Raw genomic sequence first — 57,671 nt, 5'->3', positions numbered from 1 at the left:
AAGCATAAAGGGAAAGGTAGATAATCCATGCTTGAATGTGAAGATTTATCCTGCGCTCGCAATAGCAGAATATTATTTAAAAATCTTAGTTTCAAAGCTGAGCCAAAATCAAAGATTTTAATTACTGGTCCAAATGGTAGTGGTAAAACCAGCTTAATTAGAAGCTTGTCTGGGCTCTTGCCACCAGTATTAGGTAGTATAAGATACTGTGGAAAAGATATATATAGTGACCTACAACCTTATGTATCTTCTATGGTCTATGTGGGACATAAAAACGCCTGTAAGAATAGCTTAACTGTTGCTCAAAACATAGAATTCTGGGCAGGAATACGGGATACTAGAGAATTAACTATGGCGGCTATTTATTGTTTACAGTTACAACCTGTACTTAATATTAGATACGGTGAACTTTCTGCAGGATGGAAAAAGAGAGTTGCTCTTGCTCGCCTTTTGATTTCTAATGCAAATATTTGGCTGATAGATGAGCCGTTTTGTAATCTTGATAGCACAACGTGTGAATTGGTACTAAATCTGATCTCAACACGTTCTGAACAAAATGGTATAGTAATTATTACAGGACACAATCCTACAAAGCAATTATGTGATTTTATAGCGATCAACATATGTAATTTTATAGCTGATTGATCTTACTGAGAAAAAGTAGAGAAAAAGCTTAAAATGTTTCTATAAAAAGAATGAAATGTTTGGAAATGCAATAGTGAAATATCTACGTTGGTTATATTGGAAAAAATTGCTTAGCGTGTTTTTATAGCTCTACCGTACTAATAGCGTCGGTATTTTAAAGTACAAAGTCTATCATATTTACTTATAGGTTTCTCAACTAAAAGCAAAATTTAGTAAAAAGTGTGTGTATCCTTCTTCAAGGTGTGTAGGTGTGTATGCATGCTTAATTTCTATTGTGTATATACTATATTTTGTTAAGTCCTTCTTTTTATAGACAGACTATTATGTCTACAATTTTGGATTACGCATGTTATTGGCTTAAGCCTAAAAAAACAAAATGACACCTTTGTTTTTTATCTTTAAATAGCTGAGATTATTATGAGGTTTTTGTATATTCTAGTAATCTTAGAATATTATTTAGAGCACTTAGAAGTGCTCATTGGCAGAACTCTTTAAAGAAACTGAAAAAGCTTTTCACAACAGAATTGTTGTGACAGTATCTTTTAACAACTACTGCCAAGTAAACAAGTTCTCAGTAAGCTCAGATTAAAGTCACTACAGCAAAACAATCTGTTTAACTACTTTCTGTCTCACTACACTGCTACCTGAAATATTAGACTAAGAATGATAATCTAACCCAAAGCCTAAAAATCTTGTAAACTTATTCCTAGGAATACTAAGAGTAGCGCGAAACGGTAAATTTTCGTTTATGTTGTATGTTGTAAATTGATCAATTAACACCAAATTTTGCTTGATAAACAAATGAATATCTTGTTTTTCTTATGAAACTTGACCTTAGTTAATCCTCCACCAACGTACGGAGCAAATTACATTCTTTCTTTATTAAAGTTGTAATATATATTGGTCACCCAGCTAAATTATTTAAGCCTTCATTTTTCATTTTAAATGCGACTCTAAAAATCTACTCTAATGTCTAGTCTGCATTAGCGTTATCACACTTTTTAATATCTATCCTAACATTATTTTTCTGCTTCTCGAGAAACTTAATACTCTTCTAGCGTGGATCACATTTTCCTCTAGCAGGGTACTTTGGGTTATAGCTAAGTTTACGTACTTTAAGTTACTTTTATTCTCATAGTTTCCATTGACTAATTTAGTTTGAAGAATATAAGCTTTCAAATTCAACTCTTATATGCTCAATAAATGCTCTGTTTTTATTGCTGCAGCAAAAATCCTGGAACCATATACTTAGGATTTATAGCCAGCTTCAATTTTCTCTTTGCTATTGAAGCTAAAAACTCCTTTTGTGTTGTATATTGTCTGCATTTTCCCTCTTAGACTTTCTATATTATTAGGTAATATTTTGAGGTGTTAGCTCTAAAATAGAAATTTTTCTAAGTTATTCGTTTAAATGCTGTTAGATAAGCACTTAACCGAAAAAGCAAACAAGACAATACAAATGTTGCCCTGAACTTTTTATTTGTTATTTATAGCTTCATTTATATTTCTTACTTAAGAAGCTTATTTATATCAGGAACAGAATTTTTTGCACTTCAAAAAAGTAATGTATACTTTATTAAATGAAAATTCACTTTTTTTGATATGCAAAATTTTGAGATATTAAAAAATCTAGAAGCGAGAACACTAGAAGCTGAAAGAGGAGGAGGTTCTGATAGAGTTGATAAACAACATGCAAAAGGGAAATTAACTGCTAGAGAAAGACTGAGTATACTGCTCGATGAAAATTCGTTTGAAGAATATGATAAATTCGTCAAACATCATGCAACTGATTTTGGCATGCAGAATGCTAATTTTTTAGGTGATGGTGTTATAATTGGTCATGGTACTATTTATGGCAGAAAAGCTTTTGTTTACTCCCAGGACTTCACTGTTTTTGGTGGATCGCTTGGTGCATCTCACGCAAAAAAAATATGCAAAATTATGGATATGGCAATTAATGCTAGGGTTCCTGTTATTGGGTTAAATGACTCCGGGGGAGCTAGGATTCAAGAGGGAGTAAATTCCCTTGCTGGTTATGGAGAAATTTTTCAAAGAAATGTTGATGCATCAGGAGTTATACCACAAATTTCTCTAATCATGGGGCCGTGTGCTGGTGGTGCAGTTTATTCTCCAGCATTAACTGATTTTACTTTTATGGTGAAAAATAGCTCATACATGTTTATAACTGGACCAGATGTGGTAAAAAAAGTCACATATGAAGATGTAAGTCATGAAGATCTTGGCGGGGCGAAAATCCATACAAGTAAAACGGGAGTAGCAGATTATGCGTTTAATAATGATGTTGAAATGTTACTGAAGGTCCGTGAGTTTTTTACCTTTTTACCAGCAAATAATCAAGAGACTCTAAAATCTGTACCTATACCTACCTGCAATGATGTCGATGATATTGATGAGTCTTTAAATACTCTAATTCCTTATAATTCTAATACTCCTTATGATATGTATGAACTTGTTGAGAAAGTGTGTGATGAAAGGAAATTTTTTGAACTGAAGCCTGATTTTGCTCGTAATGTTCTAATTGGTTTTGGTAGGATTAAAGGGAGTACTGTTGGTATTGTTGCAAATCAGCCTATGTATCTTGCAGGGTGCTTAGATATTGATTCTTCAAGAAAAGCTGCAAGGTTTATAAGGTTCTGTGATGCATTTAATATTCCTATTATCACACTCATTGATGTTCCAGGGTTTTTGCCAGGTACAAATCAGGAATATAATAATATAATACAACACGGGGCAAAACTACTTTACGCTTATGCCGAGGCAACTGTGCCGAAAATTAGCGTAATTACTAGAAAAGCGTATGGTGGCGCATACATTGTTATGAATTCTAAACATCTGAGAGGTGATATAAATTACGCTTGGCCGACTGCTGAAATAGCCGTGATGGGTCCTGAAAGTGCAGTTGAAATTATATTTCGACATGAAAAGGATCAGCAAGCCTTAATTAAGGAATACAGAGAAAAGTTTGCTAGTCCGTTTTTTGCTGCATTGTATGGTTATGTTGACAGTATAATAGTGCCAAGTAAAACACGGTACCACCTTCGTAAAGCATTAGAGCTACTCAGAAACAAAAAAGTAGAAGGGATATGGAAAAAGCATGATAACCTACCTCTGTGATTTTCTTCTAAGTTTTTATTTTGGATATAGTCAGTGTGCCGTTACCAAGACTTGAACTTGGGACCTTGTCATTACCAATGACATGCTCTACCATCTAAGCTATAACGGCAGGGTTTATGTATATGAATAACATAAAAAAGAATAAGAAGAAAGAAGAAGAGAGAAAAAGATTAGCGAAAGCTTTAAAGCAAAATATTCTAAAAAGAAAAAAACAGCAGCAAATTAGACAAAACAGATTACTTTCAAAATTTGTTTATAATGAGAAGTTTTTGGAAAAAAGCTCTGTGGAATACCTAAGCGTATTTGAGGAAACTTTAACAGTAAAATTACCACCAAAAACTTAAGTTTTGAGAAGGTATTATGCCAGAACTGCCTGAAGTAGAAGTGATCTCTAATTTTTTGCTTAATAAGATAAAAAGCAAGCAAATAAGCAATGTAACAGTCAATAATTGGAGGATGCGTGTGCCAGTAATAAAAAATATTGATGATGTGCTAAAGAACAGATGCATAAGTAATATTGAACGTAGGGGTAAGTATATAATCTGGTGTATAGACAATGATACAGCTGTAGTTATGCATCTTGGTATGAGTGGGAAGCTTATATATGCTGAAGATGATCGAGCACGGAATAAACATGATCATGTGATATTTTTATTTTCCGACAATACTTCAATAATCTTTCATGATCCAAGAAGATTTGGATTAGTTATTATTTTGAAAGAAGAGGAAAAAGTAAGCTTTTTCAATGATTTTGGAATAGAGCCTCTCACAGATGAATTCAATGGAGACTATTTACAGAGATTGCTGAAAAACAGAAAAGCAAATGTTAAATCAGTATTAATGAATAATAGACTGATAGTTGGTGTGGGTAACATATATGCTTCTGAGAGTTTATTTAGAGCCCGCATATCACCATTCAGGCCGGCACAGGATTTGAAGTACAAAGAGTGCGAAAGACTCGCTACTGAAATAAAAAATGTTCTAAATGATGCAATTACTGCAGGCGGTTCGACGTTGAGAAATTATGCACAGCCATCTGGATCTGTCGGATGTTTCCAAAATGGTTTTTATGTATATGGTAGAGTTCAAAAGCCTTGCAAAGTTTGTAATAACATTATAATACTTATACGCCAAAATGGCCGTAGCACTTATTTTTGCAATGCATGCCAGAACTAAGTTTTATTTTTAGATATGACATTCTCACCTGAAAAAGATCCGCTTAGTTTATTTTCCAGGTGGTATAAAGCAGTACTTGATTCTTTATGTAAAGAGCCAACTGCAATGACGTTGGCGACTTGCAGCAAAGACTGTATTCCATCTGCAAGAGTGGTATTACTCAAGGAATACGGTGAAAAAGGCTTTACGTTCTTCACTAACGTGAATAGTAGAAAAGGAAGAGAATTGACTGAAAATCCCAAAGCTGCATTAGTATTTCACTGGATAGAGTTTTCTAGACAAGTTCGAATCGAAGGAGATGTTAAGCTTTTAGATGGCGAGCAAGCTGGTAAATACTTTTCTTCCCGAGCACGCAATAGTCAAATTAGTTCATGGTGCTCAAAACAATCGAGCGTTCTGGAAGATTGGCAAAATTTCAAGCGAGCTATCGAACTCAAGGAGAAGGAATTTGATAATGCACAAGTTCCCTGCCCTGGTTTTTGGGTAGGATTTTACGTAATTCCAAAAGTAATTGAATTCTGGCAAGAGGGTGAGTACAGGAGGCATATTAGATTTAGATATACTCTTGTTGCGAGAAGCGATTGGAAAATAGAACAGTTATACCCTTGACCATGTAACACAACTGTATGAACACTATGATTTAATAATGATTTTCACTAGGGAATAAGATAAAGACAGCTATAATATACTGTCTTTGAAACAAGTATTTGTGGCCAGCTATGCTGTGCTTCTATAGTACACTGGAATAATATAAAACACCTTAGTTTAAACTATCTTATATCCTTTTTCTTTTGAAGAAAAATGTTCAATTGTAGGTAATATATAATGTACTTGTTCACTTTTTCAGCTACTGGTTCAATGATGTATTTTGTTACAAAAGATCCTACGATTAGTACTGTGAAGCTCCTATCACCATACCTGTTTTATAAAGCTAATGGTACATTTTAAGCATTATGCTATAGGAAATAGCAGCTGTAGATGCAGCAAGAGACCAACTCAGATTGCGGTCCTGTAGTGTATAAACCAAGTATATATAGAAAGTCTTTTGTGAAGAATATTCCTTTTTTGTATATTGTTATATGCACAATATGTATAAAATAATATTGCAAATGGTGGTAATAACTCACTTATGATCAAAGATGATAAAGCTGTAAAACTTAATTCAAAACTTGCAAGCCTCTATCGCAACTCTTGATAATGTAGCAAGAAGCATTAAAAATCTTTTAGTTTCTTTTATATAATTTTCTGCAGAGCTTTAATTCCTTATTATCATTAAGGTTGGCTTGATTAAGCAAGAAAAAATATTTTTTTAGATATAGATATAAAGTTGCGGAGGTAGGATTTGAACCTACGACCTTCAGGTTATGAGCCTGACGAGCTACCAAACTGCTCCACTCCGCGCCGTTGTCTATTTAGATATTATATATATAAATAATAGAAAATAAAAGAATAAAATTACCTCATAATATATGTTTTATGTATTTATTAACTTTTCTTAATACAATTATTAGTTATATATCTAACAATCTATATGTGCAATGAGGAACATAATTTGATGCTAAGGTTTTCTTATATATGCCAGTGTGTATAGATCTTAGTTTATTTCTCTTTGAATTCTAAACATAGCTATGTTTTTACTGTATCTGTTTTTCTTCTACTTTTATTTGTGTTGATCTTGGTTGTACTCTTTTGTAAGAGTACACGGTATTGTGTGTCTCTTTGATTGGCATTATGTTCATAGAGTTTTACGGCTGGATAAACTAAAAAAAAAACAGCTTTAGTTGATATTTAAATTCTTGGTAAGAAAAGTTGTATGAAAAGTGTCGTTGCTATAGTATATTAATAATGAGGTTTCACATAGATAATTTTTGCTCTTTATTAAAAAACTTTCTTCTGTTGTTCGAGTGTATAGGTACTAAGATTTAGAGAAAAACTTGTGGATTTTAGTGTTATGTACTAGAATATGAGACTGCACGTTGCTTTAAACAACGTAAGAAATATCAATTAGAGCTAAGAGGTGGAAAGAAGGTATTAAAATAGACAATCAAGTAAAATTATCAATGAGACTTTTCTATTTGAAGGTTTTATGCCTTTTGGGATGTACATATTTTTTTGCAAGAATGACTTGTTGTCAGAAAATAAGTGCTACAGATTTTGCAATAAGCAAAATAGTTCTGTACAAAAATGCTAGAGCATAGAATCTTTTTCTTCAATTCATTTATGAAAGCCTGTAGGACAATGTTAAAAAAACACATACAGGCGTGATTTCCACATTACTGATTGGTGAGGAAGACAAAAATAGATTGAGAAACTATAGTCGTTTTGGTACTCGTTGCAATAATAAGGAGGGAAATATCAAAGGTTAATAGTGATTATGTTTGCTGCTTCGGTGATTCTTAATAGAGAACCAAAAGCAATTTTAAAACCTGACTTTTAGATATCATTTTCACTGTATTGATATTATTTATTAATTATTTAATCAATGTCAATAGGTTATTTATGATGAAAATAATGTAAAATATCTCACTAGTTCAGCAATAGCAAGCTTAGCGACTGTTATATATACAATGGATAATTTTAATTATTTCTCAACGAATATTATTATCACAAATTTAGCTACTGTACTAATATAGTTATGTTGTTTATTATTTTAAGCGAAGTAATTTATATTTGTTGATTCCTTTAGATGTATTAAGTAGATTATGGCTCTGCTTGTAGAGTGCTTAATTGATAGTATTCAATATATAGAATAGATACAATTGCTAGTTTTCAATATTTAGTTCTGTTCCTATTCGGGGTTTTTCCTGTGTTATTAATTATTATCATAGGTATTTAGGTTATTTTAGCTATATTTATGGAAAAGAAATTCGAGTTTCTTTGGAATTTTTTTTATTGTACTTGGTATTTTCTCTGGTCCTATATATAATAGGGGCTCCTGATATCTTAGTCAGTGCTGGGAATATTGCTGTTAAAAGGAGTGATAATTTAATATCTCTTGCTAGGAAAAGCAGGAGCTTTGCTATCAAAGCATTGGTAAAGTAAATTGGTAGAGTCAAATTTTTAATCGTGCTAAATATAATAACTCAAACAAAGGGCTCAATTGTAGTGATCACTGCTGTGTATATAACAAAAGTGAATGATAAGTTAATGCTGCTGGTTCATAGAAAAAAGATATTATAGAAAATTGTGATAGAATTGACTTAATAATTTAATTAAGCAAGTTTAATTATTTAGTTTATAGTACTAAAATGGTTAAATATGCTAACCTAAAAACATAGCTCACATTCAATTTGGTTAGTAAATTATGGTGTAGAAATTAATAAAATGTGCTCGAGTAGGTTTTAGCGCAAGTAAAAAAGATTAGTTTAATGCTATTATTAGTGTATAATTGGTAGTGAAGATACGGGGAATTTATGGGCTTAAGTACTTAAAAGTACCTTTTCAAATTGAAGGTAGGTTCTAATTAAAAATTAGATGATATTATTGGTTATTTTCTTAAGATATAATGTGCAACAAAGAAGTAGTCTGTAAGTAAATAACACTCTGCTTACATAGCTATGAGTGCTTGGCTTCAATTTTTCTTAGCTTATTATGTTATCGCAGTAATAATAAACCATAGCAGTTTTAGTTAAATTACAGATATTTTTAGTTTATGATTAATGTTAGCTTATGTTTTTGTTTATGTTGTTCTTTCTTCGAACAATTTAATTAACTTCTTTTGCTATAAAGTATATTGATAAGTAAGAAATAGAAGATTAGGAATTGTTTATAGGCTTGATAAAGATACTAGTGAGCTGATGGTAATTTATAAAAGATGACGAAGTTTATAGCTTTTTGTCCGAGTTATTATTAAGTTAAGTTAAAGAGGGAATATTTAACAGTGTTTTGGGATATCATCTAACTAAGGAACCATAAAAACTAATATCACTCCAAACGTGATAGTAAAGAAATGGTATGTGTGTAGCAGTAGTGGACGGGAGGGGGATTGGCAATTACCCGTTATTCAGTGTAGAAAACTATAGAACAAGCAGGGTTAGTAAAATATGTTTTGAAAACAGGTAGAACATACCAAATTTGAGTATATGTAAATCACGTAAGACATTCCATTGTTTGGTGATCAAAATTTACAGGGAAAATAATAGTAAGAGTACACAAAATGTGCTAAAAAAGATTCTGATTTTTTATTCGCACCTTTAATAGACAAGTACTACATGTATATAAACTTGAAGATTATATACCCTTTAAAAGGTAAAGAGTATATAGAATTTAAATCTGATTTACTGAAAAGTATAGAAACTCTGATTGATGAGTTTAAAGAAGCAATAAATTGTACAATTGCTTAAGATATTATACAAATGTCGTATAAGATAATGCCTTGACAGTTGAAGTAAATACTTTTCAATGGTAAAATAATGATTGGTATACAATTTAAATATTATGATTAGTTTATTATTTATAGTATTGGTGTTTTTTTGTAGTGGTGATACATTTGCGAAACAGGAACCACGTTCAATAGCTGCAGACAGTCATATAAAGGTAATAAATTATAATCCGCAGGCTATACATAAATACACAGGTTTTTACGGTTATCAGTCGAGTATACTGTTTGAACCAGGTGAAGTGATACAGAATCTTTCAATGGGCGATTCGACTGGTTGGCAGCTTGTTTCTCATGGTAATAGGTTATTTATCAAACCTATAGATGATATTGCTGATACTAATGCAACTATTATTACTAATAAAAGAGTTTATTACTTTGAATTTCATGCTGAGGAAGCAACTGGATTAGATGATCCGAGGTTAGCATATGAAGTGAGGTTTCTTTACCCACTATTTAATAGTGAAGAAATCTACACAACCGATAATGGTGATATTCTTGAACAAGCTAGTCCTACCACTGTTCCTGATATGAATGATATTGAAGTTGCAAAAAAAGGCTTAAATTTTAATTATTCTATCTCACATATTAAGGGTAGTGAGTCGATAGTACCAACTAAAGTCTTTGATGACGGGAAATTCACGTATCTGCAGTTTAATAAGATAAATTCTGACTTTCCAGCAATCTTTATGGTTAATTCTGAAGGGTATGAATCTCTAATAAATTTTCGTGTAGTTGATGATTATCTTATACTTGAGAAAGTAGGCTCTGTATTTACCTTAAGAAAGGGGTCAAGCACAGTTTGCTTGTTTAATGAAGATATGTCTTTAATAAGGAGATAAGTGGTTAGTGTAAATATAGTGTCTATAAATAATGGGCACAAATTTTTTTTTTGTTCAGCAAAGTAGTAAAAGATAACCTAAGTCGTATAAACGATAAAAAAATTAACTTTACTTATAGCTAAGTATAGCTAAAAACCTACCTGTCAATCTCACCAAAAACTATATCAAGTGAACCAATGATTGCCGCAATATCAGAAAGCATGTGTCCTTTTGCCATGAAATCTAAGGCTTGTAGATGTGCAAAGCCAGGTGCTCTTATTCGGCATCTATATGGTTGGTTAGTTCCATCCGAAACTATATACACTCCGAACTCACCTTTTGGTGCCTCAACAGCTGCGTAAGTCTCACCTTCTGGTACATGGTACCCTTCTGAGTAAAGCTTAAAATGGTGAATTAGAGCTTCCATAGATTTTTTCATTTCTGCTCTTGGTGGTGGAGAGATTTTTCTATCTTCAGTTTTTACTGGCCCTCTAGGCATTTTTTCTATACACTGTTTTACTAAGCTAGTAGACTGTCTAATTTCTTCCATCCTCACTAAATAACGGTCATAACAGTCACCGTTTCGACCGATTGGTATATCAAAATCTAGTTGATCATATACTTCATATGGCTGACTTTTTCGTAAATCCCAAGCAAGTCCAGCGGCACGCAACATTGGGCCGCTGAAGCCCCAGTCAAGAACCTGTTTAATTGACATTTTACTGATTCCTACAGTGCGTTGCTTCCATATTCTATTTTCTGTTAAGAGATCATCAACATCATCTATATACTTTGGAAACTGCTCTATAAACTTTGCAATATCCTCAATTAAACCTTCTGGAACATCTGCTGCAATTCCACCTGGTCTGATATAAGCTGCGTGAAACCTTGCTCCTGAAGCTCTCTCGTAAAACTCCAGTATTTTTTCCCTCTCTTCAAAGAGCCATAAAAGAGGAGTCATTGCTCCAACGTCAAGTGCTTGTGAGGAAATATTAAGTAAGTGGTTGAGTATTCTTGTTAATTCACAAAACAGAACACGCAAATATTTTGCCCTAATTGGAACTTCACATTGCAGTAATTTTTCTACACACAATGAATATGCATGCTCTTGTGACATTGGTGATACATAATCAAGGCGATCAAAATAAGGCAAAGCTTGAAGATACGTTTTGTGTTCTATTAATTTTTCAGTACCGCGGTGTAAAAGACCGATATGAGGATCGGCTCTTTCAATCACTTCGCCATCCATCTCTAAAACAAGGCGTAATACCCCATGTGCAGCTGGGTGTTGAGGTCCAAAATTTAGCATCATTGCCTTTAAATCGGGCATGTGAGGTAGTTTAGTTTTAGGATATTAAAATAATATAGATGAAAGTGTGTTGAAAGTCAATAGACCTTCTTGCATAACACTTTAGAAGTGCGTTAGACATGTCAAAATGGAGAAAATAACTTAATAAATTTTGCTAGTTCTCTTTACCATAACATAAAGCTGAAGCTATTGTGTAGCTAGTCTCTTAATATTTAATTTTTTACATTATGCTTACTTTATATCTTTATAAGTTTTATTTAGATTTCTAGATTTTTATTCATATAAGCATGAAATTATGCTTATAAAGTATTTAAGACAGTGGATATCAAATTTTTTAATAGGTTTAGCTCTGAGGTTTCTTTAGTCTTTTTTTTCTCCGTTTAGTAGATTTCTTATAGGTGTCTTCAATGGCATAGCTAGAAAAAGCGTTGTATGGATTTTAATAATCATTTTTTACCTTTAAGAGGACCACATTTCTACGTCTTTTATTTTAACGATTATACTTATTTTGAAAATTTTTCTGCTAAACTGCCAAACGGACGCTTTAATTGTTTTTATGACATAAACACCTTTTTCTATTGCATACTCAGTATAGCAGAATTTATCTTAGAGTTTAGGGGTTTTAGGTTTTATTCTTAATAGTTTAACTTTTGTACTAAACTCATAACAAGAACCGTAACCTGAATTCTTGCTTCCATGTTTTTGTTTTATTTCTTTTATATTGAGATCAACTTCGGTATCAACTTTTTGATTACTAATCTGTTGCTAATTTATTGGCTATTAGAGTTTTGTTCATTTAGTTTCATTTACTCTTTTTTGCTCTGAAGAGCATCTACCGGTATACTAAATAAATGTCTTTTTGGTACATTAAAATAATTACTGTCTTCCAGACAAATTTTTGATAAGTTTTTTATGTAAGTTATATACTTCAACGTAAATAAATTTTTTTGATATGTTTAAATGATTGTTTTCTTTTAATGAGTTACTGTCCATTAGATTTGTACATCTCAGTGTAAATGGAATCTTTTGAAAACAAAGCATTATAGCTAGTTCTCTTTCCTCATACTCGAAAGTTCTAGGAGATTTTTTAGATACTATCTTACAGCTACTTAGCTGAATAACTTTAAGTTTCAATTTTACTACTTCTTTAAGTTTATCAAAGCCATTCTTTTTTTTGTAAATCTTTAATGTATTCTTCTTTTTTTGTTATTTTTAGATATTACACTACGTATTATTAATTCGCTAAGCACTAGTAGTATTTTTCTCTATATTCTATGAAAAACTTTCTAACTTGCACCGATACTCTTTACTTGTAAGCAAATGTTCTTTTATGTTTATAAATTGTACTTATTATTGTATCATTGTTCCGCCTATCGCATTAGCGTTTGCGTCAGCATTAATGAGTAATACTATTTTACGTCACCAATCAAAATTTGTTTGCTGGGTGTTCTAAAGTAAGTTTTAAAATTTGATTATTATTTATGTTAGATGATTCTATGTTTCTAAGAGGATTAATTTTTAGGAGAATTTTTTTTGAAAAATTTATTATTTATTAATATTTAAAGTTAATTTTACAGCTTTTATGTTGCTACTTCTGGTAGATTTGATTAAAAAATTATTTAATGTTGCTTATGATTATACCTTTTATAAAAACTCACTATCACTGCACAATTTTTGAACTATAAAGATTTTTATTTTGGACTGATAGAAGCTTTTTTATATCCACTTAACAAGGTGTTTGGATTGTAGAAGTGATCTTGTTATTTATCGCAAAAACTTATCTTTTATGTAAGAGGCCTTTCCACAATTTCCTACTTGTTTTTTTCTTAAACTAAAATAGATAAAATACCGCTGTGCTAATTTTCTATGGCTTTGTTGACAAAAATAAGTCCACCTTTATATTTCTAGAAATGAAATTTGTTGCTATTACTTGCTACCATCTTTATAACATAATCTCCCTTGAAAGATTCATTTTACAGCGTATGTTCACGTTTTTTTTGGTTCTTTTTACTCTATTAATACTTTTCTTATGCAATAAAATCAGCCATATTCGAGAAGAACTGTATGATAAATGCTCTTTAATATTAATTGTCTGAAGTTACTGGAACCTCCTTATCTACGTTTTGTAACTAGTGTATAAACAGTAATTCTGTTCCCTATAACTAAGATAAGTAGGATTTTCCTAGACTCTGAAAACAGAGTCAACTTTTATTGCTTAGTAGTAGATATGATTACACTTCCACATCACTTTGTAGAAATCTTTACTGGGTTAGCTGTACTGAATAATTTTACTTGAATTGAATGTACTAATTCCATGTGTCCTTTATCTAATATTTCTAAAGTATTTTAAGCTATTATCTTAATAATATTATTTATTTCACAGTCCGAGTTGCCATTATCTAAATAATAACGGTAATTGTCAGACTCATAGTTATCTTTTCCGTTTGACCTGTATGCTTTAGAATTTACTACTTTGCTATGATGAGACTCACTACTATGATGTTTTAATAATGATGTGTAATAATATTGTCAGCATTAATTATTCTTAATGTTAAATCGAACAATATTATGAATATATCAATGTTAATTATCTCTTTCATAGAGATGATAGCACGATGTAATAATAATGTAATTATCTTTTTCATAAAATCTTAATAACTTCTTTGAAGGAGATATTTGTGGATTATTCTTTAAGCCTGTTTTCAGGCTTCTAGGAAATTAATATTGATAATTTTTAAAATAGATAGCTTTCCTATTTGTTATTTACTGAATTATGTGTATAAAAAAACAAATCAGTTTATTTTCGTAAATATAGTTGTAATATTAACTGATCAAACCTTGAAGCTTAGCTTTTTCATTAGAATATTTCTTTGTTTCTTTCTACATGATGTTCTGAACAAGGCTTTTAAACATATTTATTCATCTAGATAATATATTAGAAATTCTTATGTTATAAGATTTTTAAAATGGTAAGGCTACAATCTTTAACTTACGTAGGGAAAATGTTTTCTAGTCAAGTTTACCTTTTTTCTATGCTCGTAAATTTCAAATTTAGCGCACTCAAAAGTAAGATTGTTCCCAGCAAAATCATGGGTACTGAAAGTAACTGTCCCATGGTTAAACCAAGCCATAAGTAGCCGACTTGATAATCTGGCTCACGGAAAAACTCAACTATAAAACGTGCTATTCCGTACCACATAGCTGCGATGCTAGTTAACACACCACAATATAGTCTTATTCTAGTCAAGAAAAACAGTAGATTCATAACTATGAAAAGCAGTAATCCTTCAAAAAATGCCTCATAAATTTGGCTCGGATGACGCGGTAAATTATCGCTTTCTGGAAATATTATACCCCATGGTATAGTCGTAGTTCTGCCAAATAGCTCTCCATTTATAAAATTGCCTATACGACCTAAAAATAAACCTACAGGGACTCCGCAGGAAATTAGATCCAATGTATAAAATATGGGAATGTTATATCTTTTACACAAAATTATTACCGCAAGAAAAACTCCTATGGCACCACCGTGGAACGACATACCTCCTTTCCAGGTTTTTAATATCTCAATAGGGTTGCTTACATAATAACTTAAATCATATATCAATATGTAACCAAGCCTTCCTCCAAGGATAACTCCTATGATAGTTGCTGTTAATAATGAGTTGTGAAAGTTTTTGGTAAATACCTTTTGGTTATCTAGCTTATATAAATACCAGTGTGCAAATACTATACCAAGAACATATGCTAGAGAATACCAATATATAGAGACAGAACCAATTCTGAAAATTACTGGGTTTAAAGACATATTTTGCTACAAGTTATTTTTAAACAATCTGCTTTTTTCACGATTCCATTCTCTTTGTTTTATGGTTACTCTCTTGTCGTAAAGTTTTTTTCCTTTCACGATAGCAATTTTAGTTTTTGCTAATCCTTTACAATTAAAATAAATTGAAATTGGTATAACAGTTATTCCAGCAGTCTTAATCTGGCTAATTAATTTATTTATCTCTTTTTTGTGCAGAAGCAGTTTACGTTCTCTTTTTGTCTTATGATTTTTTCGGTTTGCGTCTTTATATTCTGCAATATGCATGTTGTGTAGCCATATTTCACCATTTTTTTCAATGACGTAAGCGTCAGAAATGTTTACTTTTCTTTCCCTTAGCGATTTAACTTCACTACTTAACAAAACCATGCCTGCTTCAAATTCTTCTAAGATAAAATATTCAAACTTTGCTTTTCTATTTTCTGTAATAACTTCCATATTAAAAGATATTTCTTTGAGCTTTAATATATTACGAGATTTTTAGTTTAACTCATAATAGGGAAAGACTGCTAGTGAGCTGGAGGCTAATTATGTTGATCAAAAAAAATTGCTGCTAAATAAATAGTATCGATTATTGCTTCATAGATATGATTATTACTTTTCTTTCTTATTACTTTTAGACTTTTCTTGATCAGTCATTTCTTCTCCAATTTCTTTGATTTTTAGTATCAATGACTCTGGTATATACATATCAACTATGTTTTCTATTGTTACAAATAGAGCTTGATAAGAGTGCGATCTTATTATCCAATTGGGTAATATTTCTTCTGTCTCTATTTTCGATTTTTCCTCTTTTTTGTCATATGCTATATAGCAATATAAGTGTACAACGAAGAATAATATGTGGGAAAGCAGTATTCCTCTAAGTGTTCCAATACAGATCCCAGTAACTCTGTCGATTAACCCTAGCCTTATAGGTGATAATATGTACATCAGCCAGTTGTTTATTACCATAAATATGAAGTTAAGTATAATAAATACAGAAACTATGGAAAGTATATTCTGTATAGCTTTAGAATCAAAATATTTACTATAATTTATAGTGAAGAAGTCATAATGATTAATTGTTAAAAAGATTGATGAGGATAAAAATATTAACGCACATAACTCTTTTATAAAGCCCCTAGTTATTGAGATTGTTATACATAAAATAATAATGAAGATAATTAAGCAATCAAAAAGCATACTATATATTTGTGCTTCGCAAGTATAATAGTTGTAAATACTAAGGTTGTAAAATTAATTGTATTTATACTGAGCCGGCTGATATAAATATTGAGCAATCATGTTAACTTCTAAGTTTAAGCTATTATTTACTTTATTATACTGTAAAGTTATATTTTCCCATTTATAGAGAATAGTGTTTACTGTAAATTCCTTGGTAATAATTGAGTTTACTGTAAGGGAAACTATTTTGCAACGAATTTAATAATTCTTCTGGGCATGATAACTTGATTTCATGGGAACCTAAATTTTTACTAATTGTTAAAATTTATACTATTATTATCTAGATAGCCTTGAACTAAGTGGTTATCAATCTCCTATCGCTTAATTTTATTGTTGCTTGCTTTAGGTTTATTTTCTCTTACTTTTCACGTGTTGAGATTAGAAATTTTCATAGTTTCTTGAGATGCTTGAGCTGTGAATATATTATTGATTGTTAACATTAGTTAAACATACACTGGAACAGGCTATTGGATCTCCTTTATATATAGAAGGTAAGTTTTGTGCCTTAATGTAGAAAACTTGATCAGAGTTGGAGTAGAAGGTAATATTAATTATAGCTCCAATACTGTAATGATTCCTTTAAACATGTAGCAAAAACGAAATTATTTATTACACGAAGTTCTTTAAAACAACTTGTTTCTATTTTTCTAAGTGGATGAAGTAAACTTGTTTTGGCTTATTTGTTCGGTAGATTTTACCAAATATTTAGAATATATAAAATAAACCGAATCAAAATACATAGTATGATTGTTATTAGTAACTTTATGTTCAATGCTAACCTAATATTTCTCTTTTTTCTGATGGCACTGATCCTTTAAAGATTGATGCTTTTCCAAGCAGCAAATGCCTGTAGGCAGAATATTGATATAAAGGACGCTATCAAGAATAGACGAAGTGTTTTTTTTTTGGGGAAAATACAGTTTAAACAGTGATTTGAAAATAGTATTAGCTGCTAGAGCTTTGTTCAGCTTAGGGATCTGCAGCTTGTTTGGTACATAGTTCCCATTTTTATGAAAAATGTTTTTAGGTGTGGAAGAGATTGTTGTATATGAATATCTGAGCTTAATTTAAGCAATCGCTCTTTTTTTTTCTATGTAATTACTTTTATAAATATTCTTTTGGAGTAGAAGACTTACTAATTGGTTGTAGTATTTCTAATATTTCATGTAATTGTTTATTTTGAAAATAAACAATGTTAAACTCTTAGTTGATAGTATTGCAAAATGTTTCTTGGTCTTCAGGTATTTGCTGACTACTTTAGTAAATGTCTCATCAAAATTTTTTCTTGTGCTCAGTTAGATTATTTACGGTAGCTGACCTAATATTAATTTTAGCTTATTTTAGTAGATTATCTTTCTTTTTCTGTCTACTTTCTTGATTTTTTTTGTTAGCCTTAATATACTCTATGTGTGATCTGGTTACTTGATTATTCTTTGCACGTTTTTGGTTTTGAGATATTAAGTGACGAGTCGAAGCCTTTTTTTATGTAGAAAGTTCCGGTAGGTGTTGAAAGAAGGACTACGTTTTATTAAGAAAGTCTGGTGAGTAAGAAAAAACTAATCCAAGAAGCATTTTTATTATTGCTACAATAATTGCTGGGTGATATGTAACTTGTGCTTTATTATAGCTAAAAGAATTTTTAATTGATGCAATTTATTTATCTCATGTGGTTTCTTTTTGAACTATATCCTGTTTTTCTTTGTTTTTAGTTTTTTCTGCTTGTACTATAACTTAACTTTGCTATTTGCTTTCAGTTTTTTCTACATGTTCTGGCTCTTAATTTAAGAATAGCTAAATTTGGTGCAACTTACTAAGTTAGTGTCTTTAGTGTTTACTTATAGTATAATTAGTATTTACGTAGAAGGATTTTGAGTAGATCGTTACTAATGAATCCTTACACGGTTTTATAGTGGTCGTTATATAATTCACTGCTTTCTTTTGATACTTTTGTGTTAGCTATGAAAGTTTTTCCTCGAAGAAGCAGATTTTAAAGAAGTCGATTAAATGTTTTATTTGAATAGTATTGTATCGTGGGTGCCTTGATCTGCTGTCATCGATATTGTTGGCTTAAATGGAAAACTTTTGTGTGTTGCTTATAAGGCTTCTTGAATAAGTAGTACTGGTTTCCATTAGTTCATCATGGAATGCTTTACTTATGTTTTTATATATTTCTCCTTAAACAATTTAGATCATCATCTGCTTTGTATTCTTCGTTAGTTTAATATTATTGTTAAATATAGTAGTACGGTATATTTTTCAATATAAAATTAGATAAAAAAGTATAATTAATCAGCAGATTAATAATCGAAATGAGGATAATTTTTTGAGTTGTTGGTGTTGTGTAAGTTTGCTATAATGAAGGTTTAAGCTAGCATTTTCGGAATGAATAAAGAGCTATTGAATGAAGTACATTTGCTTGAAGATAAGGCTGTGTCCGAAATTGAAAGTGCTTCTTCTTTGGAAGATTTAGAAAAAGTTAGGCTGTTATATTTAGGGAAAAAGGGTATAATTAAAGCGTCTTTTAGTAATTTAAAGAAGATAGGAAACATAGGAAAGAAGCGTAATTTAGGTAGGACCGTCAATTCCTTACGTAATAAGTTAGATCAGCTTATAATAGATAAGGGAAATATATTAAAGGCCGAGGAAATTAATTTAAAACTGCAAAGTGAAGCAGTTGATATCACATTACCAGTTAGGCCAGAGAAAATTGGTAAAGTTAATCCACTCAGTAAGGTTATAAACGAAGTAAAGCTCATTTTTGCACATATGGGCTTTAGAGCAGTAGACGGTCCTGAAATTGAGGATGAGTTTTATGTATTTGATGCGCTGAATACTCCAAGTTATCATCCTGCACGTGAAGAGCAAGATACTTTCTACTTAAAGAATAAAGTAGATAACAGAAGAGTGTTGCTGCGTACTCATACCTCGTCTGTGCAGATTAGAACTATGCAAAAGGCGAAAACTTTCCCAATCAAAGTAGTAGCTGCAGGTAGGGTATACAGAAATGATTTTGATGCAACTCATACTCCCATGTTTCATCAGATAGAGGGACTATATGTAAATGAAAATGTTAATATGGGCCAGCTAAAATTTACTATTCACTATTTCTTTAATAGGTTCTTTGGAGATACAGGGTTAAAGATACGTTTTCGTAGTAGTTTTTTTCCTTTTACTGAGCCTTCTGCAGAGGTGGATATAAGTTATAGGGATAGTAAGTGGATCGAGGTACTTGGATGTGGTATGGTACATCCAAACATCTTTCGAAATGTTGGAATAGACTATAGTAGATATAATGGTTTTGCGTTTGGCATGGGTATAGAAAGGCTTGCAATGCTAAAATATCAAATTGGTGACCTAAGAAGCTTTTATAGTAATAGAATTAGCTGGCTTGACCACTATGGTTTTCATTTTTCATCTTTAAGATAAGTGAAGAACAAAACTTACGCATTTGTTATACTCACGGGGTATGAACAAGTGTATGAATTTAAACTTGTCTAAAGTCCTACATAAAATAGGTAATTTTCCATGCCAAATATATTACTTATAATGCGAAACGGTTAAATCTTGGAAATATATATCTATTGTAGGTGATTTATCTTTAATTAAAAGGTTGTGGTTTTTTAAGGATGTACAGTTAATTATACAAGAACTAATGTTTTTGTTGATACAGGGGATGCGATCAGAATTGTGGTAAGAGGCCTGAGAGAGTTATAGGTTCAAGTATAGTTATTGTGTAGTATGGAGGTACTCCGTTTATAAAAAGTGGCACGATAACTGAAATGGTTAGTTGCTTAGAGAAGGTAAGGTTCTGGTTTATTTTGGTTTTAAAACTAGCGGTAAGAGGTATGGTAGATTAGTTGTTGAGAATGATTTCTTGAGAGAAATCGTAGAAGCACAAAATGGCGAAAATAGTAGTGAAGAATTTTTTGTGAGTGTTGGAATGATGGTTGCACATATGAAAGATTTACTTAACTTGATGGAAAATAGAGTGTAATAAATTGACTCATGAGTATTATTTAACTGATACAATTTTCATTACAATAAAGAGTAATTTAAATATCGGTTATGTTACTGTTGATGAGGAAGAAGCAATTAGTATAAGTGATAGAAGTGACCTTGTAAAAGGTGAGTTTTATTTTTAAGAAAGTTAAAGAAAATTCTTTATTGGTTCAGGAGTAATGCTTGTTGTTCCAGAGACTGTTTTTTTTGAGACTTAAATTAGTATAAATTTTGATTATTTATCTATAAGTTTTTTTGATTCTTGAGTAAAAATAAGGTCCGGTATTAGAATTGGCTCATTTACTAAGTATGAATGTACAATGATTGGTGATAATGTAATCGTGGGGAATTTCATAAAGTAAAAGCAAGTGATATAGGTGTTGTATGTTTTTGCAACTGTAATGGGAGGAAAAAACATAAAACGAATATTAAGTAATTGTTTTGTTAGCGCGAATGGTTTATTAATTACATCGCTTAGTATTCATGATGAGTCTGTAATTATGGTAGTTAGTATTGTAGTTGAAAATGTGCTGAAGAAAAGACTTGTGATAACAAAGAAGAGAACAAATGATTAAAAAATAAAATAGTTTATTGGGTACTTTTCCATTAAAGTACGAGGTGTTACAGGGTATGTAACACCTTCTTAGGAAAAAGTGTTATTTATATATTGCCATTAATTCTCGACCTTTCAGTAGTTTTTTAGTGCTACTAATATCTACATTAAGTTTCATGTTTGGGTTTGGTTTACGTAAGTTAATCAGTTTCTCGGTTGGCGCACTCTGAGATAAGCTTCTTTGTTTCCCCTTTTCATTCTTTATTCCTTGATAGATACAGAAGCAGATAAAACTAATTGCCGCTAAAGCAATAATGCTGGCTACGATGCAACAGGTTAGCATTATTTTTTCTTGATTTACTACTGTTTCTGTGAGAGTTTCTACTTTTTCTTGTAGTTCATTTAAGTGATTTTGCATAAGTTGAAACTGTTCAGTGCCGATCTTTTCTTTTAATGTAATGAATATTTCTTCAAACTGCTTAGCATCAATTTTTTGAGCCTTTTTTAGTGCTTCTATTTTCGATTCATTAGAACCGAATAACAAATTATGAAGCCAATTTGTTGACATTTTTAACCCCCTTGGCTATATTAATATATTAGAATTTTACATTCTCAATGGTTTAATTATTATTAAACTAGCTGTCTATGAAATATAAATATTTTTGCATTAAAAACATCATTATGGCTAACTCTTCGATTATTAATTATCTATTTTTTGGTCCAAGAAGTACTTCATCTTAATTTTTAATAAAGTTAATATCATGTAATTTAAACATATCTCTTAATTTACAATTAAAGGTAAAATAGGTAGTGTATTCTGCTCAGAAAGATATGGTTTGTCAGGCTTATAATAGAGTATGAATACTATATAATATTGTGCTTTCTCTATTGAATCTAACTTGAATTAGTGCCTTAATTTTCTCTTTGCCTAGCTTTTCTTCAAATCTTGCTTTTATTTTATCTTGGTTAGGTAAGATATACTCTATTTATGCTCATCATAAATTTTTTCAATAAAGTGAATCTATAACGATAATTATGTCTTACCTATTTTTATTTTCCAAAAATTCTATCATGTAAGTTTTATACCGCTTCTTTCTATGCTTTCTGCTCGTCATTCCTTGCATAAAGTTTTTTCCTCTACTCTCTTTGATACTTATTGTTGCTGGTCTTCTTAAGAGAATTAAAATCTATGTGTAAATTATTTCTTCTTCTATTTAAGGTTCCTTTTGCTCATATAATGTGCGATAAGCTTCAATAGTACTGAAAGGTATCAACCTCTCGATCGAAGAATGTTCTTTCCTTAAATTCTTTGCTGTATGTGTCGTGAAAATAATCTTGAATTTTATGTCTTTTTTATTTGTCTTTCTTATTATTAGTCAGCTTCTTTTTAATAAGGATCGTATTTAGGGCATTAAGTCTATAACATGTATTTCATCTATTCCTTTAAGTTTATTCTTAAGTTACTTTGTTTGACCTAATTTTAAATTAAGGTCCAGTTATGATCAAAAAGATACCTCTTTTTTTGTTAGTTGCTAGTTTATGTTTGATTGATGTATTTATATATGGTTAAGTTTACTATTGAACAGCGTTTTCTGAGTGTTTTTTGAGAAATATATTACAATAATTAGCATTGTTCTTGGTAGATTTTTGCTTTTTTGCCCATATTTATAAATATTCTAATAATTTTAGACATTCAGTGGGTAAAGGTGAGAATAGAGTTAAAAATAAATATTTTTATGTTATACTATTAAATTATTCTAGAAGGACTTTGGCTAAGTAGGAGTAACTGATGGCACAACAGGAAATAGTAACAATTAATGCAGAATTACGTGATGTAACAAAAACAAAGGCAATGTATTCTCTGAGAGAGAAAGGGTACATACCTGCAGTTATATATGGTAAAGGGCATGATAATGTAAATTTGACATTGTCTACAAAGGAATTCACGAAGAAATACAAATTGGGGTCTCTTTCTGCACATGTGATAGAATTAAATATCTCAGGTAAAAAAGAATATGCTCTTGTTCGTAGTATTCAATGGCATATGGTGAAGGATACTATACAGCATGTTGATTTTCAATTTGTTGATAAAGATGGCGAAGTTAAAATAGATATACCTTTGTTGTTTGTGAATGAAAGTAAATCTCCAGGAATCAAGTTAGGTGGGGTACTTAATATTTTATGTCGTTCTATCACTGTTAAAAGTTCTCTAGATAGAATACCTCAAGCTATAGAAGTTGATTTATCTGATAAAATGATTGGTCAGTCTATACATATAAGTGATGTAAAATTGCCAGAAGGTGTTAAGCTTGCAGCACATGAGGAAGAAAACTTTACCGTTGTTACAATTTCTACTGTTGATAGTGATGTTGAGGAATCTAAAACAGAAACAGGAGAATAGTGTATTTAATAGTTGGACTCGGTAATCCAGGTAGTCAATACAAGCTGACTTATCACAATGTTGGTTTTCTCATTGTTGATGCAGTTTGTAAGTGTTGGAGCCTTCAGCCATTTTCTAAAAAAGATGATTATTTAATAACCTCTGGTATAATTAATGGAAACAAAGTTATGTTGCTAAAGCCCTACTCATTTATGAATAACTCAGGTATTCCTGTTGCAAGAGTACAGGATTTTTATAAATTTTCATCAGATAATATCATTGTTATACATGATGATGCCGACTTAGAACTTGGAAGAATAAAAATAAAGAAAGGTGGTAGTTCTTCTGGACATAATGGTCTTAAATCTATAGATAATCTTATTAGTGATGATTATTGGCGCCTAAGGTTTGGAATAGGTAGACCCGATAACCAAAGGAGTCTAACAGATTATGTATTGTCTAAATTTCTAAATTTTAATAAAGTTACCTTTTTAGTAGAGAAGATAGCGAAAAACATACACTTAGTACTGCGAGGAAATAACATGGCTTTCATTAGATTAATTAATTAATAGCATTACAAAGTTGTTTTATGTGCTTTAAAAATTAACTAGTAAATTAGATCAAGTTTTCAAATGGTCTTTAAAGATATATAAAAGTACATCAAATGCTTTTATTTTTATAAAGTAGAAAATTTAACTGGGCGAGTGACCAGAATCGAACTGGCGACATTCAGTACCACAAACTGACACTCTACCAACTGAGCTACACCCGCCAAATTTTTAGCACATAAGTGCAAAAATTGTAAAGCTTCTAGCATATTAGCAAAAAAAAGTCAATTAACTATTTAAGTAGACTCTTTTATTTTGAGCTGTATTGTAGTTTCATTATATAAAATTCTAGAGTTTCTAATAAATTCAGCGTTTATGTTTATTGATGAATGTGGTACTTAACTTTATGCTTTGTATTTTTCTTGTTTTTTTAAGGACAATACCAATAATTAATGGACCAGTAGCTCATTTAAGCTGAAATCGAATGGTATAGCTTACACTTTTGTGTGTCCTTAATGATTGTTAATGCTGTTAACATTAACTTAATATAAAGTAAATTAGCGTTTTGTATGTAATATAATCTTCTGTTTTTGTATTAATGTTATTATATACTATTATAGTGTGTAGGCTTGTGTTCTTTTGTGGCTTGTATGGCAATTTTCTCACGTTTTCTTGCTCACATAAAGCCAAGGTGGCATTTTTTTTAGTGAAATACTTCTAATACTGGTTATGTAGCTCTCTGTGTTACACCTTTTGTGGTATTTATTATAGGTTTTGCTCTTACTCAGTTACCGATACTTATTTTTATTGGTATTTTTATTTCTCGGTTTTGATATTTCGCTTTCATGTTTAATTATATCATTTATTTTTAACATACTTGAATTTTTACTAAAGCCTGGTTAGGTAGACGGCAGCATTGAAGCATTTCTTATGCTTCTCTGTGTCTTTATCCATTGTTTGATTGTTTTAAAGGCTAATCAAAAAGTCAGAATCAGGTCTGTGCTAACTGAACTTTTAAAGTTTACATTTAATAATAGATATAGATTTTAACGATGGTGTAAAGTATGCTTATCATGGCTATTATTTTTGCACTATTCTTTTCATTTAATTCATTATCGCTAGTCTTACTAAGATAGACATTACAGTCAATTATATTGACATTGAATACAGTCTGAAGTAGTGCTAAATAGGAATGTTTGAAAATATTCTCACATTTAGGTTTTTTACAGCTATTTCAAGAGTCTCTTTAATAAGGAATGTATCGGTTGCTCAAATTGTTAGTACAACTTCTTTTACAGATATATTTTTTCTTCGTTTCATTTTACTAATCTATTTCGAGCATTTTTTGCAGAAGGAGCGTTTGTTACCTTTTTTGTACTACATTATATTCAACAGAATCATGTGATAATAAAAAGGCATTTACTTTTGTAAGTAGTATAATACCTCTTACGTTTATTATTTTGGTAATTTTTTGCCTTACCATGCAAACTTTCTTATATGGTTCAAATATTTACTTTCTGAATTTAATTAAAGTAAGCTTACCTTTACTGTGACTCTGTCAAGAATTATGATTCTTTAATAATTTTCATTTTAGTTGCGTTATTTATTGGGAGAATGTTGTAAATAAAACAATACTTTGCTTCGATAGCTATTGCATCTGTGATTTTAAATCATTGCCTAATTATCAGTTTATTTGTGCCTTACATAAAAACATTGGTTCACAATCTTTCTATAGCAGTTTTGTTTTAATTAGAGGAATTCTGTGACTATTGTTAATGGTGTTTGGCGCATATAAGTCAAAGGCTACCTTTTTTTAGTGTAAAGTTGAGTAATGCAGTAAAGTAGTTTTTCAAGCATATAATACTAGCAACTATCAACAACTGTGTAATTTAGATAAGTCTATGGGTTGATACAATTATTGTTAGTCTTATACTAAATGCAATGTCCTATAATAGAGGGATTGCTATTGTTACTTTTATTTTCACTTGGGTAAATTCTATTTTATTAATTCTCATTATTTAACGATAAGTAAAATGTATAAGATTAACCAGGTACTATTATTAAATGTTGTAAGAGCTATTGTTGCAACTTTAGTTATGTCGATAGCTCTTTACATTCTTAGCTTCTTATTGGCAGGATTATCTCTTTTGATAGAGTATTTGCTTGCATTATTCATTTGACAGTTTTAGTACTTTTAGGTGTTGTTATTTATTTTGGTACTCTAATGTTTATGGGTAATATATAAGCATATGAAATTATGAGAAGACTTCTTATATACATAATATTATCAATTTCTTTAATATTGATCCTTCTGAAGGTTGCTATATCTTTTAAAGATTGGAATAGCTATGAAGAACTTATTGTACAAAGATTAGAAGACACATTTAATGCTAGAATCCATATTGGAGGAAAAATTGAAGTTTCACTAATTACTCCGAAGCTCACTATTTATAACGTGTATGTGCAGTATAACAACGATAAAAAACAAAAATTGTCAGATTCGGTTAGCATAAATAGGATTGAAATAAGGCCATCTTTTCTATCATTATTTTTATTTTCGTTACAACCGAAATTGGTCACATTGTTTGGTGTAAAAGGTAGTAAAGAAGATTTTATTAGTATCGTAAATAAAAGACCTGGTAAGGTTGATGTAATAATGAAAGATAGCCAAATAGATTTAAACAATGACTTTGCTGATTATAGAAGTATTGTTAATATAAAAGAGATTGCTATTAAAAAGAACGGACATTTCTATGGTAAAGCAAAGGTAGATGATAATAATTATGATTTTTCGGGGAAGGCTGATATTACAAAAAAGAATGTACATATTAATATCAAATCAAGTTTTATAAATTTGCTGTTTGCAGGTGATAAAAACCGAGAAGGCCTCCGAGGCAAATTGATGCTGTCAATTGATAATGGTTCTAATTTTATGAGTGATTTAGCAAAAATTATCGGTCTTGGCTTTCTTGCTTATGTTGTTCCTAGTGAGAATGTTGAGATGTCATCTAATATTAACCTTAATGAAAGTGAGTTCACGTTAAATGATTTAAAAATTAATTCTAAAAACATACAGGCTAGTGGTACAGTACGAAACGATAAAAAAAATAATTATACTAATATTGATATTACTTTTAGTAAAGTTGATTTAGACTCTATACAAAACAGCTCACGAAAAGTAATAAGTATGAAGGGTCTTCTAGAATGTTTAAGAGAGGTTGTACCAAAGAACTTGAATTTAGATTTCAATGTAGAAGCTTCAAGTATTCAATACCAAAACAGAATATTGGATAAATTTCATACTATGCTAAAATTTGCTGATGGCAAAATAAAAGTTGATACGCTTCTTCGGCTTCCTGGAGCTAATAATGTAGCTCGTTTATCAGGGAAAGTTTCAAACAATCTTATCTTGTCTGAGTTTGATGGTGATTTATTGCTAAAAGGAGATGATTTTGAGTCGTTCATTTCATGTTTTTTTCCTTTTATAAAGATTAGAGAAAACAAGAGAAATCAATTTACAATGAGTTCGAGGTTACACTTTGCGCCCAGGATATTGTCTATTTCAGATATTAAGTTGCTGAATGATAAAGAATTTTGGCGAGGGTCAGTTAAGGTAAACTACACAAAAAAGCATAATGTAATTAGTGGTAGATTCAGTGTACACGATCTCAACTTAGATAAATATAATTATTCATTACTGGATGGTTTATCAAAAGTGCAATGGTTAAAAGATCTGAAGTATGATGTAAATATAAAAACCAATGTTAATGGTTTCACGTTGAACGGTACAAAAATTGAAGGTTTAGGTTTCTTACTGAAGATAGAAAAGGGCAGGCTTGTTACAGGTAAAATAAAGTTATCTGGAGAAGATTTCAATGTTACTGGTAATATAAAAATATTAGCGGATCAAAAATATATTAAACCTCTGTTAGATGTAAGCATAACTGGCGATAAATTTAATGCTGGTATTTTAAAATTACCGAATTTAATAGAAGTGAGAAAAGATTCGAGAAATAAGATAGATCAGGTTCAATGGTCAAGGAAACAGTTTAATTTCTTAAATGGCAAAGAAGATTTTGATGCAAATGTGCAGATTAGTGTTACAAAGCTTAATACTGGACAGGATGTTTTGAAGGACTTTAATTTGGATGCGGTAGTGATAAATAATACTATAACTGTTAAAAAAGTAAGTTATGCATTGAAATATGGACAAGTGTCTTTTCAGGGTTATTTAAGATTAAACTTAATGTATATAAAATTTTTTGTTGTAGGTTTAGATATTAAAAGGGTTGCTCAGGTTATTGGAATTGATAATTTAAGTGGTAAACTAAACTTAGATGGTGAGGTTAAAGCTCAAGGAAAAAGCTTTCACAATTGGGCTAATACTTTGTCAGGAGAGGTTAATTTGCAAGCACAGGAAATAGAATTTGCTAATGTGGACTTTAATTCTTTCATCACTGATTTATTTAGCAGTAAAAATAAATCTGGGATTTCCACACTTACTCATGTTGGTATATATAATGGTAGTACGGTTTTTAAAAATGTTAGCGGAAAAGCAAGCATTAGAAATGGTATATGTTCAACTAGTCTACAATTTGAAATTGATCAAGCATCAGGATCTGTCTCTTCTAACTTAACCTTACCTAACTTTGCTTTAATTTCTTTATCGAGGTTCTTCTTCATATTACCAGGTCGTAGTAGTCCAATTTATGTTGATGTGCATTTGGATGGTCCTATTTGGCGTCCTAAAATGAGTTTCGATGAAGATCTAATATTTAATACTGTAATTGGTGAAGGAGGTAGTTGACTTAACTAGCCATTAAAATTAAATATCCTTGATATTCAGTTACTATTAAATTAGTATGTGAGAATTGATATTAAGGAAACAGGAGGAAAATTTTTTCAATGTAAAGAGACACAAGAGAAATTAGAAGCATTAAGTTTATCTTTTGGTTTTATATTATAAAATAGAACTATTTCTTATACCTTTTAAGGTGTTGTTTTTGTATTGTAGAATATGGTATAAAGTACTGAATACAACAGTAATTACCTTAAATTGTATCTTATACGTATAAACTGGAGTGCATTACATTCCCCCATAGCACAATTAAAAGTAATTGGGGAAATTACTGAGGAAAAGATAAAAATGCAGTAAAATACAAGATGATTATCACCTCTCAGTATTTTGCTTAGTCTTATATTAAGTATCTCATTATACACTATTTTATATATGATAATGCTTATACTGTATGCTAACGAAGAAGTCTGTATAAACTGTCTTATATAATAAAGATTGGGTGGATTTCTCTTTATCTTTCAAGAAACGGTGGAGTAGATTTGTGCTAAACCTGATTTATTTATAGAGAGTTTATCTAGTAAACTAAGAAGTTTTTTATAAGCTATTTTAGCAGTAAGCTTAAGTTAAAAAAAGTATACTGTCTACTTGAGCAGTAGGTGTTTTAAAGCTATATTTGTCAATTCAGTAAAATTTAAGAGTATTACTAGCTTAGTAGTATGAAGCATTTAATAAACTACTGTTTTTAAATTTGATTAGATTTAATCAAGAAAAAGTTAGGATTTTCAATAGCTTATCTAAAATCTAATCCATAGTTGATATTACTGCAGTGAAATTGTATATATTATCGGTTTAATGCTTGTATGTTTTCTCTAGTCAGATGTGAAAGGTTGCCTAAAAAACTCTAGTGAATTAGAAAAATCCTTTATCTTGCCTATTTTTTGTTTGGAAGTTTCTTTTCCTTTCTTTTTATTGTACCTTAGTGACATTTTGTAAGCATCTGGCAAATGTTTACTTTTTAACTCTTATTAAGCTCGTACTTACAGGTAACGGATAGCATTCTTTTTTACGTGGAAAATTTGGTTTTCAATTTTGTTTCCTTCATATCATCTTAAATAAGCATGAACATTATCACCAAGTTCTAGGAATTAGTAGATGATATAAATAATCTTATTAAAGAATTAAATAGTATACACCTACAGAAAGATTAGCGTCCAATATACGGTATTATACCTTCTTTTTTTCCAAGTGACAGCAATACTAACCTTGTTTTTGCTTTCTTTCTTTGTATTGACTAGTTCTTACATGTACTTATAGTATTAAATTTGTCAAGTGTTGCTATTGCTTGATAAGGAAGCAGCATATCCTATATTTGATTGTAATTATAGTAGTTAAATATTCCTTTAAAAGAATCCTCTAAGTTTTCTAGCGCGACTTGGATGTTTTAATTTGCGCAGAGCTTTTGCTTCTATTTGCCTAATTCTCTCACGTGTTACGTTGAAGATTCTTCCTACTTCCTCTAATGTGTGTTCCTTTCCATCTTTACCAAGGCCAAAACGCATTCTTAGAATTCTCTCTTCTTTTGGCGTTAAAGTTGCAAGAACATTAGTTGTAATGCCTCGTAAATCAGCAAGTATTGCAGCATCTTCTGGTTTTGAAACTCGCTTATCTTCTATACAATCACCGAAAGTGCTACTGTCATCCTTTCCTGTTGGAGCCTCAAGACTTACCGGATCTCTTGCTATTTTCATAACTTTACGTATTCTTTCCAAGGGCATTCCAAGTTCTATACTCAATTCCTCTAATGTAGGCTCTCTTTCCATCTCATGAGTTAACTTTCTTAGTGTTCTATTGATTTTGCTAATAATTTCTACCATGTGAACCGGTATTTTAACCACTTTGGACTGTTCTGGTATTGCTCTAGTGATTGATTGCCTTACCCACCAAGTTCCATAAGTTGAAAATTTGTATCCACGTTTGTAATCAAATTTATCCACAGCCTTCATGAGACCGATATTGCCTTCTTGTATTAAATCAAGTAAAGCAAGACCTCTGTTTGAATATTTTTTAGCGATAGAAACTACTAGCCTTAAATTAGCTTTGATCATCTCCTGTTTTGCTTCAGAGATTTCTCGTTCATGTTTTTGTATTTTTTTGATTAATTCCTTAAATTCTTGTACATTATCTTCTTGTACATACTGCTTTATATTATTTAAAGTATTAGTTATGTATTCAAAATTGTCATTTATAAACTTTGCGAATTTGTTTTTTACTTCATCTTTGAGAAAAGATAGATTTTTATTAATTTTTAAAAGATCTATATTTTTTGACTCATACTTTAATAGTATGTTATCATAAACCTTGTAGAAACTTTCTCTATCGATCTCGTATTTTTTAGCTTCAGAAATAAGATTGGCTTCTTCAAGCATAATAGATCTATTTATATTATAAAGTTTTTGTGTGATTTTAGCAGTAGCGGTGTCGCTTAATTTAATTTGTAGCGCGGTGGACCATATTTGATTATATAAATCTTTATATGTTAATTCACTAGAAGAATTTTTTTTTAGTGTTAGTGCTTTATTTGCTAAAGTAATTATCTCATCTAGTGCAACCATTACCTTAGGTAATAAATCATTTTCCATTTCGAGGATAGAAACATTTAAGTTTGTTGAACTTATATCTTCGTTACCGCTTTCTTGCTCGTCGTTGTTTTTTTTGTTATCCGTTTTATAATCTTCGCAGTGTTTATCATTTTCAGCATCTTCAGAACCATTAATATCTTCAATATTTTCTTTAACATCTTCTTTAGGCATTGCATTAAAATCGGAATTATAAATTGCATCTAGGTCTATGATTTCTCTCAGTGAGAGAGATCCGCTGCTCAAATCATCACGCCATGCTTTTATCATTTTTAATGTTGCTGATGTTTCAATTATTGCACGTAGCATATTGTGCTTTTCAGATTCAATTTTTTTTGCTATTGTGATTTCATCTGTTCTTGATAAGAGTTTCACAGAGCTCATATCTTGTAGATAAACTCTTACTGGATCGTCATTTTGTATTAAAGTTGTAGCAGCGTTTGATAATGTATCGTCGTCATCTAGTTTGCTGTCATTATTATTGGAGGGAGCATCCTCTTCATCTTCGCTACTTTCAAGTATGTTAATTCCGGAGTCTTGCAATAGGGATACGGTATCATCTATAAAATCAGATGAAAAATTTTCGTCTGATAATTTTTCATTTATATCATCAAAAGTGATAAAACCACCCTTTCTTATACTTTTGGTTACGAGATCTCTGATGATTTTTTTCTTATCTTCTTCGTTATTAATAGCTGACATTATTACCTTTGTAATCTAAACTTTATTTACTATGCTAGTAAATAGACCTTCAATGAATGAAAGCCTATGGTTTAGCTTCTGGCTACTTATTACTTCGTATAGTTTAAGATACTATTAATTCACATATATTTATCTTGGTCAATTTTTCCATATTTTTCTTCTATTTTTACTGCTATAGATAACCCAACTGAAAATGTTGCAATTCCAACTACTATGGCAGTAAGCATTAGAACTTGCGGTATAGGATTACTATATAAATGAAGACTTGGTACCAGTATAGGGGGTAAGGAGTTTTTTATATATCCTAAAGATATATAAAATAACAAAACGGATGCTTGAAAAACATTTATTCCTATCATTTTCTTGATTAAATTTTTGTCATTTATGATAATGTATAAACCCAGCATCATTAATATAATAATAATTGTATAGTTATATAAAGTCATTATTTTTTTTACGGGTAAAGCTTATGTATATAATAAGCATGGAGGAACAGACAGTAAGTGCTATACCTAGTTCCGCCAAGAAAATACCTAATTTTTGACCAGTAACATTGTTAGCTAACAGTATATCGTAAGATAAAAAACTTTGGCCAAGTAAAACTGTTGCAATGCCTGTTCCTCCATAAATTAAAATACCTAATATATTAGTAAATTTAATCACAGAATAGGGTATCGCTTTTAAAGTTGTGGATATACTAAATATCATTGAATACAGTATTATTCCAGAAGCGATAATTATTCCTGCTTGAAAACCTCCACCTGGAGTGTAGTCACCGTGAAATTGTATATATAGAGCGAATAGAATAATAAAGGGTATCATCAAAAATGATATTGTATTTAACACAGGATCTTTAACCATTCTTATTCTTTTTCTTCTTTTAGTGTCAGTATTATACAGAGTGCTGCGGTAAAAACTACTATAGTTTCGCCAAATGTATCATAGCCACGGAGGCTTGCTAAAATGGCCGTTACTATGTTAGGAACACCAGTAATTTTTTCAGTATTTTCTATATAATAAGGAGCAACATGCAGGTGGATTGGAGCATCATGGCTGCCGAAATCTGGTAGTTGAGTCATAAAGTATGATAAACATATAGCTAAAAATGACATAAAAAAAAGCATTATAGGACTGTGAGATAGATTTGTTTTATGGTTCTTTATTAAAGAAAGTGCGGCAAACGTAAAAACTGTACTAAGTCCTGCACCAACTGAAGCTTCAGTAATTGCAACATCGGGTGCATTCATAATTAGGTACATAAGTGCAATAAGTGAGCTGAATGCGCACATTAGAATACCACTCATAATTAAGTGTTTTGAAAGGACTATAAAAACTGTAACCATAAGTAACAGTAAAAGTAATGTTATATTTAGTATTTCTAACATTTTAATCTTTTTTAATAGTTTTTTCCTTACTTCTATAGTAAGTATGCGCTAGAATATAACTATTAGTTGAATTGGCTACCCATAGTATAAGAATCAATAATATGATTTTGACAGTGTTAATTGAAAGTTTATTTTGCAGAGCAAAACCAATTAACAATAACATTGCGCCACTAGAATCTGTAATGCCTGCTGCATGTAATCTAGTGTAAAAACTTGGGAATCTAATTATCCCTATAGTTGAGATAATTACTAAACATATACCTAAAAATATAAAAGTAGACCCTATCATAAATTATCGAAGCAACACTAATTTCATTAATGCTAAGGTTGATATAAAGCTAATGCCAGCATATAATAGCGCTATATCAAGCAAAAAGACGCTGTTTAAAATAATCGATATTGCTGGTATAAGTAGAACTACTTGTGTTGAAAAATTGTTAAACGCTAGCACTTTATCATAAATAGTCGAACTGAATACTGTATGGCATAACATTGTAACAATGCAAAATAATAGTACATAAACAGCAGCGTGAATCATTTATAAATTACAAACTCTTTAGTAGCCTTCTACTTGATTTGCTCTTTGTCGTCTATTTTTTATTATCTTGATCATCTGTTTTACTTTTTACTTCGTTGCCTTGGATATTAGTACTTTCTTGATTTACACCAGAACTTACGTTGAACTTGTTATGAGGAGAACTCAGTAGCTTTTCTAACTTGCTTATGTTACTTATATTTTCTTTCATATATCCTTTGCATCTACTTACCAAGAGATTAAATAGCTCGTGAATATTTACCTGTCTTTCTGCTATTTCATATAAAGAAATAATAGTATTTTTATGACCCTTGAACTCATCTGCTTGAATTGAACTGCTTGCTCCTGTATTTAAATCATGTGTTCTCTGACTTGCTAACAGAGCTAACTTAAAGCGGTTGCTTACTTGCCTTATACATTTTTCTATAATAGATTCAGCCATAAAATACTACTTGAATAAGTTTCATACTATACTATAAAAAACAAAATGTCAACTGTGTATTTCTTTAAAATCTAGCTTCGTGTTCAGATCTTACTGCTTGGTTTTCTGTTATCGTAATTGTTATTTCATGTTCGAATTTTTTGAGAAAGCTTAATAGTCTTTCTAAGGAGAAACCATCTGTTTTGCCATTTTTAATTTGTGATATCTTTGGTTGGTCAACACCTAGCTTTTCGGCTGCATGAGCTTGAGTCCAAGCGTTTCTTTCTATAACTTTACTGATTATGTTAAGCAACTTCTTTTTTACTTCTACATTGCATGAATTATTGTTTAACGATATTATTTCCATATATACTTACCTATCAATAGCTCTGTAAAACATTACAACATAAATTTGATATCTCAAAGTGTTAATATCATATAATTTATGCTAAATAATTATATGATATTAATACGGCAAGACTTTGAATTTATTGTTGTTGATATTTTTATCAGATTTACGTTAATTTTAAACTATTATTTAGCCTTAAAAGGTCGTTTATAGCAAGAACTGGTAATAACTACAAAATTTAGGATAAATTTTTCTATTTTATATGAAAAAAGAGAGATTTATGTTCCTATGTCTTAAGTGTGGATGCTTATTTATAACTTTTATTTTAGTAAGAATGCTATACACTATTACTTGTAATTCAAATATTTGTTGTTTTTTAACTGGAACACTGTTTAGTTAATAGATTAAATTGTGTTTAATATGACAGAAGTAGAAAAAGATGTTGCTATAATTATGGGAAGTCAGTCAGATTATAGTACTATGGTTTATGCTGTTGATATGTTAAAAGCATTAGGGATTTCGCATAATGTATTTATAATATCTGCGCATAGGACACCAGAAAGGCTCTTTAATTTTGCTAAATCTGCACAAGAAAAAGGTTATAAAATTATTATAGCTGGTGCAGGGGGAGCAGCTCATTTACCTGGTATGGTAGCGTCGCTTACTTGTTTACCTGTTATTGGTGTTCCTGTGTATAGTAAAGAGTTAAATGGGTTGGATAGTCTATTATCGATAATGCAAATGCCAAAGGGTGTTCCGGTTGCAACTATGTCTATAGGAGAAAGTGGAGCATGCAATGCTGCTATTGCAGCAGCATCTATGTTATCAATTTCTAACAGTGAAATTGCAGGTAGATTAAGGAAATGGAGAAGCAAACAGACAGATTTAGTAAAAGAAAAACCAGCACCGTAATAGGCTTATGGCAATAGTTCTTTTAGACGCAAAAACTATAAATCGTATAGCAGCAGGAGAAGTAATTGAGAGGCCAACAAGTGTGGTCAAGGAGCTAATAGAAAATGCAATAGATGCTGGAAGTTCAAAAATAGAGATTAAAATAGAAAGCGGTGGGCGTAATCTTATTACTGTTATAGATGATGGAAATGGAATGGAGAAGGGTGATTTAAAACTTGCATTTATGCGCTACACTACTTCAAAATTGAATGATAGTGAATTAATAGAAATTAAACATCTTGGTTTTAGAGGGGAAGCGCTACCATCGATAGCGGCAGTAAGTAGAGTAAAGTTATCGTCTAGAGCAAGAGGAACAAATGAAGCGTGGTCTGTAGGTTATGAGGGTGGAGAAGAAGTAGTAGAAATTACGCCTTGTTCTTTATCGCAGGGTACACATGTTGAAGTTCGTGATTTATTTTTTGCTACTCCGAATAGACTGAAATTCCTAAGAACTGAAAGAGCAGAGACTCAAAATATTGTTGATATTGTAAACAACTTAGCGATGGCCAGCTATAATATCGGATTTAATCTCAGTTCAGGCAATAAAAAGCTCTTAAAATATGTCAAGCAAACCTCATTATTTAGTAGACTATGTGAAATAGAAGAAGAATTTTATGGCAATGCTTTGGAAATTGATGAAGAAAAAGATGGTATTAGACTTATAGGACACATCTGCAAGCCAACTGTTAATTATAGCAAGTCAACTATGATTTATACATTTGTGAATGGAAGACCGATTAAAGATAATCTACTTATCGGTGCAATTCGATATGCGTATCATGATTTTATTCCGAGCGACAGGTATCCTTTTGTAGCATTGCATTTAAAGGTACCATATGACCAAGTAGATGTGAATGTGCATCCGAACAAGTTAGAAGTAAGGTTTCAGGATAAGAGGGTAATATATGAGATAGTGACAAGGGGGATAATAAAAGCATTATCAACTAGAATAGGTATTTCTGATGTCATTCCAGCATGTAATTCTGAAATCTGCAGTGAATTCCGGCATTCAATTACTTCAATAACGGGTGGTTTCGTTAAAAACATGTTACCTAGTGCATTTAGTACTCGTAAAGGATTCTATAAGGAAAAGTCAAGCAATTTAGATAATCAGCTAATGAAAGGGTTCAATTTGCTAAATAAGGGAGAGAAAAGCTTATCAGAACGGTCAGAGTTATTTGATTGTACTGGTATACAAAAATCTCCATTACAAGCAGAGACTATGGTTTTAGAAAGGGAACAAATTAACTTGATAGAAAGCTATCCTCTTGGATTTGCACGTTGCCAGGTTTACAATATTTATATTATTGCTGAGGCTAGAGACAAATTAATTATAATTGATCAGCATGCAGCTCATGAGAGGTTAATTTATGAATGCTTAAAAAAAAAGTCAAGCATAAAAAGACAAAAGCTTTTTTTTCCTGAAGTAGTTGAAATTAAGAATCAAACTGGAATGGAGATGGTTGAGATTTATAAAAATAAGCTTTTTGAAATAGGTTTTGATATTGAAATTAAATCAGAAAATGAAGTTATAGCAAGAGAAATTCCTGCAATTTTGGGAACAATAGATGTGAAGGAGATGCTGATGAATATAGTTGATAGATTAACCGAAATAGAAGACACTTTACCAATAGAAGATAAAGTAAACAAAATATTAGCTACGATTGCTTGCTATGGATCGATTAGGGCAGGTAGAAAAATGAGGTTAGAAGAAATGAATATGCTGCTTAGGCAGATGGAAGAAACACCATATTCCGGGCAATGTAACCACGGAAGGCCGACTTACATAGAAATGAAACTAAGTGATATTGAAAAATTGTTTGGGAGGAAATGAGAAGTGCCGTGAGCATATAAACTTTTTATCACCCCTTTCTCGTTATTTACACTTTACAAATATTGTGACTTCAAGAATTCAAATCCAACGTAAAACTGCTTAACAAGCCTTGCCAATTTTCCTATTTATGGTAATGAAAGTATTTAGTTGTCTTTAAGCTGCGCAGATTAAACGACGAAAGTGTATACTTAGTTAGTGTCTTATATTTAATTTTTGCACTATCTGTTTCTCTCATGTCTTTGTTAATTTTTTATCTCGAAAGATTCTAAGATTTCAAGCTGAAAACGTATTTATAAGTCGTTTAAGATAGTGTAGAATAGCTAGTTTGTAGAATGTTAAACAACTAGCTACTACAAGGTTTCTTTTATTTTCTTTTCTGCTTAGTAAATTTTCTAAATATTTATAGTTAGCCATATAATTATGAACGAAGATATGCTCTTACAACGGATAGCGTCATTCAACATGTAAGCTGGAAGTCTATATTTCTTTTTTTTAGATTTCCAGTGTTAGCTACTTGGGTAACATTATAAACGCTAATTCTGGTGCCGTGTATCATCTTATATTTTCTTTATATCAAAAAAACTTGTTTTTTAAAATGAATGATTGTACATTTTAATAAGCTAGAGTTATATATAAAATGGAGAGCTTAAAGGAACTATCTTTAAGAATCAAGAATATTAGATCTGTACAGAAAATCACGAAAATAATGCAAATGGTTTCTGCAGTAAAGTTATTGCAGAGCCAAAAAAAGTTATCAAATTCAAGATTGTATATATCTAAGCTGCATAACATTGTTTCTTCATTGCTGGTATCAGTTGATCAAGAATTTTTGGCAAAAATTTTAAATGTTGATAATGACAGTACTTATCTAGTATTTATTATTGCATCTGATCGTGGTTTGTGTGGTAACTTCAATTCTTCTATTGTAAGGTTTAGTCAAGAATATATTAGTAAGTTAATTATAAGTGGTAAAAAAGTAAATATTGTATTTTTTGGTAGAAAAGCTTTTGACATGGGTAAAAATAGGTTTGACTCTGAAGTTATCTTGAAGGTTGAAAACAGTAAGGGAATTACGTTAAAGCATATAGAATCTTTAATTGATGATATTGATCTCAGTAAATACAACAAAGTCAAGGTTTTCTATAACAAATTTTATAATACCTTCACACAAAAACCGACATTGGAAACAATAAAGCCATGGAGTAAAGACTCATCTTTAATTATTAATTTTTTAACTATTTCAATGGTAGGTTATGGCTATGGGTACGAACCGCAAAATACTGAATTTATTTTGCAATCTTTAATTCGAGATTATATTACAGCTGCTCTTTACTCTGCTTTACTTGAAAGTGTAGTAAGTGAGAATAGCGCTAGAATGGTTGCTATGGAATCAGCAAATAGAAATACCGAAGAAATGCTGAATAAATTAGCTCTACTTTACAATCGTTCTCGTCAAGCAGCGATTACAACCGACTTGATTGAAGTGATAGGTGGTGCAGAATCTTTATGAAAACCTAAGGAGGTAATAAATGGATATACTAAATATTGCAGCAGATATTATAAAATTAGTAAAAAAGCAAAATCAAAGCGCAGAAGTTTCAATATATGAAATTAACAAAATCTCAGTTTCTCAACGCCTATCAAAGGTTGAACAAATATCCCAATCTAAAAATTGCACTGTAGGAATCAGAGCTATAGTAGACAAAACTAAAGCTGCATATATTTCTACAAATGATTTAAACAATCTTAGTAATACGGTGAGTCAAGTAGTAGAAATGGCAAAGAATGTGCCAAAGGATCCTTATATTAATTTTGCTGTAGATGGAGGTAATTATACTTCTTCTACAGATTTAGGTATCTTAGATAACAGTGTTGTAACTATTGATAATTTAAAAAAAATTGCTGAAGCTGCAGAAAATTCAGCTTTTTTATGTAAAGAAGTTGTTAATTCTGAAGGAGCCTCTGCTTCATATTCTTTAGTAAATACAGTGTTGTTTACTGTTTCTGGTTTTATCGGCTCATTTAGTAAATCAATCTTTGCTAATCAAGTTTCTGTTATTGCTGGAGGAAAAGGTGAAATGAAGGTTGGTTATAGTTACGATGTAGCGTGTAATTTTCACGACCTAAAATCGCCAAGGTTAATAGGAAAAGAAGCAGCAAAAAGAGCGATTGACCAATTGAATTCACGTTCAATTAAAACTGGCAAACTTCCAGTTATTTTTGAAAAAAGAGCAGCAAAAGAACTGGTAAAAAGTTTTGCTTCTGCTATAAATGGTAGTAGCATCGTAAGTAGCAGCTCTTTCTTGAGAAATAGTTTAAATACTCAGATCTTTAATAATAGAATTAACATCATTGATAACCCATTGCTACCGAAAGGTATAGAATCAAGACCTTTTGATGGAGAGGGGATAATTAGCAAAAAAAACATACTTGTAAAGAATGGAGTGCTGCAAAATTGGATTTTAGATCTGTACTCAGCTAAAAAACTAAATTTAGAAACAACTGGAAACGCAATACGTGCAAACAACGCTGCAATTGTTCCTGCAGCTAGTAACTTTTATATTGAAAATGGAAATATATCGTTTGAAGAGTTGATTGAGGAAGTGAAAGAGGGAGTATATATAACTGATTTATTTGGCTTTGGTGTTAATTTAATTAATGGTGATTACAGTCAAGGTGCGTCAGGGTTTTTTATAGAAAATGGAAAAATAACGTATCCAATACACGAAATTACTGTTGCTAGCAATTTAGAAAATATGTTTAATAACTTGGTTGTTGCAAACGATTTAACTTTTTGTGGGCAGTTTAATTCGCCAACGATTAAAATTAATGAAATGATGATTGCAGGCTCGCTCGGTAATTAGAAATTCTAGTTGCATTAAATACAATAATTGTGTACTATAACCATGTAATGTTAGAGTAGACTATGGAGTATAGAGGTTTAGTTTTAATAACTAGACTTCAAGCATTTTCAGTTGTAATTTCAAAGTTTTTCATCACATTAGCAATATTAGTCAATAATTTTAAGGGGGTGTTTACATGGAATTTGGTAATATAAAGTGGTTTAGCACTGAAAAAGGTTATGGTTTTATTGTGCCAGAAGCTAAAGGCAGCGATGTTTTTGTGCATATTAGTACATTAGAGCGTTCAGGGATAAGACCTGATTCACTTAAAGGAGAAAATAAGGAAAAGGGAATAAAAGGAGAAAGAGTAAGCTATGAGCTCAGAGAAGAGCGCGGTAAGAATGGAGAAGGAAAAAAATCTGCAATAAATTTAAAGTTGTTAGAAAGTTAACTAGATTTCGATGGTAAGAGTTTTTAATAGAGCTATAGGCAGCTTTCATGAAATGGATCTTCCAGTTTCACTCAAGCAAGTTCTAGATAAACATAATTTTTTCATTCCAACTCCGATTCAAGCACAGGCAATTCCTCTAGCTCTACAAGGTAGAGATATTCTCGGTTCTGCTCAAACGGGAACTGGAAAAACCTTGGCATTTGTTATTCCGTTGATTGCTAAGTTGTTAGATGATTTTAGTGTTAGTTCAGCTTTAGTTATTGTGCCAACTAGAGAGCTTGCACAGCAGATAACAAATGAAATAAGAAAGCTTTTATCTCAAAATTCCGTGTTAAAAATTGCCTTGCTAATTGGTGGTGAGTCTATTTTTAAGCAGCTAAGTCAGCTTCAGAAAGAGCCACAAATTATGGTAGGTACTCCTGGTCGTATTATAGATCATATTGAACGTGAAGCTTTGATGGCCTATAATGTCAATACTCTTGTGCTTGATGAAATGGATCGTATGTTCGATATGGGCTTTGGAGTTCAAATTGAAGAGATTATGAAATATCTCCCAAAAATACGACAAACTCTCATGTTTTCTGCAACTCTTCCTAATAGTATAATGAAGCTTGCTGTGAAATATCTTGATCAGCCAGAACATATTTCTATTGAAAATGAAGTTACAATTTCTACAAAAGTTAAGCAAGAGATTATTTATGTATCAGAGCTAAAAAAATATGGTAAACTTATTACGCAACTATGTCAACGTGAAGGATCAATCATTATATTTGTTAAAACGAAACAAGGAGCAGATCAGTTAGCTAATAAATTGCGCAAAGATAACTATAGTGCTTTGGCAATTCATGGTAATTTAATGCAGCGCGAACGTGAAAGGGTTATTAGTTCTTTTCGTAATGGTCGTAATCAAATTATGGTTGCAACAGATGTTGCTTCTCGTGGTCTTGATATTCCACATGTTCAACATGTTATCAATTATGATGTACCACAATCGCAAGCTGACTATATCCATCGTGTAGGTAGGACTGCACGAGCTGGAGCTGAAGGACATGCATTATCTTTTGTCACACCTCAAGATAGGAGAAAACTACTTGTACTTTCGAGCATAGCAGGAGAACCAAATTTTGATTATAGTGCACAGTTTAAAAAATATAATAATAAGAAGTTCTTTAAAAGATCAGATGCATTGAAAGATACGGTAAGAGAAGGATGAATTCTTTTGAAGAAAAGAGCAGAGTGCTACGGAAGATATACTTCTCTGTTCTTTAGAATTTGAGTATGAAAAGTAAGAAGAAGTAGTCTAAAAAGTTATTGTATTCGGTAGAACTTGATCTGACAGTAAAAAAAGAATAAATAGGTGTATTAATTTATCTAGTTTTAACTATTTTAAATAACAAATATCTAAATCTTTAAATTTTAAAAAAATATTTATTAATATTTCACTATTTTTATGCCTAAGAGGAATCTCCTGTACAACTTTGAGTGTAAAATAATGTTGCGTAAAGTAGGAAAACTACCTAAATCTCCTTAAGCATTGTAGCAGTTAAAATTGATAGAAAAGTTATAGTTATTGCAATAATTCTTTTTAAGTTTCATCACCAACCTCTTAAAGGTGGTATAATGCGTCTTGCACTATCTTTTAAATAAGCAGGGCAGCAACTTTTTGTTTTTTTTTAGAACTTCATCAGGGGATTTTTACTACCTGTTTAATCAGGTAAAATAAAATTTCTATCTAAAGAGTCAAGTAAATTACAAAAATTAATAAGAGGCAAAATTTCTGGTACATTTGTTCTATCACATTGCCCTGCCGTTTCGATTGCCTATATAATTTTATTATGCTTAAATTAATATTTTTTATTAATGTATATTCTGTTACAATGAATTGAAAAGTTATCATCATTTCAGTCGCCTGTTTTATTATGTTGCTCAAAGTAGTGCTTTTTACTGTATTATAATATAAGTATGAATTTTCTTGATATTGCTATTGTTGATTAATTCATACTTTGAGCACGTAGCTTTCAGTAATTTACGTGATACAAGCGGTTACCTTTCCTGACTCTGATTACTTTCTCCCCGCCTTCTCTAATTAAAAAAAAGATTTATCATTCTTCTTAAGCTCCATTATATTGGAGATGTAGTTGACTTGTTGCAGGTGGGGAACAGCACCAAGTTATAATAACTTACGCACTTTCTTGGTATAAAGTCTAATTTTTTCTGTTAAATATATACTTTTATTAACAATAATTTTGTTAAAAGAATCATCCATCTGTAAACTGAAGAACTACATTACACTCAGAAAATCATCTATTTTTGAATAAGCCAGTAATACTTAAACAGACTCTTTGCTTTGTTTTGTACCTTTTAAAGATAACCTGATATTTAATCTGAAGATACTAGACGCTTTCTCAAAATGTAGAGTGATTTTTGCCTTTCCAATAAACATGGGCAATGAAAGTTCTTTACTACTTTTCCTCTTGTTTCCATCTTTGTGCAATCTTCTATAATAGTAACAGTTATTTCAGTCCAGCTTTTAAGAGTAGTTGTTTTACTGCTATCTCCTGTATGGATACAGAATGATAGAGCTGCAAGGCCTTAGTTATAAGGAGGGAAATGCCAGTTTTTGGGTGATAATGTGAATATTTCAACACCATCTTTTGTTACTCCAAGCGTGTGCTCGAATTGTGCAGAGAGTGAAAGGTCGCATGTTGTTACTGTCCAGCCGTCAAACTTGCTGAGCAAGGTTTCATGTCCTCCGGCATTGATCATAGGTTCTATTGTAAAAAACATACCCTCCTTTAAGATAAGATTTTCATCTTTATCATAAAAATGTAATACATTTGGCAGAGTATGAAAGGCTTTTCCTATACCATGCCCACAGTAGTTACGTACTATAGAATATCCAAAATCTTCAATATATTTTTCTATAGCAAGTCCTATTCTGTTCAATTTATTACCAGGTTTGACTTGTTTTATTGCTTCCATCAATGCGCCATAGGTAGCATTGCACAAACGTCTTGCTTTTATTGATGGTTTACCAACCCAAAACATGCGACTTGTATCACCATGCCAGCCATCTAAAATGACTGTAACATCTATATTTAAAATATCTCCGCTCTTAAGCGGTCTATCATCAGGAATACCATGACAGACAACAGCATTTTTTGAAGTACAGATTGACTTGGGATATCCTTTGTAATTGAGTGGAGCTGGAATTGCACCTGCTTTGGTTATAAAGTCATGACATAAGTCATTTAACTCATTAGTTGTTATTCCTACCTTTACATACGGTACGGTAAAATCAAGAGTTTCAGCTGCTAATCTGCCAGCTTTACGCATAAAGTCAAAGTCTTTTTGCGAATGTATAGTTATGTTCATGTTTCCCATGTATTATCCTAGCTATCATAACACTTTTATGCAAAGTTTACAGTTCTACTTATAAGTTTGTGTTATCAGAGTAAGTTCTATAGAGTTTGTTAAGATGTAAACCTTAAGCATTTTGATGCATTTCTACCAAAAGCTAGTGTATGTTACACAGTCATATGCTTTAAGTTAAAAGCAGCTACTTAAAACGATAATTTTAAATTATGGATAAAAAAGAAGAGCAAGAATATCAGTGGTTTATAAATTTAGTATTCACAATAGAAAAATTGATGTATACCTAAATTTAAGCAGTAAGCATTTTAAAACTGTGTTTATCAATTCAGTAAAGTTTGAGAGAGTATTAATGATTTAGCTGTATGAGGCATGCAATAAACTATTATTATAAAGTTTGATTAGACTTGATTAAAATTAAGGTTTTTAGTAATTTACCTAAAAACTTAATCAAGAGTTGTAAATTTTGTCACTTCAATGCTTGGTAACGGAAACTACATAAAAAAACTGCCACATGTAGCATCTGCACAATTGTAGGTACTAATTGAGCACTATTCTTGGTAGTTTATTTAACTTGATTGGTCATAGTGTGATGCTACTACATTTTCTTTTTCACTAGGATGCAAGTAATAATTATTGCTCCTTAACAATTTTTCATCGTAAGTTTCGATATCAAAATATTTTTCGTATTTATTTATATCATTGCGAAGTGAGAGTGCCTTGATCTTGCTCATAATTAAGCCTGTACCAGCAGGAATTAATCTCCCTACTATAACATTTTCTTTTAACCCACTTAAAGAATCTTCCTTCCCGCAGAATGCTGCTTCTGTTAGAACTTTTGTTGTCTCTTGGAAGGAAGCAGCAGAAATAAATGAATTGGTTTCAAGGCTAGCTCTTGTGATTCCCTGTAGAATAGGAAGGTATTTAGCAAGCCGCTTGCCAGAATTATTCATAGCATCATTTTCTCTATCAACTTCCAACCTGTCAATGCTTTCTCCTACCAAGTAGGTAGTATCACCAGGATCAGTAATTTCTACTTTTTGCAACATTTGTTTTAGTATCACTTCTAAGTGTTTGTTGTCTATGCGAACACCCTGTAATCTATAAACTTGCTGTATTTCAGAAATCATATAGTGTGCTAAGGCCTCTAGTCCAAGTACACGTAAAATATCATGGAGATCAGGATCACCATCCATCAACAGGTCACCTTTACGCACAAAGTCACCCTCATTGACTATTACGTGCTTGCTTCTCGGTACTAAGTATTCACCTGGAGAGGTTTGGTCATCAACAGGTTTAACTAATATGCTACGTTTTCCTCTCCTATCTTTTTCAGAAAATGCCACATAACCGTCTACTTCACTAACAATAGCATGCTCTCTAGGGCGTCGTGCTTCAAATAACTCTATAACTCTTGGTAATCCACCAGTAATATCACGAGTTTTGACCGATTCCCTTGGCATTCTTGTAATGATGTCACCTGCTTGAACTTTTTGGCCATCTTGTACATTGAGTACTGCCCCTATTGGTATGAAGTAACATGCCTCAACACCACTTGCGAGTATCATTATTTCACCATTGTCGTCAAGCAGCACTATGCGAGGACGTAAATTAGCTCCACCAGAGTGCAATTTCCAATCTTTTACTACTTTGCTTGATATTCCTGTAGATTCATCCATAACCTCGGTGATTGATACTCCATCTTTCAGATCTTGGTAGGATACTGTACCTGTTTTCTCTGTGATGATAGGCAATGTATAAGGATCCCATTCTGCAACTTTGTCGCCAATTTTTACTAATTGACCTTCATCTGCATAAAGCTTGGAACCATAGGGCACACTATACCTTAATTTTTCACTACCAAGGCTATCAATCAATATAGCTTCACAAGAACGACTTATTACGATTTTATCCCCGTTTTTATCTATAATTATATTGCTATTGTTTAATTTTATTTTGGCATTAATAGAAGCTATAATATTTGAAGATTCAACGCCCCTAGTCATTACTCCGCCTATATGAAAAGTGCGCATTGTTAACTGGGTGCCAGGCTCTCCTACGGATTGAGCAGCTATTACACCTACTGCTTCACCTATTGAGACAACCCTGCCAGTTGCAAGATCTCTTCCATAACATAGTGTGCATATACCTGAGCTTACTTCACAGGTTAATGGTGATCTGATCTTTACAGCATCAAGACCTGCAATGTTAATTTGCTTTACCTTGATTTCATCAATTAATTCTCCTGCTTTTACTAATAATTCTTTTGTTACTGGGTTATATATATCGTTTGCAGCTGTTCTGCCCAGCACTACACTCTCTAAAGACGCAACTATAGTGCCTCCTTCAACTGTAGCTCTCACAACAAGACCATTTTTGGTTTCACAATCATGTTTTGTGACTATACAATTTTGAGATACGTCAACTAAACGACGAGTTAAGTATCCAGAGTTTGCAGTTTTGAGGGCAGTATCAGCAAGGCCTTTACGCGCGCCATGAGTAGAATTGAAGTACTCAAACACATTTAACCCTTCGCGGAAGTTGGAAACTATAGGTGTTTCTATAATTTCACCGGAAGGTTTAGTCATAAGTCCTCTCATTCCAGCTAATTGTTTCATCTGTGAAGTAGAGCCCCTTGCACCAGAGTTAACCATCATATACACTGAGTTATATTTGCTATTTTTGTTATATATAGATATTGCTTTTAACATATCATTGGCTATCATATCCGTGCACTTAGACCACTCATCTATAACTTTGTTATACCTCTCGCTTCTAGTGATTAACCCATCTTGATATTGCATAGAGAACTTCTTAATTTCACTTCTTGCATGATTAACGTGTATGGCTTTAGTTTCGGGTATAACCAGGTCACAACGACTAAAGGAAGTACCAGAAAGTGTAGCGTATTCAAAGCCAAGTACCATTAACTTATCACAAAATTCTACTGTAGCGCTTTGGCCACAGTTACGATATACTATGTCAACTATATTAGTTACTTCCTTAACTGTTAATAACTGATTTACAAGGTCAAAGTTTATATTCTTATGTTTTGGAAAGATCTGCCATAGCATTAAACGGCCAGGAGTTGTGTAAACAGTTTTATAGTGAATTTCATCATTACTGCTATGTTCTATCCTATACTTGATGTTAGAATGGATATGCAAAGTTCCATTATTCAAAGAGTGTTCAATTTCACCAAAGGTGCCTAAAAATAGCAAATCATCTTTTTTATTAGGTTGTTCTTGCAGAGTTAAGTAATATATACCAAGAATTATATCTTTACTAGGAACTATAATTGGCCTACCATTGGAAGGACTTAAGATGTTATTGGTTGACATCATCAATACCTTAGCTTCAAGCTGAGCTTCTAGTGAAATTGGTACATGCACTGCCATTTGATCGCCGTCAAAATCAGCATTAAATGCTGTACAGACAAGTGGATGAAGTTGTATTGCTTTGCCTTCAATAAGGATCGGTTCAAAAGCCTGGATACCGAGTCTATGTAAAGTTGGTGCTCTGTTTAACAAAACAGGATGCTCTTTTATTACTTCTTCCAATGTATCCCAAACTTCTGGTTTTTCTGCTCTTATCAATTTACTGGCAAATTTAATAGTTGGAGCCATACCATACATCTTGAGCTTTGAGTAAACAAAAGGCTTGAATAATTCAAGGGCCATCCTTTTTGGTAACCCACACTGATTTAACTTTAAAGTTGGACCAACAACTATTACAGAGCGTCCAGAGTAATCTACCCTTTTTCCTAATAGGTTCTGACGGAAACGACCTTGTTTCCCTTTTAGCATATCGCTGATAGACTTTTTATATCCAATGGTACCAACTTTATTTGCTAAAGCGTTACGACGGCTATTATCAAAAAGAGAGTCAACTGCTTCCTGTAGCATCCTTTTTTCATTACGAATCATGATTTCAGGAGGGTTCAAACTTAATAGTTTTTTTAACCTATTATTTCTATTAATAATAGTTCTATAATGGTGATTTAGATCAGAAACTGCAGGACGGCCACTTTCAAGAGATACTAAAGGACGTAAATCAGGTGGTAGAATAGGTATAGTTGTAAGTATCATCCATTCTGGCCTGTTTCCTGATTTGATGAAATTTTCAATGATACGTAACCTTTTTATAATCTTCTTTCTTCTTATTTCAGAAGCAACAGATTCTAACTCCTGTCTTAGATTTTTTCTAGTTTCATGTAAATCAAGACGAGCTAGCAATCCTCTTATAGCTTCAACACCCTGCATAACTACAAAGCTATCTGTTCCATAATTGTCTTTAGCTTCGTTGTAGGCTTTTTCACTAATAATCTCACCTTTTTCAAAGGAGGAAACAAGAGGATCTATTACAACATAGTTATCGCTATATAAAATGTTTTCAATGTCTTTTAGAGACATATCTAATAATGCTCCAATCCTTGAAGGAAGTGATTTCAAAAACCATATATGAGCGACAGGAGATGCAAGCTCTATATGACCCATCCTTTCTCTTCTCACCTTAGAGGATGTAACTTCTACTCCGCACTTTTCGCATATGCGACCTCTATGCCTTCTTTTTTTGTATTTTCCACATAAACATTCATCGTCATTGACAGGACCGAAAACCTTAGGACAAAATAATCCACCTTTCTCAACTTTAAATGTTCGATAATTTGCAGTTGAAACATCTTTTATCTCGCCGTAAGACATAGATTTAATACTTTCAGGGCTGGCGATTGATATGCTAATCTTATCGAAAGATTGTGCAATATTAGTATAAGATATGTCTTCAATAGCCACATCATTTTGTTTCAAAGCTACATTTAAACATAGAGAACGTAGTTCTTTTACCATTACATTGAAAGATTCGGGAGTTCCGCACTCGAAGTTGCTATCACCTTTTATTATCGATTCATAAATTTTAATTCTGCCATTAATGTCATCAGATTTTACAGTCAACATTTCTTGTAAAGTGTAAGCAGCACCATAAGCTTGCAATGCCCAACATTCCATTTCACCGAGACGTTGGCCACCGAAATGAGATTTTCCTCCAAGAGGCTGCTGAGTAACTAAGCTATAAGGACCTACTGAACGTGCGTGAATTTTGTCGTCAACTAGATGATGTAATTTGAGCATGTACATATAACCAACTGTAACCTTACGGTCAAATTTTTCACCGGTACAACCATCGTACAGTATAGTTTGCCCAGAGTTATCTAAATCGGCAAGTTCAAATAATTTTGTTATTTTTTCGTCTTTTGGACCTTCAAATACAGGTGCAGCCACAGGAACGCCATCACGTAACTTATATGCAAACTCAATTAAATTATTATTGCTAATTTTATAAATATTGTTGCGAATAGATACGTTGCTACCACAGCTATAGACTTCAATAAGGAAATTACGTAAATTGTCATGAGCGCTTTTATAGGAGTTTAAATAATTTTCTACTAATGTATTTAGCTCATCATTTAGTGCTTTTTTGTTAGATCTATTGAAAATAGAAGCTGCTACTTCAGCATCACTAATTTCTTCAATTTTTCTATTATCAAGATATACTGCTGTGAATTTTGCAAAGCTATCACTGTTAAGAGATCTAATTTCCTTACAAAAAATACTTTTAATTTTATTAATTTCATCAAGAATGCTACTTACTTTTTCTCCTAACTTTTTACAAGCCCAACCTACATGAGCTTCCAATATTTGTCCTACATTCATTCTTGATGGAACACCAAGAGGATTAAGAATAATATCAATAGGAGTACCATCTTCTAAATAAGGCATATCCTCCACTGGTACAACTCGGGAAATTACCCCTTTGTTTCCATGTCTACCAGCCATCTTATCTCCTGGCTGCAGACTGTGCTTCACAGCAATAAAAACTTTTACTGACATTGACACACCTTGAGGTAGGTCATAACCTTCATTTAGTTTTTCTATTTTTTGTTTAAATTGTATTGTTGCGTTTAATATTTTTTTGTCAAAATCTTTTTTTAAGCTCTTAACTTGCTCAGAGATAGATTGGTCTTTTAATCCTATACTCCACCATTGTTCGCGTTCAATAGTATTAAGTTTTTTCTGATCTTGAGAACAAGAATTGGCAAGAAGTTTTTTTAGCTCGTCATAAAAATATTTACTAATAACATTGATTATGTAATCTCGCTCCTTTTCTAAATCTTCCATTTCTTTTTGCTTAATAAGCAATGCTCTCTCACTTTCTTCGACTCCCCTACGAGTAAAGACTCGTACATTAATAACTGTTCCTTCAACATCTGGAGGTGTATACAAGGAGGAATCTGCGCAATCGAATGACTTTTCGCCAAAAATTGTCATCAACAATTTTGTTTCGGGAGGTAGTGAAAAAGATGGTTTAGGTGTAACTTTACCTACCAGAATATATCCTGGTCCTACTCTTGTACCAACTTTTACTATACCACTATCATCTAAGTGGTATAGATTTTCTTCATTGACACCAGGTATAGCACGAGTTATTTTCTCTGACCCTAAAGGAGTATCATGCACAACACATTCGAATTCTTCTATATGGATAGAAGTAAATAGATCTTTTTTAACAACTTCACTGGAGATAACAATGGAATCTTCAAAATTATAGCCTTGCCAAGACATAAAAGCGACTAGCAAATTTTTACCAAGTGCTAGCTCACCATTGTTAATTGCAGGGCCATCAGCTATTACATCACCTTCTTTAACATAGTCACCTACACGTACTAATGGCTTTTGGTTAATGCAAGTATTGTGGTTGGAGCGTTGAAATTTTTTTAAATGATAAATATCTACGTCCAAGTAGTTAACCCTTTTTTCATCAAAAGCACGTATGACTATAGAATTGCTATCAGAGCTATCGACTATGCCATCGCGTTTTGCTAAAACTACGGCACCAGAACCAGAAGCTACAAAAGACTCCATACCAGTGGCAACCAAAGGAGCAGTAGGTTTTAATAAAGGTACAGCTTGGCGTTGCATGTTTGAACCCATTAATGCTCTATTAGCATCGTCATTTTCTAAAAATGGAATTAAAGAGGCTGCAACTGATATTACTTGTTTAGGAGATACATCAATGTAACTTACTTGATCACTACTTACCATGGTAAAATTTCCAGCGTACCTACAATATAACATGTCGTCGATAAAACAATTATTTTTATCAAGCTTTGCACTGGTATCAGCTATATAATATGAACCTTCATCTATTGCAGATAGATACTCAATTTGATCAGTAACGATCTTATTAATTACTTTTCTATAAGGGCTTTCGATAAAACCATATTTATTAACACGTGCATATATAGCTAAACTGTTGATTAACCCTATGTTTTGTCCTTCAGGGGTTTCAATTGGACAAATTCTTCCATAGTGAGTTGGGTGAACATCACGTACTTCGAATCCTGCACGATCTCTTGTTAAGCCTCCAGGACCTAGTGCTGATAGCCTTCTTTTATGAGTTATTTCAGATAATGGATTAGTCTGATCCATGAATTGGGATAGTTGAGAAGAATTGAAGAAATCTCTTAAGGAGTTGGTTAACACTTTCGGATTAATAAAATCTGATGGAGAAACTTTATCTAAACTAGAAGTAGACATGGAATCAATTATTACACGTTCCAATTTTAGTAACCCAGCTCTAAACTGATTTTCTATAAATTCCCCAACTGACCTCACTCTTCTATTTCCTAAGTGATCAATGTCATCTACAGATCCTTGGCCGTCACGTAACAGTACTATTTTTTTTACAATTTCAATGATATCTTCATGTGTTAAAACAGTTAAATTTTCATCGTAATTTAACCCGAGGCAAGAGTTAAGTTTCAATCTGCCAATGTTAGATAAGTCGTAATACTCAGGATTGAAGAAAAGATTATGAAAAAATTCTTCTACTATCTCTAAAACAGGGACTTCACCAGGACGTAAGACTCTATATATTTCATATAGAGCGTCTTGATAAGACATGCTTTCATCTAAAAGAAGAGTATTTAATATATAAGGTCCAACGGATAGATTATCGATATTTAATACTGATATTTCATTTATGGATAATAACTCAAGCTTTTTTACGTCTTCTGCCTTTATAGGCTCACCAGCAGATAAAATTTTTGTAGAGCTAACACTATCTATTAAATCTTCTGCAAGAAATAAACCACATACAGAATTAAAAGGCACTAGATACTCTTTTAGACCATCGTCATATAGCTTTTTGGCTAGCCTTGAAGTAATACGAACATTGTCCTTAAGCAACACATTGCCTTTAATATCTATTAAGTCAAAGGGTAATCTAACCCCTTTAAACCTGTCGAGCATAAAGGGTACTTTCCAACTGTTTCTATATTTTACATACTTTATCTTTTCATAGAATTTATCGAGTATGCTGTTGTTCGATAAGCCCAATGCCTTTAATAAAACTGAGATTGGTAGTTTTCTTTTTCTATCAATGCGAAAATACAAAAAATCTTTGACATCAAACTCAATATCGAGCCAAGAACCTCTATAGGGAATAACTCTAGCAGAATAAATTAATTTACCAGAGTTGTAAGTTTTTCCCTTGTCACTATCAAAAAATAAACCAGGTGACCTGTGCATTTGTGAAACGATGACTTTTTCCACACCATTAATGATAAAAGTGCCTTTATCAGTCATCATCGGTAATTCACAAAAGTGGACTTCCTGCTCTTCTATAAATTTTATAATGGTTGTAAGTTTAGAATGATCACCGCTCTTTTTAATTAGCTTATATTCATCGAGGGAAATACCATCTTGTATAACAACGAGACGTATAAAAGCAATGACTCGAGCAGAAAAAGTTATGCTGCGCTTTATGCATTCAGATTCATCGTACTTAGGATTATCTATTCTACAGCTTATAAACTCAATAGTAGCCCTATGCAAAGGATCATCTACTGGAAAGACTGAATGAAAGATAGATTCAAGTTTTTCATTACCATGATCTCCAGGAGTAAATGATTTGTATGACTCTTTTTGGACCTTAACTGGGTTTAGTAAAGAATCCTTTAAATCAATTGACCTAGAATAAGAGATTCTAGGGATAAAAGCACCGGAAATATACATACAAGAAGAATCAACCATTAAAATACCTCAAACTAACTAAAAATGCTGCATCAATATAGAATTAGTATGTTTAAATAAGCATCTTATTCAAGTTCCACTTTGATTGCTCCTGCTTCGATAAGCTGTTGCTTTATTTTTTCTGCTTCGTTTCTAGGAATATTAGCAGTTAGATCTTGAGGTAAAGATTCAACTAGCTCTTTTGCTTCTTTTAAGCCTAATGTAGAATTAACCTTTCTGACTGTTCTAATGACTTCCATCTTTTTGCCTGCATCAATTTCTTTAATCACAACTTTACATTCAGTTTTTTCTTGAGCTGCAGGATTAGCAGTATTGTCACTAGTGGGTATATTAGCACTAACAACTCCACCAATAAAAGAACCAGCAGGTAACCCTATTTTTTCTTCTAAAACTTTTACAAGTTCAGCGGCCTCTAAGAGATTTAAAGATAATATTTTATCGGCCAAACTATTTGTTACGTTATTCATATTACTACCTAAATTATCAACAAATTTATTTTTTAGAACTATAATAATCCAACACTCTCACAAGCCTCATGAAAGGCGAGTTGATAGATAACGCTAATCGAGTAGGGATATTATAAGATATTAAACGCATAATTTTAATATGCAACTCATCTAGAGAAGGCAACTTAGCCAAGTTGCTAATATCCTTTACTGTAAGCAATTGATTTAAGTGAGCTGCACAAATCACAGACATCTTCTCTTTATTAGCGTCAGTGAAATTAACTATCAGCTTTGCAGCTTCCACTATACTACTAGAATATATAACAGCAACTGGGCCAGAAAACCTATCTGATAGATAAGAAAATTTACCAGCTCTTTCCAAGGCTAAACGGGCCAGAGTATTTTTAACTACTAACATCCCACCTGCCATAGACTTTAGCTTATTTCTCAAAGTTAATAAATCGTTAGCATTTATAGATTTAAAATTTACTAGTATTAAAAAATTATTGTTTGTAAACACGTTTATTATATTCTGTATAAACTCATCCTTACTTTCACGCTTCACTGTATTACTCCCTAACTATATCTTCCACTTTGCTTATTTCATAAGCTTTACCCATAGTCGAACTTAAAAAGACGTTCTTAAAATATATCCCTTTCGCAGACACAGGTTTATTATTTTTAACTGCTTTAAGAAAAGCTTTCAAATTTTCTAGTAAATCATCAACGCTAAACTTAGTGTTTCCTAATTTACCATGAATGATACCATTTTTATCTGTCCTAAACTTTATTTGACCAGACTTAATAGTTTTAATAGTCTCTGCAATGTTAGAAGTTACGGTACCAAATTTAGGATTAGGCATTAGTCCTTTAGCACTTAATATTTTTGCAATAGGAGTAATCTTTGCTATAAAATCAGGAGTGGTAATACACCAATCAACGTCCAACTTTCTACCCTTTTTTATTTCTTCAACTAAATCCTCTCCTCCTATAATATCAGCATTGACTTTTTCAGCTTCTAATAAATGATTACCTTGAACAAAAACAGCTACTTTAATATTTTTTCCAGTACCTCTAGGCAAAACTACTGTACCACGCACCTGTTCTTCAGATTTGTGTGAATCTACACCTAAATTGACTGTAATATCAATTGATTCATTAAACTTTGCCGAAGCAGATTCAATAACCTTTTCTAAGCATTGTTTAGGATTATTGTAATGCGTATCCATACTTTTACCCTTCTATAACTTCTATGCCCATAGATTTAGCAGTGCCTATAACCATTTTCACTGCTGAGTTTTCATTGTCCACTTTCATGTCAACCATTTTATATCTTGCTATTTTGATTATAGTAGATATAGTCAACTTGACCACCAATTCTTTACCTGGTTGACGAGAACCTTTATTTAATTTAGCTTCTTGTTTAAGCAGATAAGTCACAGGTGGGCCACTGATGGTAAAATCATGGGAGCGATCATCCTTTACGGAAATTCGCACTGTTACTAAATCACCCACCTTATAATTGGCACCAGCTGTACTGGTGGCTTTATTAAAAGCCTCGCAAAACTTAGGAAGTGGTATGCCACGTGGACCAAGTACTGAAGCAATTCTTGGACCTGGAACTGCTTTTCCTGCTTCCATTAATAAGTTAATCTTAGCAATTATAATACTCATAGCTAATTCTCTACTTTCTCTACTTGCGCTAAATCCAACTCTATTATTGTTGGTTTACCTAAAATTGACACTTCTACATTGATAATTTTTTTCTCATTGTTAATCATATCTACTTTACCAATAAAATTTTGAAAAAGGCCATCATTAATCTTTACCTTTTCTCCTTTTTCATAACCATGACTTGATTTTTTCTTCTCTTGAGCGTTATAGAGTGCATTACACATTAAGTAAATCTCATCATCAGAAATTACTTTGGGAACGTTACCATTTTTTAAGAATCCATAAACTTTAAGAGATTTTGGTATATTATTGATAAAATTTAATACTTCGTCACACAAATTTACATATAAAAAAACATAACCAGGAAAACACCTCTTTCGTGTAGCAGTTTTTTTAGATCTTAACTCTGCTTCATTTGGTTCTTCATATGGAATAAAAACTTCCTTAAAATAATTACTAACCCCTAGTCTCATAGAATTTTCTAATATGTGTTGGCATACTTTCTCTTCATAATTAGAAACAACCCTTAAGATGTACCATTTGTATTTATTGAATTCTCTATGCTTCAGACTTACTTCATCGTCTGAAACTGCTTCAAGATTATCAGTTATGCTGCTGCAGCATTTTAATGTTTGATTTAATATATTCTTACTCTCATCACACAGATGCATATATATATATATTTTACATAATTCTTGTATGTCAGATTTTAAACTGCGCGTTGTTTGATAAGGAATAAACACCTCTTTGAAATAAGGAGTATTACTTACCAACTCACGTATATGTTTTTCATGCCCATAATTAATTTTAATGATGTGCCATTTATATTCCATAAACAATTCCAAATAAGGCTTTAATTATGTAGAGAGATATAAAATCTACTAAACGAAAGAAAACTGAAAAGCATAATATAACACCTGCTACAACAAATAAAGATGATAGTACCTCTTGTTTTTTTGCCCAGGCAACTTTTCTTATTTCTTGTTTTATATCATAAAAAAAACTACTTAAACTCTTTAACATCTCTAATGCAACATTATAATGCAGGAGCGGTAGGGATTGAACCTACAACCTCTGGTTTTGGAGACCAGCGCTCTACCAATTAAGCTACACTCCTATAGCTAAAACTTTCTACTCCAAAATTTCGGAAACAACACCAGAACCAACAGTTCTACCACCTTCTCTTATCGCAAAACGTAATCCCTTATCCATTGCTATCGGTACCTGCAATTCTACTTCTATGCTCACATTATCTCCTGGCATTACCATCTCTTTCCCTTTTAGCAATTTTATACTTCCTGTCACATCTGTAGTTCTTATGTAAAATTGCGGCTGATAATTTTCAAAAAATGGTGTATGTCTCCCTCCCTCTTCTTGCTTTAATATATATACTTCTGCCTTAAACTTTTTATGCGGTGTTATTGAATTTGGCTTTGCCAACACTTGACCTCTTTCTACTTCTTCTCTTTTCGTTCCTCTTAGTAATACCCCTACATTTAATCCAGCACATCCCTTATCTAGAGACTTCTTAAACATTTCTACTCCTGTACATATTGCCTTTCGTGTCGCTTTTAAACCTACTATTTCCACCTCTTCGCCTGTTCTTATTTCTCCCCTTTCTATTCTTCCTGTTACTACTGTTCCACGTCCTAGTATTGAAAATACATCCTCAATTGGCATTAAAAATGGTAGATCCACAGGTCTTGGTGGAACTGCTACATATTCATCTAACTTTTCCATCAATTTTTCTATTGATCTCTTTCCGTATTCACTATCTTCACTTTCTAGCGCTTTTAATGCAGACCCAATCACTACAGGAACATCGTCACCAGGAAATTCATACTTACTTAACAATTCTCTGACTTCCATTTCCACTAAGCCAATTATATCGTGATCAGCTACATCAGCTTTATTTATATATACAACGATATATTTAACACCAACTTGTTTTGCAAGTAATATGTGCTCTCTTGTTTGCGGCATTGGTCCATCAACTCCAGACACTACTAATATAGCTGCATCCATCTGTGCTGCACCTACTATCATATTTTTCACATAATCAGCATGCCCAGGACAGTCAACATGTGCATAGTGTTTCTTATCTGTTTCATACTCAACATGTGCTGTTGCTATCGTTATTCCCCTTTTTCTCTCTTCAGGTGCTTTATCTATTTGATCGTATGCT

42 protein-coding genes and 4 tRNA genes (2 of these 46 cut by a window edge) are annotated in these 57,671 nt (G+C 31.8%); 19 read left to right on the top strand and 27 right to left on the bottom strand.

Annotated elements, in window-relative coordinates:
- The 3 genes from WOVOC_RS03335 to WOVOC_RS03325 form a co-directional block, all read left to right on the top strand.
- Window positions 1–24, top strand: the end of a protein-coding gene (locus tag WOVOC_RS03335; RefSeq protein ID WP_014868804.1) for a hypothetical protein. Its footprint begins 408 nt before the window's first position; 24 of the gene's 432 nt are visible here — the last part of the coding sequence; the start codon falls outside the window, past its left edge; it ends in the stop codon at window positions 22–24.
- A gap of 3 nt (window positions 25–27) precedes the next feature.
- Window positions 28–645, top strand: a complete 618-nt coding sequence (gene ccmA / locus WOVOC_RS03330) for a heme ABC exporter ATP-binding protein CcmA (RefSeq protein ID WP_014868803.1) — start codon at window positions 28–30, stop codon at window positions 643–645.
- A 1,602-nt stretch (window positions 646–2,247) separates the two neighbouring features.
- Window positions 2,248–3,780, top strand: coding sequence for an acyl-CoA carboxylase subunit beta (locus tag WOVOC_RS03325; RefSeq protein WP_025264301.1), 1,533 nt, complete (start codon window positions 2,248–2,250; stop codon window positions 3,778–3,780).
- 36 nt (window positions 3,781–3,816) lie between these two features.
- On the opposite strand, the gene WOVOC_RS03320 is transcribed toward WOVOC_RS03325, so the two are convergent.
- Window positions 3,817–3,889, bottom strand: a tRNA-Thr gene (locus WOVOC_RS03320).
- Between the two features lie 13 nt (window positions 3,890–3,902).
- On the opposite strand from WOVOC_RS03320, the gene WOVOC_RS03315 reads away from it, so the two are divergent.
- Genes WOVOC_RS03315 through pdxH form a run of 3 tightly spaced genes read left to right on the top strand, consistent with a single transcriptional unit; the run spans window position 3,903 to window position 5,565 of the window.
- Complete coding sequence (locus tag WOVOC_RS03315) at window positions 3,903–4,124, top strand: hypothetical protein (RefSeq protein ID WP_242368929.1); 222 nt, start codon at window positions 3,903–3,905, stop codon at window positions 4,122–4,124.
- 16 nt (window positions 4,125–4,140) lie between these two features.
- Window positions 4,141–4,956, top strand: coding sequence for a bifunctional DNA-formamidopyrimidine glycosylase/DNA-(apurinic or apyrimidinic site) lyase (gene mutM, locus WOVOC_RS03310; RefSeq protein WP_025264299.1), 816 nt, complete (start codon window positions 4,141–4,143; stop codon window positions 4,954–4,956).
- A 15-nt stretch (window positions 4,957–4,971) separates the two neighbouring features.
- Window positions 4,972–5,565, top strand: coding sequence for a pyridoxamine 5'-phosphate oxidase (gene pdxH / locus WOVOC_RS03305; RefSeq protein ID WP_014868800.1), 594 nt, complete (start codon window positions 4,972–4,974; stop codon window positions 5,563–5,565).
- A 718-nt stretch (window positions 5,566–6,283) separates the two neighbouring features.
- Here the strand turns inward: pdxH and WOVOC_RS03300 are convergent.
- A tRNA-Met gene (locus tag WOVOC_RS03300) sits at window positions 6,284–6,357 on the bottom strand.
- A gap of 3,036 nt (window positions 6,358–9,393) precedes the next feature.
- Here WOVOC_RS03300 and virB9 point away from each other — a divergent pair.
- A complete protein-coding gene (gene virB9, locus WOVOC_RS03285) occupies window positions 9,394–10,176 on the top strand; it encodes a P-type conjugative transfer protein VirB9 (protein ID WP_014868799.1) in 783 nt (260 codons plus the stop codon).
- 136 nt (window positions 10,177–10,312) lie between these two features.
- On the opposite strand, the gene WOVOC_RS03280 is transcribed toward virB9, so the two are convergent.
- The 5 genes from WOVOC_RS03280 to WOVOC_RS03260 form a co-directional block, all read right to left on the bottom strand.
- Window positions 10,313–11,485 carry an NADH-quinone oxidoreductase subunit D gene (locus WOVOC_RS03280; RefSeq protein ID WP_025264298.1) on the bottom strand — a complete coding sequence of 391 codons (1,173 nt, stop codon included), beginning with the start codon at window positions 11,483–11,485 and terminating at the stop codon, window positions 10,313–10,315.
- Between the two features lie 2,483 nt (window positions 11,486–13,968).
- Window positions 13,969–14,109: a hypothetical protein gene (locus WOVOC_RS04675; RefSeq protein WP_155981150.1), complete on the bottom strand. Its 141-nt coding sequence runs from the start codon at window positions 14,107–14,109 to the stop codon at window positions 13,969–13,971.
- Window positions 14,110–14,483: 374 nt separating this feature from the next.
- Window positions 14,484–15,272 carry a prolipoprotein diacylglyceryl transferase gene (lgt, locus tag WOVOC_RS03270; RefSeq protein WP_025264296.1) on the bottom strand — a complete coding sequence of 263 codons (789 nt, stop codon included), beginning with the start codon at window positions 15,270–15,272 and terminating at the stop codon, window positions 14,484–14,486.
- A gap of 6 nt (window positions 15,273–15,278) precedes the next feature.
- A complete protein-coding gene (gene smpB, locus WOVOC_RS03265) occupies window positions 15,279–15,728 on the bottom strand; it encodes an SsrA-binding protein SmpB (RefSeq protein ID WP_014868796.1) in 450 nt (149 codons plus the stop codon).
- 156 nt (window positions 15,729–15,884) lie between these two features.
- Window positions 15,885–16,475 (bottom strand): CvpA family protein, encoded by a 591-nt coding sequence (locus WOVOC_RS03260; RefSeq protein ID WP_014868795.1) that lies wholly within the window; start codon window positions 16,473–16,475, stop codon window positions 15,885–15,887.
- A gap of 2,424 nt (window positions 16,476–18,899) precedes the next feature.
- On the opposite strand from WOVOC_RS03260, the gene pheS reads away from it, so the two are divergent.
- The 3 genes from pheS (at window position 18,900) to WOVOC_RS04805 (ending at window position 20,659) form a co-directional block, all read left to right on the top strand.
- Window positions 18,900–19,943: a phenylalanine--tRNA ligase subunit alpha gene (pheS, locus tag WOVOC_RS03255; RefSeq protein WP_025264295.1), complete on the top strand. Its 1,044-nt coding sequence runs from the start codon at window positions 18,900–18,902 to the stop codon at window positions 19,941–19,943.
- A 361-nt stretch (window positions 19,944–20,304) separates the two neighbouring features.
- Window positions 20,305–20,511 (top strand): hypothetical protein, encoded by a 207-nt coding sequence (locus tag WOVOC_RS04810; protein ID WP_025264294.1) that lies wholly within the window; start codon window positions 20,305–20,307, stop codon window positions 20,509–20,511.
- A gap of 4 nt (window positions 20,512–20,515) precedes the next feature.
- Window positions 20,516–20,659: a hypothetical protein gene (locus tag WOVOC_RS04805; protein ID WP_232500378.1), complete on the top strand. Its 144-nt coding sequence runs from the start codon at window positions 20,516–20,518 to the stop codon at window positions 20,657–20,659.
- Between the two features lie 513 nt (window positions 20,660–21,172).
- On the opposite strand, the gene WOVOC_RS03245 is transcribed toward WOVOC_RS04805, so the two are convergent.
- Window positions 21,173–21,637 (bottom strand): hypothetical protein, encoded by a 465-nt coding sequence (locus tag WOVOC_RS03245; RefSeq protein WP_014868793.1) that lies wholly within the window; start codon window positions 21,635–21,637, stop codon window positions 21,173–21,175.
- Window positions 21,638–22,858: 1,221 nt separating this feature from the next.
- Between WOVOC_RS03245 and WOVOC_RS03240 the strand changes: the two genes are divergently transcribed.
- Both WOVOC_RS03240 and pth read left to right on the top strand, forming a co-directional pair.
- Entirely contained in the window at window positions 22,859–23,470 is a 612-nt protein-coding gene (locus WOVOC_RS03240) for a 50S ribosomal protein L25/general stress protein Ctc (RefSeq protein WP_014868792.1), read from the top strand.
- Entirely contained in the window at window positions 23,470–24,018 is a 549-nt protein-coding gene (gene pth / locus WOVOC_RS03235) for an aminoacyl-tRNA hydrolase (protein WP_014868791.1), read from the top strand. The genes WOVOC_RS03240 and pth overlap by 1 nt, the downstream gene beginning before the upstream one ends.
- A gap of 130 nt (window positions 24,019–24,148) precedes the next feature.
- Here pth and WOVOC_RS03230 read toward each other — a convergent pair.
- Window positions 24,149–24,221, bottom strand: a tRNA-His gene (locus WOVOC_RS03230).
- 2,033 nt (window positions 24,222–26,254) lie between these two features.
- On the opposite strand from WOVOC_RS03230, the gene WOVOC_RS03225 reads away from it, so the two are divergent.
- Complete coding sequence (locus WOVOC_RS03225; protein ID WP_025264293.1) at window positions 26,255–28,804, top strand: AsmA family protein; 2,550 nt, start codon at window positions 26,255–26,257, stop codon at window positions 28,802–28,804.
- 1,391 nt (window positions 28,805–30,195) lie between these two features.
- Here WOVOC_RS03225 and rpoD read toward each other — a convergent pair.
- The 8 genes from rpoD to WOVOC_RS03180 all read right to left on the bottom strand — a co-directional run bounded on the left by rpoD (window position 30,196) and on the right by WOVOC_RS03180 (window position 34,841).
- Window positions 30,196–32,133: an RNA polymerase sigma factor RpoD gene (gene rpoD / locus WOVOC_RS03215; RefSeq protein WP_025264292.1), complete on the bottom strand. Its 1,938-nt coding sequence runs from the start codon at window positions 32,131–32,133 to the stop codon at window positions 30,196–30,198.
- Between the two features lie 119 nt (window positions 32,134–32,252).
- Entirely contained in the window at window positions 32,253–32,579 is a 327-nt protein-coding gene (locus WOVOC_RS03210; RefSeq protein WP_014868788.1) for a cation:proton antiporter subunit C, read from the bottom strand.
- Window positions 32,566–32,994 (bottom strand): Na(+)/H(+) antiporter subunit B, encoded by a 429-nt coding sequence (locus tag WOVOC_RS03205; protein ID WP_025264291.1) that lies wholly within the window; start codon window positions 32,992–32,994, stop codon window positions 32,566–32,568. Before WOVOC_RS03205 ends, WOVOC_RS03210 begins: the two co-directional genes overlap by 14 nt.
- Window positions 32,995–32,996: 2 nt before the next feature.
- Complete coding sequence (locus tag WOVOC_RS03200; protein ID WP_014868786.1) at window positions 32,997–33,518, bottom strand: DUF4040 domain-containing protein; 522 nt, start codon at window positions 33,516–33,518, stop codon at window positions 32,997–32,999.
- Window position 33,519: 1 nt separating this feature from the next.
- A complete protein-coding gene (gene mnhG / locus WOVOC_RS03195) occupies window positions 33,520–33,807 on the bottom strand; it encodes a monovalent cation/H(+) antiporter subunit G (RefSeq protein WP_025264290.1) in 288 nt (95 codons plus the stop codon).
- A 3-nt stretch (window positions 33,808–33,810) separates the two neighbouring features.
- Window positions 33,811–34,011 carry a monovalent cation/H+ antiporter complex subunit F gene (locus WOVOC_RS04540; protein WP_242368928.1) on the bottom strand — a complete coding sequence of 67 codons (201 nt, stop codon included), beginning with the start codon at window positions 34,009–34,011 and terminating at the stop codon, window positions 33,811–33,813.
- A gap of 97 nt (window positions 34,012–34,108) precedes the next feature.
- On the bottom strand, window positions 34,109–34,495 hold the full coding sequence (gene rpoZ / locus WOVOC_RS03185) for a DNA-directed RNA polymerase subunit omega (protein WP_025264289.1): 387 nt from the start codon (window positions 34,493–34,495) through the stop codon (window positions 34,109–34,111).
- 64 nt (window positions 34,496–34,559) lie between these two features.
- Window positions 34,560–34,841: a helix-turn-helix domain-containing protein gene (locus tag WOVOC_RS03180; protein ID WP_014868782.1), complete on the bottom strand. Its 282-nt coding sequence runs from the start codon at window positions 34,839–34,841 to the stop codon at window positions 34,560–34,562.
- Window positions 34,842–35,243: 402 nt separating this feature from the next.
- On the opposite strand from WOVOC_RS03180, the gene purE reads away from it, so the two are divergent.
- The 6 genes from purE to WOVOC_RS04270 all read left to right on the top strand — a co-directional run bounded on the left by purE (window position 35,244) and on the right by WOVOC_RS04270 (window position 42,115).
- Window positions 35,244–35,735 (top strand): 5-(carboxyamino)imidazole ribonucleotide mutase, encoded by a 492-nt coding sequence (gene purE, locus WOVOC_RS03175; RefSeq protein ID WP_029784325.1) that lies wholly within the window; start codon window positions 35,244–35,246, stop codon window positions 35,733–35,735.
- 7 nt (window positions 35,736–35,742) lie between these two features.
- Window positions 35,743–37,608 (top strand): DNA mismatch repair endonuclease MutL, encoded by a 1,866-nt coding sequence (gene mutL / locus WOVOC_RS03170; protein ID WP_025264287.1) that lies wholly within the window; start codon window positions 35,743–35,745, stop codon window positions 37,606–37,608.
- Window positions 37,609–38,245: 637 nt separating this feature from the next.
- Window positions 38,246–39,118 carry an ATP synthase F1 subunit gamma gene (gene atpG / locus WOVOC_RS03165; RefSeq protein WP_025264286.1) on the top strand — a complete coding sequence of 291 codons (873 nt, stop codon included), beginning with the start codon at window positions 38,246–38,248 and terminating at the stop codon, window positions 39,116–39,118.
- A gap of 19 nt (window positions 39,119–39,137) precedes the next feature.
- Entirely contained in the window at window positions 39,138–40,472 is a 1,335-nt protein-coding gene (locus WOVOC_RS03160) for a TldD/PmbA family protein (protein ID WP_025264285.1), read from the top strand.
- Between the two features lie 175 nt (window positions 40,473–40,647).
- Window positions 40,648–40,902 carry a cold-shock protein gene (locus tag WOVOC_RS03155; RefSeq protein WP_025264284.1) on the top strand — a complete coding sequence of 85 codons (255 nt, stop codon included), beginning with the start codon at window positions 40,648–40,650 and terminating at the stop codon, window positions 40,900–40,902.
- 10 nt (window positions 40,903–40,912) lie between these two features.
- Window positions 40,913–42,115 carry a DEAD/DEAH box helicase gene (locus WOVOC_RS04270; RefSeq protein ID WP_242368927.1) on the top strand — a complete coding sequence of 401 codons (1,203 nt, stop codon included), beginning with the start codon at window positions 40,913–40,915 and terminating at the stop codon, window positions 42,113–42,115.
- A gap of 1,379 nt (window positions 42,116–43,494) precedes the next feature.
- On the opposite strand, the gene map is transcribed toward WOVOC_RS04270, so the two are convergent.
- The 10 genes from map to tuf all read right to left on the bottom strand — a co-directional run.
- Entirely contained in the window at window positions 43,495–44,277 is a 783-nt protein-coding gene (gene map, locus WOVOC_RS03135; RefSeq protein WP_081730869.1) for a type I methionyl aminopeptidase, read from the bottom strand.
- 566 nt (window positions 44,278–44,843) lie between these two features.
- The gene (locus tag WOVOC_RS04535) at window positions 44,844–53,366 is read right to left on the bottom strand and encodes a DNA-directed RNA polymerase subunit beta/beta' (RefSeq protein ID WP_025264283.1); all 8,523 of its coding nucleotides are present in this window, start codon (window positions 53,364–53,366) and stop codon (window positions 44,844–44,846) included.
- 65 nt (window positions 53,367–53,431) lie between these two features.
- Window positions 53,432–53,833 carry a 50S ribosomal protein L7/L12 gene (rplL, locus tag WOVOC_RS03125; RefSeq protein ID WP_025264282.1) on the bottom strand — a complete coding sequence of 134 codons (402 nt, stop codon included), beginning with the start codon at window positions 53,831–53,833 and terminating at the stop codon, window positions 53,432–53,434.
- 25 nt (window positions 53,834–53,858) lie between these two features.
- Entirely contained in the window at window positions 53,859–54,377 is a 519-nt protein-coding gene (gene rplJ / locus WOVOC_RS03120) for a 50S ribosomal protein L10 (RefSeq protein ID WP_025264281.1), read from the bottom strand.
- A 4-nt stretch (window positions 54,378–54,381) separates the two neighbouring features.
- Window positions 54,382–55,041 (bottom strand): 50S ribosomal protein L1, encoded by a 660-nt coding sequence (rplA, locus tag WOVOC_RS03115; RefSeq protein ID WP_025264280.1) that lies wholly within the window; start codon window positions 55,039–55,041, stop codon window positions 54,382–54,384.
- A gap of 4 nt (window positions 55,042–55,045) precedes the next feature.
- Window positions 55,046–55,486 carry an uL11 family ribosomal protein gene (locus WOVOC_RS03110; protein WP_014868771.1) on the bottom strand — a complete coding sequence of 147 codons (441 nt, stop codon included), beginning with the start codon at window positions 55,484–55,486 and terminating at the stop codon, window positions 55,046–55,048.
- Between the two features lie 2 nt (window positions 55,487–55,488).
- Window positions 55,489–56,325, bottom strand: a complete 837-nt coding sequence (gene nusG / locus WOVOC_RS03105; protein WP_148271162.1) for a transcription termination/antitermination protein NusG — start codon at window positions 56,323–56,325, stop codon at window positions 55,489–55,491.
- Window positions 56,309–56,509 (bottom strand): preprotein translocase subunit SecE, encoded by a 201-nt coding sequence (gene secE / locus WOVOC_RS03100; protein ID WP_025264279.1) that lies wholly within the window; start codon window positions 56,507–56,509, stop codon window positions 56,309–56,311. Before secE ends, nusG begins: the two co-directional genes overlap by 17 nt.
- 21 nt (window positions 56,510–56,530) lie before the next feature.
- Window positions 56,531–56,603, bottom strand: a tRNA-Trp gene (locus WOVOC_RS03095).
- A 14-nt stretch (window positions 56,604–56,617) separates the two neighbouring features.
- On the bottom strand, window positions 56,618–57,671 hold the 3' portion of the coding sequence (gene tuf / locus WOVOC_RS03090) for an elongation factor Tu (protein ID WP_025264278.1). 119 nt of this gene lie beyond the right edge of the window; only the last 1,054 of its 1,173 coding nucleotides appear in the window; its start codon lies off the right edge, out of view; it ends in the stop codon at window positions 56,618–56,620.

The organism is Wolbachia endosymbiont of Onchocerca volvulus str. Cameroon (genome assembly GCF_000530755.1).
In the GTDB taxonomy this organism is placed as follows: domain Bacteria; phylum Pseudomonadota; class Alphaproteobacteria; order Rickettsiales; family Anaplasmataceae; genus Wolbachia.
This window is presented reverse-complemented; position numbering and strand designations above follow the sequence as displayed.

Excerpts from the sequence above, each read along its gene's own strand:
- rpoZ (WP_025264289.1), bottom strand. The coding sequence starts at position 34,495 with ATGGCTGAATCTATTATAGAAAAATGTATAAGGCAAGTAAGCAACCGC.
- smpB (WP_014868796.1), bottom strand. The coding sequence starts at position 15,728 with ATGGAAGTTATTACAGAAAATAGAAAAGCAAAGTTTGAATATTTTATC.
- WOVOC_RS03240 (WP_014868792.1), top strand. The coding sequence starts at position 22,859 with ATGGCACAACAGGAAATAGTAACAATTAATGCAGAATTACGTGATGTA.
- map (WP_081730869.1), bottom strand. The coding sequence starts at position 44,277 with ATGAACATAACTATACATTCGCAAAAAGACTTTGACTTTATGCGTAAA.
- WOVOC_RS04540 (WP_242368928.1), bottom strand. The coding sequence starts at position 34,011 with ATGTTATGCCATACAGTATTCAGTTCGACTATTTATGATAAAGTGCTA.
- purE (WP_029784325.1), top strand. The coding sequence starts at position 35,244 with ATGACAGAAGTAGAAAAAGATGTTGCTATAATTATGGGAAGTCAGTCA.
- WOVOC_RS03315 (WP_242368929.1), top strand. The coding sequence starts at position 3,903 with ATGAATAACATAAAAAAGAATAAGAAGAAAGAAGAAGAGAGAAAAAGA.
- WOVOC_RS03225 (WP_025264293.1), top strand. The coding sequence starts at position 26,255 with ATGAGAAGACTTCTTATATACATAATATTATCAATTTCTTTAATATTG.
- virB9 (WP_014868799.1), top strand. The coding sequence starts at position 9,394 with ATGATTAGTTTATTATTTATAGTATTGGTGTTTTTTTGTAGTGGTGAT.
- pheS (WP_025264295.1), top strand. The coding sequence starts at position 18,900 with ATGAATAAAGAGCTATTGAATGAAGTACATTTGCTTGAAGATAAGGCT.
- rplA (WP_025264280.1), bottom strand. The coding sequence starts at position 55,041 with ATGGATACGCATTACAATAATCCTAAACAATGCTTAGAAAAGGTTATT.
- mnhG (WP_025264290.1), bottom strand. The coding sequence starts at position 33,807 with ATGATAGGGTCTACTTTTATATTTTTAGGTATATGTTTAGTAATTATC.
- WOVOC_RS03325 (WP_025264301.1), top strand. The coding sequence starts at position 2,248 with ATGCAAAATTTTGAGATATTAAAAAATCTAGAAGCGAGAACACTAGAA.
- WOVOC_RS03205 (WP_025264291.1), bottom strand. The coding sequence starts at position 32,994 with ATGGTTAAAGATCCTGTGTTAAATACAATATCATTTTTGATGATACCC.
- rplL (WP_025264282.1), bottom strand. The coding sequence starts at position 53,833 with ATGAATAACGTAACAAATAGTTTGGCCGATAAAATATTATCTTTAAAT.
- secE (WP_025264279.1), bottom strand. The coding sequence starts at position 56,509 with ATGTTAAAGAGTTTAAGTAGTTTTTTTTATGATATAAAACAAGAAATA.
- WOVOC_RS03260 (WP_014868795.1), bottom strand. The coding sequence starts at position 16,475 with ATGCTTTTTGATTGCTTAATTATCTTCATTATTATTTTATGTATAACA.
- WOVOC_RS03160 (WP_025264285.1), top strand. The coding sequence starts at position 39,138 with ATGGATATACTAAATATTGCAGCAGATATTATAAAATTAGTAAAAAAG.
- WOVOC_RS03180 (WP_014868782.1), bottom strand. The coding sequence starts at position 34,841 with ATGGAAATAATATCGTTAAACAATAATTCATGCAATGTAGAAGTAAAA.
- WOVOC_RS03200 (WP_014868786.1), bottom strand. The coding sequence starts at position 33,518 with ATGTTAGAAATACTAAATATAACATTACTTTTACTGTTACTTATGGTT.
- WOVOC_RS04535 (WP_025264283.1), bottom strand. The coding sequence starts at position 53,366 with ATGGTTGATTCTTCTTGTATGTATATTTCCGGTGCTTTTATCCCTAGA.
- rpoD (WP_025264292.1), bottom strand. The coding sequence starts at position 32,133 with ATGTCAGCTATTAATAACGAAGAAGATAAGAAAAAAATCATCAGAGAT.
- atpG (WP_025264286.1), top strand. The coding sequence starts at position 38,246 with ATGGAGAGCTTAAAGGAACTATCTTTAAGAATCAAGAATATTAGATCT.
- WOVOC_RS03280 (WP_025264298.1), bottom strand. The coding sequence starts at position 11,485 with ATGCCCGATTTAAAGGCAATGATGCTAAATTTTGGACCTCAACACCCA.
- WOVOC_RS04675 (WP_155981150.1), bottom strand. The coding sequence starts at position 14,109 with ATGAAAAAGATAATTACATTATTATTACATCGTGCTATCATCTCTATG.
- pdxH (WP_014868800.1), top strand. The coding sequence starts at position 4,972 with ATGACATTCTCACCTGAAAAAGATCCGCTTAGTTTATTTTCCAGGTGG.
- WOVOC_RS03155 (WP_025264284.1), top strand. The coding sequence starts at position 40,648 with ATGGAATTTGGTAATATAAAGTGGTTTAGCACTGAAAAAGGTTATGGT.
- WOVOC_RS03245 (WP_014868793.1), bottom strand. The coding sequence starts at position 21,637 with ATGTCAACAAATTGGCTTCATAATTTGTTATTCGGTTCTAATGAATCG.
- lgt (WP_025264296.1), bottom strand. The coding sequence starts at position 15,272 with ATGTCTTTAAACCCAGTAATTTTCAGAATTGGTTCTGTCTCTATATAT.
- mutM (WP_025264299.1), top strand. The coding sequence starts at position 4,141 with ATGCCAGAACTGCCTGAAGTAGAAGTGATCTCTAATTTTTTGCTTAAT.
- WOVOC_RS03210 (WP_014868788.1), bottom strand. The coding sequence starts at position 32,579 with ATGACTTTATATAACTATACAATTATTATTATATTAATGATGCTGGGT.
- WOVOC_RS03110 (WP_014868771.1), bottom strand. The coding sequence starts at position 55,486 with ATGAGTATTATAATTGCTAAGATTAACTTATTAATGGAAGCAGGAAAA.
- ccmA (WP_014868803.1), top strand. The coding sequence starts at position 28 with ATGCTTGAATGTGAAGATTTATCCTGCGCTCGCAATAGCAGAATATTA.
- WOVOC_RS04270 (WP_242368927.1), top strand. The coding sequence starts at position 40,913 with ATGGTAAGAGTTTTTAATAGAGCTATAGGCAGCTTTCATGAAATGGAT.
- mutL (WP_025264287.1), top strand. The coding sequence starts at position 35,743 with ATGGCAATAGTTCTTTTAGACGCAAAAACTATAAATCGTATAGCAGCA.